The following is a 56851-nucleotide window of genomic DNA, read 5'->3' on the forward strand; positions in this document are numbered from 1 at the left end:
ACACGCGGCGGAGTCCTGAGAACGGGACGGTTGGTCGAACGGAGAGAGCCCCGGGTGGCGATTGCTGCCCGGGGCTCTGTGCATGGTGGTCGGCTGGGGTCCGCATGGGCGGAAGACGCCGGCGGCCGGTCAGCGCTCGCTGCGAGGGCCGCGACCGAAGCGACCACGCGGGCCGTGCTCGTGCGCCGTGTGCTCGTCCCGGCCGAAGGCTCGGGCGATGCTCTCGAGGCTGGCGAGCGTCGTCGCGAGGTCCTCGGGTGAGACGGCGTCGGCGACGGTCTGGCGGACCGCGTCGACCTTGGTGCGGAGCGCGTCGTGCGCCGCGCGACCGGTGTCGGTCAGGGTGATGCCGTCGGTGTCGACGATGACCCAGCCGCGAGCGGCGAAGTCCATGACGATGTCCGCGGTCGATCGACGAGGACCGCGGTGGTGGCCGTGGCCGGGACCGAACGGTGCGCCGCCGGGTCGGTGATCACGACCGAAGCCGGGACCGTACTCGTGGCCGCGCCCGAAGGCCCGATCGTGAGCGGGGCGGCCGTGCTCGTGGTCGCCCGGACGCTCGGCGGACACGGTGTCCGCGGTCGTTTCGGCGGTGCGCTCGGGCTGACCGAAGCCGCGACCGGGGCCGAACCCGCCGCGGCGGCCGAACCGTTCGGGGCCGCGCGGTCCGCGGCGGTGTGGCGGGAGCGCGGCGTCGATCTCCTCGACGCTCGAGGCGCCGGAGGCGATGAGCGCGAGGGTGCGCCAGCTGCGGCGGCCGAGGCCGTCCTCGGCGAGCACCTCGTGCATCGAGTGCTTGACCGCGTGGTCGACGGTGCGGAGCCAGAAGCCGAGCGGGCGCTCGGCGGTCGGGCTGGTGGACTGCTCTGGGGAAGTCGTGTGGGTGTTCATGGGTGGTCTCCTTATTTGCATGCTCTATTACATGTAAATGTATAATGACATGTATGTTCGATGATCGTCAAGCGCAGCCCAGCGAACCCACAGCAACCGACCCGGTGGAGATGATCGAGCAGGCCCTCGTCCAGATCCGACGGGACCAGTCAGGCCGTCGGTTCGGCGGACGTGGTGGGCGCGGAGGGCCCGGTCATCACCACCACGATGAGCACGGGGGTGGTCATCAGCACGACGCCCAGGGCGGCGCTGAGGGCGGACACGGACGTGGGCGCGGTCCGGGCTTCGGCCCCGGCTTCGGTGGACCCTGGGGTCCCGGCGGTGGCGCCCCTCACCCGCGCGAGCAGGCGATCGCCCAGGCGGCCCGGTTCCGGATGCTGGACGCGCTCGCTCGTGACGAGGCGGCCGGTGGCATGGGGATCACTGCGCTCGCGGAGTCGATCGGCGTCGACCAGCCGCGGGCGAGTCGGCTCGTGGCCGAAGCGACGAAGCGCGGCGAGGTCGCTCGCGCGGTCGACCCGAACGACGGTCGACGCAGCGTGGTGCAGCTGAGCGCTGCCGGCCGCGCGGTCCTGCAGGAGGCGCACCGGGGTCGACGCGACGCGGTCACGACCGCGCTCTCGGGGTTCACGCCGGAGGAGGCGGCGCAGTTCGCCGCCTTCCTCGAGCGCTTCGTCGCCGCGTGGCCGCGCCCCGACACCGACCGGTAGCTCGCCCGCCTGATCCTCGACTCCGGGTTCGCAATTCAGGAGCGTCCCGGTGAGTCGAGCTGGATCATCCCCTCGGTGGCCGGACGCGCCGGCGTGCGCCTGAGTTCCGCACAATCGGACCCGTCCGGTCCATGCGGTTCGTAATTCAGGAGGAGTCAGGCGTGTCGGCCTTGGGGTGGCGGTCTCGGGGCAGAACCGCCGGGGCGCTCCTGAGTTGTGAACCGTGAGGCGGCATCGGGACCCCGCCCTCGCTACTCGGGGCGGAGGCGGAGCTCCTGCATCCCGCCGTCGACGGCGATCGAGGTGCCGGTCGTCGAGCCTGATCGCGGGCTCGCCAGGTAGGCGACGGCACCGGCGACCTCGGTCGCGGCGACGAGTCGGCCATGCGGCTGGCGTGCCTCGAGCGCGGCGCGCTCCGCGGCCGGGTCTGGCGCGCTGTCGAGCAGTCGGCCCACCCACGGGGTGTCGGCCGTGCCCGGGTTCACACAGTTGACCCGGACGCCTTCGCGCAGGTGGTCGGCGGCCATCGCGCGCGTCAAGGACAGCACGGCCCCCTTCGTCGCCGTGTAGAGCGCGCGCTGGGGAAGTCCCGCCGTCGCGGCGATCGACGCGGTGTTCACGATCGCGGCCGACGGCGACTCGCGCAGGTGTGGGAGGGCCGCGCGCGTCACGCGAGCCATGCCGACGACGTTGATGTCGAAGACGCGGTGCCACTCGTCGTCGTCGTTCGACTCGACGGTGCCCTGCGCACCGATACCGGCGTTGTTCACGACGATGTCGAGGCGGCCGAACCGTGCCACGACGGCGTCGATCGCGGCACGGACGGAGGCGTCGTCGGCGACGTTCGCCCGCACCGACAGGCGGGTGGCGGAGTCCTCGTCTGGTGAGGGGTTCAGATCGAGGATCGCGACGCTCGCACCATCGGCGGCGAGGCGTTCGACGATGGCGGCGCCGATCCCCGAAGCGCCGCCGGTGACGATCGCGACGAGTCCGTCGAGCTCGCCGGTGTCTGCGGCGCTCATGCGCGGGCTCCGAGTGCCTCGGCCGGCTTGGCCGACGGCGCGATTCCAGGGACCGGGTCGACGAACCGCTGTCGCTGGCGGCCGAGGCCCTCGATCTCGACCTCGCAGACGTCGCCCGGTGCGAGGTAGGGGAACCGGCCGGAGAGCGCGACGCCCTCGGGTGTGCCGGTCAGGACGAGGTCGCCGGGTTCGAGCTGCAGGTACTGGCTCAGGTGCCAGATGACCGTGGCGACGTCGAAGATGAGGTCGGCCGTGCTCGAGTCCTGACGCGGTTCGCCGTTGACCCAGCTGCGGAGTCGCAGGGTACCGGCGTCGACCTCGTCCGGCGTCACGAGCCACGGGCCGGTCGGGTTGAAGCCCGGAGCGCACTTGCCCTTCGACCACTGACCACCACTCGCCGCCATCTGGAAGTCGCGCTCCGACACGTCGTTCGCGGTGACGAAGCCGGCGATGCGGCCGAGAGCGTCCTCGGGGCTGTCGAGGTAGGAGGTGCGCTCGCCGATGACGACGCCCAGCTCGACCTCCCAGTCGGTCTTCGTGCTGCCTCGCGGGATGCGGACGTCGTCATTCGGTCCGACGACCGTGTTGGGCGTCTTCAGGAACATGATCGGGATCTCGGGCGGAGCGGATCCGGACTCCGCCGCATGCGCCGCGTAGTTCATCCCGATGCAGACGACGGCGCTCGGCCGGGCGATCGGCGCGCCGATCCGGAGCTCGTCGGCGCCGTCGAGGACGGGGAGCGCGCCCGACTCGAGGGCGGCGCGGACACGGGCGACGCCGCCGCCGGCGAGGAACGCTCCGTCGATGTCGGGGGTGATCGATCGGAGGTCGTAGGCGGTGTCGCCCATGAACACGACGGGGGTCTCCCCGTCCACGGGGCCGAGTCTGGCGAAGCGCATGCTGGTCCTTCCGGTTCCGCCGGTGCCCGCGTGCGGACCCGGCTCCGTAGCCGATAACATCTGAACTCTACCGCCCGATCAGGCCGTCGCAAGAGGTGATTTCGTCCACGCTGAGCGCATTGACAGCCCAGACATCGGATGTCTAAGCTCGGTGGCACCAGCCCGAAGGAGCATGCCGACGTGAGTACCATCATCGGATTCGAGACGCACGACGTCCGGTTCCCGACCTCCACCACCCTCGACGGCTCGGACGCCATGAACCCCGACCCCGACTACTCCGCCGCCTACCTGCGGCTGGTGACGGACGCGGACGACGGCCACGAGGGCCACGGCTTCGTCTTCACGATCGGACGCGGCAACGACGTCGAGGTCGCTGCCATCCACGCCCTCCGCGAGCACCTCATCGGTCGCGAGGTCGAGCCCGTGCTCGACGCCCTCGGAGCCTTCTGGCGCGAACTCGTCTACGACTCCCAGCTCCGTTGGCTCGGTCCTGAGAAGGGCGTCATGCACATGGCGATCGGCGCCGTCGTCAACGCGCTCTGGGACCTCAAGGCCAAACGTGCCGGCCTGCCGCTCTGGCGGCTGCTCGCCACGATGACGCCGGAGGAGCTCGTCGAGCTCGTCGACTTCCGCTACCTGAGCGACGTCCTCACCCCGGACGACGCCCTCGCGATCCTCCGTCGCGCCGAACCGGGACGGGAGGACCGGATCGAGGCCCTGCTCGCAGCCGGGTACCCCGCCTACACGACCACGCCCGGGTGGCTCGGCTACTCCGACGAGAAGCTCGACCGTCTGTGTCGCGAAGCGGTCGCGGACGGGTTCGCGCAGGTCAAACTCAAGGTCGGCGGAAATGTGGAGGACGACGTCCGTCGCCTCGCCATCGCCCGGAACGCGGTGGGACCCGACATCCGGATCGCGGTCGACGCCAATCAGCGTTGGGACGTCGCGGAGGCGATCGACTGGATGTCCCGACTCGCCCCCTACGACATCGCCTGGATCGAGGAGCCGACGAGCCCCGACGACATCCTCGGCCACGCGGCGATCGCGCGCGGCGTCGCCCCGATCCCGGTCGCGACCGGCGAGCACATGGCCAACCGCATCATGTTCAAGCAGTTCCTGCAGGCCGACGCCCTCCAGGTGCTCCAGATCGACTCCACGCGGGTCGCCGGCGTGAACGAGAACATCACGATCCTGCTCCTGGCCGCGAAGTTCGGTGTCCCGGTCTGCCCGCACGCCGGTGGTGTCGGGCTGTGCGAAGCGGTGCAGCACCTCTCGATGTTCGACTTCATCGCCGTGTCCGGGAGCGAAGATGGACGCATGATCGAATTCGTCGACCACCTGCACGAGCACTTCGTCGAGCCCGTCGAGATCGTCGCCGGGCGGTACCGCGCGCCGCTCGCCCCCGGCGGCGGTTCGGAGATGCTCGCGACGTCGATCGCCGAATTCACCTTCCGGGGCGCCGGTGCCTGACCTGCTCGTCCCGCGGCTCGCGTACGGCGCCGCCAATCTCGGCAACCTCTACCGCGAGCTCAGCGATGAGGAGGCCTGGGCGATCCTCGATGCGGCCTGGGAACACGGCGTCCGCTTCTACGACACGGCTCCGCACTACGGCCTCGGTCTCTCCGAGCGTCGGCTCGGCGCCTTCCTGCGGACGAAACCGCGCGACGAGTACGTCCTGTCCACCAAGGTCGGCCGTCTCCTCGTGCCGAACCCCGCGGGGGAGGGTGCGCTCGATACCGACAACGACTTCGTCGTCCCGGCGACCGTGCGGCGCGAGTGGGACGCGAGCGAGGCCGGCGTGCGGCGCTCGCTCCACGAGTCCCTCGAACGACTCGGACTCGACCACGTCGACGTGCTCTACCTCCACGACCCCGAACGCAACGATCCGGAGTCCGGGATCTCCGAAGGGATACCGGCGCTCGCCGCCCTCCGCGACGAAGGACTCGTCGGGGCGGTCGGGATCGGGTCGATGGACGTCGCGTCCCTGCTCGCCGCGGTGCGCACGGGCCTGACCGACCTCATCATGATCGCCGGACGGTACACGCTCGCCGAGCAACCGGCGGCCGACGAGCTGCTGCCCGCCTGTCTGGAACACGGCGTCGGGGTGGTCGCCGCCTCGGTGTTCAACTCGGGCCTGCTGGCCCGCGCCGTGCCGGACCCGGATGGCCGCTACGAGTACGGTGCCGTCCCGCCGGAGGTCTTCGACCGCGCCGTCGACATCGCCGAGATCTGCCGTCGGTTCGACGTCGAACTGCCCGCAGCCGCCCTCCAGTTCCCGCTCCGCCACCCTGCCGTGCGGACGGTCGCGGTCGGCGCCTCGCGGCCGGAGCAGATCATCCAGAACGTGGAGCGCTTCGAGGCACCGATCCCCGAGACCTTCTGGACGGAGCTGCGCACCAGAGGGCTGCTCGGCTGATGCGGACGATCGACGCGCACCTCCATCTGTGGAATCGCGCCGACGGGTATCACTGGCTCGCTTCGGCCGACGAGTCGCTTCGCGATGACTTCACGCCGGAGCGTGCGGCCGCAGAGCTGCAGGCGGCCGGCGTCGATACGGCGATCCTCGTCCAGGCCGACGACACCGAGCTCGACACGATGTCCATGCTCAGTGCATCGGACGCTTTCGATTGGGTGGCCGGCGTCGTCGGCTGGGTGCCGATCGACGACGCGAAGCGGGCCGAGGTGCTGCTCGACCGTTGGGGCGCGCATCCACGGTTCCGCGGCATTCGTCAGCTGCTGCACGACGATCCCCGGGACGGCCTGCTCCTGGCCGCCCCCGCCCGCCGGTTGGCGGCGGTCCTCGCGGACCGTGGGCTTCCGCTCGACCTCCCGAACGCCTTCCCGCGCCTGCTCAGCGACGCCACCGGACTCGCGCGGCTGGAGGAGGGGCTGACGCTCGTCGTCGACCACCTCGCGAAGCCGCCGCGCGACGACGAGGCCTTCGAACGCTGGGCGACCGAGCTGGCCGCGGCGGCGGAGCCACCGAACGTGGTCGCGAAGGTGTCCGGCCTCAACCGTGCCGGTCGGCCGTTCGTGGCGGCCGGCGTGCGTCGGGCCTGGGACACCGCGCTCGCCTGCTTCGGGCCCGAGCGGTTGATGCTCGGCAGTGACTGGCCGATGACCGTCACGAGCGGCGGGTACGGTGCGGTCTGGCACGAGCTGTCCGGTCTCGTCGACGAATTGTCGCCGTCGGAACGCGATGCACTCCGTGGCGGGACGGCGACGCGCGTCTACCGGCTCGACCCCCGCGGGCCGTCGGCGACGACGGACTGACATGATCGGGCAGACGGATGGACACGGAACCATGACGAGGAGGTCACCATGCTGACAGGGATCGACCCGGTGCTGAGCGGCGAACTGCTGCTGCACCTGGACGCGATGGGGCATTCGGACACGGTGGTGATCGCCGACGCGCACTTCCCGGCCGCTCGACTCGGCGAACGCGTCGTCGTGCTCCCGACGCTGTCGACGCCGGAGGTCCTCCGGGCGGTGCGCACGGTGATCCCGCTCGACGACGAACCCGTGCTCGACCTCATGACGAGTGCCGACGGCACGGTGCTCGACGTCCAGCGGGAACTCATCGCCGCCGCCGGCACGACCGAGGACGCCGTGCGCTTCGTCGACCGGTTCGCCTACTACGACGAGGCCGCCACAGCCTTCCTCATCATCCGCACGGGCGAGACCAGGACCTACGGGAACGTCACGCTGCGGAAGGGCCTCGTGACGCGCACGGCGTGAAGCGGTTCGGTGCGGTCACCAGCAGAGCGCGACGATCGCGACGCCGACCACACCGTAGACACCGGCCTGGACCTGCCGCCGGCGGTCCTTCGGCGCGACCGCGGTCTCGACCGTCGCCCCGTGCTCGTCGAGTGAGCGCTTCGGTTTTGGTGCGTGCCACGGGAGTGACCGCCAGCGCAGGGCGGCTCCGGCGAGTCCGAAGCCGACGATCGCGACGGCGATGACCCACGCCCAGGACCAGACGCCGACCGGCGCGGCGAGGGCGCGCACGAGGGCGAGGATCACGATGCTGTCGACCGCGTCGGCGACCAGCCGGTAGCGCTCGGTCGCCGCCCAGCGTCCCGTACTCCACGCATGCGCGACCTGGAGGGCGAGGAACCAGGCGATGACCAGGGCGACGACGGCGGGGATGAGGATCTCGATCATCGTGCTGCTCCGATCTGCTCGAGGAGGGCGACACCGGCCGCATCGACCGACTCCTGGGTCGCCGAGACGAGGACCACCGTGGTGCCGGTCGCCGGGACGACGCCGACGAAGGACGCGAAGCCGCCCGTGGCACCGTTGTGCCAGACGAGGTCCTCGCCGTCGATCGCCTTCCGATCGGTGATCCAGGCCCAGCCGATCTCGCGATCGCCGAACGCCGCCTGTGGAGCGAGTGCCGCGATGCCCGGTGCGCTGCCGTCGGCCAGTCGTTCCGCGAACCGCGCGAGATCCGCCGTGTCCGAGCGGATGCCACCGGCAGGCCCGATCGCCGTGCCGGTCCATGCTGCGGCGGTCCGTCCGCCGGCGGTCTCACCGAGGAGGTCGCGGTCGCCGAGCTCTGCTGCATCGCTCACGGGGCCGGTCGAGTCGAGCCCCATCGGACCGGTGATCCGCTCCTCGAGGAGGTCGGCGTAGCTGGTGCCGGCGGCCGAGCCGAGGGCGGCGCCGAGGAGTTCGAAGCCGAGGTTGGAGTAGGTGCCCTTCGGGGTGTCGAGGGACGCGGACCGCGCCTGTTCGAGCAGCTTCTCGAGGTCCTCTCCGTACGGGTTCGCCGTCGTGAGTGCGAACCACGCTGAGGAGAGGATCGTCGAGAGGTCCATCGGCAGTCGCGGCAGGCCGGAGGTGTGGGTGGCGAGCTGCTCGAGGGTGACGTCCGCCGCGGGTGCGTCGCCCAGTTCGAGGAGGTCACCGAGCCTGGTGTCCGGGGCGACCTCGCCACGCTCGATCGCGTCGGCGAGCAACAGTCCCGTGAAGGCCTTGCTCACCGACCCGATCTCGAACCGGGTGTCCGGCTGGGCGCCGATCGTCGCGGTGCGGGTGCCGTCCGGGGTGACGACGACGGCCAGCACGGCCTTGCGGTCGGGGCCGGCGAGTTCGCGGACGGTCGCCGCGAGTTCCGCGTCGCCGGCGGCCTCTGCGGGAAGCGTCGAGGGCCCTGGCCGGAGGGCGAGTCCGGCCGCGAGGGCGACAGCGGTGCTGATGGCGGCGATGACCCAGACCCGTCTGGGTCGGGACGTGCTGCGTGGTGTGGCGGTCATGCGGGGTCCTTCCTGGGGTCGGTGGTCATTCCATGGCGGCGACGGCGACGAGCAGCGGGACGAGTCGCATGGGTGGGACCGCGACCCGTCCGCGGCCGGCGGGTTGCAGCCAGCCGGCGGCGGTCAGGACGCGGACGTGGTGGTAGACCTGGCCGGTCGTCCCGATGCCGTCGAGTTCGCCGAGGTCCGCGAGTGCGGAGGTGCCGTTGGCGACGGCCAGGAGCAGCTGCAGCCGGACGGGGGAGCCGATGGCTGCGAGCCGCGATGCCGCGGTCGCGAGTGGACCGGAACCTGCTGATTCCACGGCGTCGGGGTCGTCGCCGAGCGCGAGGAGGTCGTCGGTCGCTCTGGCGTACTGCCACTGCACGGGTCCGCCGTCGGCGACTACCGAGCCGGTGAAGAGGACCGCCCCGTGCTCGAGCTCGGCCGTGCGCTGTTCGAGCCCGTGGAGCGCCCAGAAGGTGTCGTCGGCATCGCCCGTCGCGGCTGCGGACGGAACGTCATCCGGTCGCTCGGTGGTCGTGCCCTCATCGACCGGTCGGGCGAACACGGCGGCTTCGAGACGCGCGAGACGTGCCTCGAGATCGCCGGGGTCGATGGTCGTCATGACCCAAGTGTATAAATATCGTAATTACGAAATCAAGCTGATGGCCGTGTGGTCGGCTCACCGGAGCCGCGCATCAGGCCCGCGAGCTGAGCCGCCCCTGCTTTGCATGCACCGGGATCAGGAGCCCGAGGCCGACGAGCAGCACGAGCACGATCCCGAGGATCCCCCAGAACTGCGCCCCGCCGAGCGTGACGAACAGTGCGAAGGCGGTCGGCGCGAGGAAGGACACGGCGCGGCCGGTCGTGGCGTAGAGGCCGAAGACCTCACCCTCGCGGCCCTCGGGGATGATGCGCGCCAGGAACGAGCGGCTCGCCGACTGGGCAGGGCCGACGAACAGGCACAGCATGAGGCCGAAGATCCAGAAGATCGTCGCGCCGCCCTCGTGGAGGAAGAACACGGCGCTTCCCGCGATGACGAGGCCGATGAGCGACGCGACGATGACGGGTTTCGGGCCCACCTTGTCGTCGAGCAGGCCGATCGTGATCGTCGCGATCCCGGCGACGACGTTGGCGGCGATCGCGAAGATGATCACCTCGCCGGGTGAGAAGCCGAAGGTCCCGGCGGCCAGGACGCCACCGAAGGTGAAGACACCGGCGAGCCCGTCGCGGAACACGGCGCTCGCGAGCAGGAAGTAGAGCGTCTGTCGGCTGTCGCGCCAGAGTTCCGCGATGCTCTTGGCGAGCACCCCGTAGGAGGCGAAGAACCCGACGTGCGGCCGGGCGACGGCCTGGGGTGCGTGGTACTCGGGCACGGCGAGCAGTACGGGTAGGGCGAAGACCCCGAACCACGCCGCGGACACGAGCATCGCGACGCGGACGTCCATGCCGTCCTCGCCGGTGACGCCGAAGAGTCCGACCTCGGGGGAGATGAAGCCGAAGTACACGATGAGCAGCAGCACGATGCCGCCGATGTACCCCATGCCCCAGCCGAGACCGGAGACCTTGCCGATGGAGGTGGGCGTCGACACCTGGGCGAGCATCGCGTTGTAGTTGACCCCGGCGAACTCGAACACGATGTTGCCGACGGCGAGGAGGACGAGGCCCAGCCAGAGGAAGTTCGGATCGGGCGCGACGAAGAAGAGGAGCGCGGTGACCGCGACGACGACGTAGGTGTTGAAGCCGAGCCAGAACTTCCGTCGCCCGGCGGAGTCCGACCGTTGGCCGACGACCGGCGCGAGGATCGCGATCAGCAGTCCGGCGGCCGCGAGCGCCCACCCGAGGGACGCCGACACCGCGGCCTCCTCGCCGAAGGAGTCGCTCGTCAGGTAGACGGTGAACACGAAGGTGGTGACGACCGCGTTGAACGACGCCGAACCCCAGTCCCACAGGCTCCACGCGAAGATGCGACCCTTGCGACCCGCCTGCGCCTTCACGGCGGCGACCTGCGAGGTGTCGAGGTCGACGGTGGCCGCTGCGGCGTCGGGGGTGACGAGCGGTGGTGGCGGGAAGTTGCGGGGCCGGGATCCGAGACGCGGGGCCTCGTCGCCGTGCCCGCCTGTCCGGCCGGTGTCGTCGGTGCCACCTGGGGGAGTCGTGCTCATGCACTGAGGCTAGTGCCGCGTGGTGAACGGGCGGTAGCGTGCGTCCCGCAGCGCGATGGCTGGGGGTTCGCTGGGACGCGGAACGGGCCTGGGAATAGCCGGAGGCACCCCGCGTTGGACTTGAGCGTACGACACTCAAGTTTGAATCCAGGAGGTTCACGTGCCCGAAGACTTCACCCAGGGCGGCGCAGCAGCAGACGGCGGATCGTCGTCGTTCGACGACTTCCTCGCCCGATACCTCGAGGGCGAGCGGGCGCGTTCGGCGCGGACCATCGACCTCAGCCGCTTCCTCACCGCGCGGACGCAGGAGATCCTGCAGCGCGCCGGCCGGTTCGCGCTCGAGCGCGGCCAGAACGAGCTCGACGCGCTGCACATCCTGCGCGTCATCGTGAGCGAGGAGCCCGCGAAGGACGCCGTCGCGCGCCTCGGCGTCGACCCGAAGGTCATCGCCAAGGCCGCCGAGCAGCGCCTGCCGCAGGCGTCCTCGCCGAGCGTCAAGGACCCGGCCATCACGCCGTCGGCCCAGCGCGCGCTGTTCCACGCCTACCAGGTGGCCCGCGCCGCCGGGTCGACCTACGTCGACCCCGAGCACCTCTTCTTCGCGCTCGTCATCAACCAGGACTCGCCCGCCGGTGAGGTCCTCGCCCGCGCCGGCGTCACGGCGGAGGCGCTGACCCAGGGCATGCGCCAGACCGTCGGCGACCCCGGCGTCGCCACCGACGACCAGGACGACCGCGATGCGGACGACCTCGACTCGGACACCCCGATGCTCGACCGCTTCGGCACCGACCTCACGGCGCTCGCCGCCGGCGGGTCGCTCGACCCCGTCATCGGACGTTCCGAGGAGATCGAGCAGACCATCGAGATCCTCTCCCGCCGCACGAAGAACAACCCCGTCCTCGTCGGCGAGGCCGGCGTCGGCAAGACGGCGGTCGTCGAGGGGCTCGCCCAGGCGATCGTCGACGGCGGCGTCCCGGAGCAGTTGCGCGGCAAGCGCGTCGTCTCGCTCGACCTGCCGGCCATGGTCGCCGGAACCCGCTACCGCGGTGACTTCGAGGAGCGCCTCACCGGCCTGCTCGACGAGATCGCAGCCAACCGCTCCGAGCTGATCGTCTTCATCGACGAGGTCCACACCGTCGTCGGCGCCGGAGGTTCCGGCGAGGGCGGCATGGACGCCGGGAACATGCTCAAGCCGCGTCTCGCTCGCGGTGAGCTGCACCTCATCGGTGCGACCACGCTCCGTGAGTACCGCGGGATCGAGAAGGACCCGGCGCTCGAACGCCGCTTCCAGCCCGTGCGCGTCGGCGAGCCGTCGATCGAGGACGCCGTCCTCATCCTCGACGGTCTCCGTCCGGCGTACGAGGAGCACCACGACGTCCGCTTCACCGACGACGCCCTCCGCGCAGCCGTCGAGCTCTCGGCCCGCTACCTGCCCGACCGCGTCCTGCCAGACAAGGCCATCGACCTCGTCGACCAGGCCGGAGCCCGGCTGCGGTTGCGGCTCGGGAAGGCGGTCGACGTGAGCGCCCTCGTCGAGGAGCTCGCGACACTCGAGGCGTCGAAGAACGCCGCCGTGTCGGCCGAGCACTACGAGGAGGCCTCGCGCATCCGCGACGAGATCACCGCCGTCCAGGCGAAGCTCGACGCCGCTTCCAGCGGCCCCGGCGCGCGCACCGACCGCGACGCGGTCGTCGACGAGGCGCAGATCGCCGGCGTCGTGTCCCGTGCCACCGGCATCCCGGTCAGTCGGCTCACGGAGGGTGAGCGGGAACGTCTCGCCGGCCTCGAGGACGAACTGCACGCTCGCGTCATCGGCCAGCACGACGCCGTGACCGCGGTCTCGAAGGCCGTCCGTCGCAACCGCACGGGCATGGGGGACGCGAACCGCCCTGTCGGCAGCTTCCTGTTCCTCGGCCCCACCGGCGTCGGCAAGACGGAACTCGCGAAGGCGCTCGCCGGATCCCTCTTCGCGGATGAGCACTCGGTGATCCGCTTCGACATGAGCGAGTTCGGCGAACGCCACACGGTGTCACGACTCGTCGGTGCCCCTCCCGGGTACGTCGGGTTCGACGAGGCGGGCCAGCTCACCGAGCGCGTGCGTCGGAACCCCTACTCGATCGTGCTGTTCGACGAGATCGAGAAGGCGCACCCGGACGTCTTCAACCTGCTCCTGCAGGTGCTCGACGACGGTCGCCTGACCGACGGTCAGGGGCGGACGATCGACTTCCGCAACACGGTCGTCGTCATGACGTCGAACCTCGGCTCCGAGTTCCTGGCCTCGCGGTCCGGAGCGATGGGCTTCGTGGCCGGTGGCGCCGACGACCCGACGGGCTTCGGCTCCGAGGAGGCGCTGCGTGCCCGGGTCATGGGCAAACTGCGCGAAGCGATGCGTCCGGAGTTCCTCAACCGCATCGATGAGGTCGTCCTCTTCCGCAAGCTCGACCAGCAGCAGCTGCAGGAGATCGTCGGACTGATGCTCGGCCGTACGACCGAGCGGTTGGCCGCACGCGGTGCGTCTCTCGAGACGACTCCGGAAGCGCTCACCCTCCTCGCGGAGCTCGGCTACGAGCCGGAGTACGGGGCGCGTCCCCTGCGTCGCCTCATCCAGCGTGAGGTCGATGACCGCATCGCCGAGCTCGTCGTGGGCGGCGGGGTCGGCGACGGCTCGACCGTGCACGTCGACGCGGTCGGCGGGAAGATCGTCGTCACGGAGCGTTCCGTGGTGGTGGCGGAAGCCGCCTAGGCGGGGAGATGGATCGACAGGCCCAGGGATCGGTGCGCCGGATCCTGGGCCTGTCGTCGTCTGTGCGTGGGAACCTCGACAGGCTCGGTGACCGGAGCGGCCCGGAGGGTTCCTACTCCTGAAGTCCTCGCACCGAATCCAGCAGGCTCGGCGCGCTCACGTAGAAGAGTTGCCCGTCCTGCCACACGAAGCCACCGGAGAGGTTGCCGCCCGGGTCGGTCGGCTCGAGGAGGAACGGGAGTCCGGACTCATCGCTCTCGACGAATCCGGCGGCCTCGAGTTCGGTCTGCTTGGCCGCCCAGGCCGTCTCGTCGAACGGTGCCTGCGCGACCGTCGCCGAGATGTCGGTCTGCGGCTTCGTCCAGGTGCACGCGACGCCACCGGCGTCGACGAGGAACGTCAGATCGGTCCGTGTGACCTGATACGCCCGCGGTTCCATCTGGGTCTGCTCGAGGTCCGCGTATCCCTGCTCGGTGAGGACCGTGTCGCACGTCGTAGCTGCGGCCGTCTCGGTCGCCTCGGCGGAGGACGTCGAGGCGGGGGTGGCGCTCGGAGTGCTCATGGTCGTGGAGCTCGACGTCGGGGCCCCGGATCCGCACGCGGCGAGGGCGAGGGCTCCGATCGTTGCGACGAGGGCGGCCAAAAGGCGAGGGGAGTGGCGATGGGGCATCCCCCAAGCCTAGGAGCCGCACCACATCCGGCGGATCGGGGGCAGCACGGGGGTTGGGGCAGGCAAACTGGCCATCCGCTGGGAGTTGAGCCAGGCGGACTCAACTTTCTTGACGTTGAAACCAGGCCTCGGTAGCATTGAGTCATCGAGGCTCAAGTCTCGACGTCACACCAGCATCACCCCATCAATCAGCTCGGTGCCGAGCTCGTCGAGTCGGCCGGACGCCATCCGCATGCCGCCCGAGTCGACGAGTTCCGAACCGGCAGTCAACACAAGGAGAACCAACACATGGCACGTGCAGTAGGCATCGACCTCGGTACCACCAACTCGGTGGTCGCCGTCCTCGAAGGTGGAGAACCCACCGTCATCGCCAACGCCGAGGGCTTCCGCACCACCCCCTCCGTCGTCGCATTCACCAAGGACGGCGAGGTGCTCGTCGGCGAGACCGCGAAGCGCCAGGCCGTCACCAACGTCGACCGCACCATCGCGAGCGTCAAGCGCCACATGGGCACCGACTGGAAGTTCGACGTCGACGGCAAGAAGTACACGCCGCAGGAGCTCTCCGCCCGCATCCTCGCGAAGCTGAAGCGCGACGCCGAGCAGTACCTGGGCGACACCGTGACCGACGCGGTCATCACCGTCCCCGCCTACTTCAACGACGCCGAGCGTCAGGCCACGAAGGAGGCCGGTGAGGTCGCAGGCCTCAACGTGCTCCGCATCATCAACGAGCCGACCGCCGCAGCCCTCGCCTACGGTCTCGACCGCGGCAAGGAGGACGAGCTCATCCTCGTCTTCGACCTCGGTGGCGGTACCTTCGACGTCTCGCTGCTCGAAGTGGGCAAGGACGACGACTTCTCCACCATCCAGGTCCGGTCCACCTCCGGCGACAACCGCCTCGGTGGAGACGACTGGGACCAGCGCGTCGTCGACTACCTGATCAAGCGCTTCAAGGACTCGACCGGTGTCGACGTCTCGGGCGACAAGATCGCGAAGCAGCGCCTCAAGGAAGCCGCCGAGCAGGCGAAGAAGGAGCTCAGCTCCTCGATGTCGACCTCGATCCAGCTCCCGTACCTCTCCCTCACGGAGAACGGCCCGGCGAACCTCGACGAGACGCTCTCCCGCGCCAAGTTCGAGGAGCTCACGCAGGACCTGCTCGAGCGCACCCGCAAGCCGTTCAACGACGTCATCGCCGAGGCCGGCGTGAAGGTCTCCGACATCGCACACGTCGTGCTCGTCGGTGGATCGACCCGCATGCCCGCCGTCGCGGAGCTCGTCAAGAAGCTCACCGGTGGTCAGGAGCCCAACAAGGGCGTCAACCCTGACGAGGTCGTCGCCGTCGGCGCCGCCCTCCAGGCCGGCGTGCTGAAGGGTGAGCGCAAGGACGTGCTGCTCATCGACGTCACCCCCCTGTCGCTCGGTATCGAGACCAAGGGCGGCATCATGACGAAGCTCATCGAGCGCAACACCGCGATCCCCACGAAGCGGAGCGAGACCTTCACCACGGCCGACGACAACCAGCCGTCCGTCGCGATCCAGGTCTTCCAGGGCGAGCGCGAGTTCACCCGCGACAACAAGAACCTCGGCACCTTCGAGCTGACCGGCATCGCGCCGGCTCCGCGCGGTGTGCCGCAGGTCGAGGTCACCTTCGACATCGACGCCAACGGCATCGTGCACGTGTCCGCCAAGGACAAGGGCACCGGCAAGGAGCAGTCGATGACCATCACCGGTGGTTCGTCCCTCGGCAAGGAGGACATCGAGCGCATGGTCCGCGAGGCCGAGGAGCACGCTGCGGACGACAAGGCCCGCCGCGAGCAGGCCGAGGTCCGCAACAGCGCCGAGCAGCTCGCCTACTCGATCGACAAGCTCATCAAGGAGAACGACGACAAGCTGCCCGAGGACGTCAAGACCGACGTCCAGGCCGATGTCGACGCCCTGAAGAGCGCGCTCGCCGGTGAGGACGAGGACGCGGTGAAGACCGCGTTCGACAAGCTCAACGAGAGCCAGGTCAAGCTCGGCGAGGCGATCTACGCCCAGGCGCAGGCCTCCGAGTCCGCCGCAGGAACCGAGGCCCCGGCTGAGGAGGCGACCTCCGATGAGGACGTCGTCGACGCCGAGGTCGTCGAGGACGAAGACGACAAGGACAAGAAGTAACCATGACTGACGAGAACCAGAACCAGAACCAGGACGATCCCATCATTCGTGACAAGCGACGGATCGACCCGGAGACCGGCGAGGTTCGTCAGCCTGGCACCGAGGGGGTTGACGCCGACGCGTCGGCCCCCTCGGGCGCACCTGCCGAATCCGCCGACGCCGACGCACCGGCCGCCGACGACGAGCTGACCGTCGAGGACATCCTCAACGCGGCTCCCGAGGAGCCCGTTCAGGGCGGCGACCTCTCCCCGGCCGAGCAGCTCGCTGCAGAACGCCTCGGCGACCTGCAGCGCGTCACGGCCGAGTACGCGAACTACCGGAAGCGCACCGAGGCCGGCCGTGAGGTGGAGCGCGAGCGCACCACCGGCGAGGTCGCCAAGGTCCTGCTCCCGGTGCTCGACGACCTCGACCGCGCTGAGAAGCACGGCGACCTCGAGGGTGACGCCCCCTTCACGCAGATCGCGGCCAAGCTCCGCGGCGCTGCCGAGAAGCTCGGGCTGAAGCCGTTCGGAGCGGTCGGCGAGACCTTCGACCCCAACGTGCACGAGGCCATCTTCCAGCAGCCCACGCCGGGCGCCGAGGGCGAGACCGTCCTCGACGTCGTGGAGACCGGGTACCACCTGGGCTCCACCCTGCTGCGCGCCGCGAAGGTGGTCGTCGCGGTCCCGGCGAGCTAGCCATGGCGAGTCAGGACTGGTTCGACAAGGACTTCTACAAGGTCCTCGGCGTCAAGAAGGACGTGACGCCCGCGGAGCTGAAGAAGGTCTACCGGAAGCTGGCCCGGCAGTATCACCCGGACTCCAACCCGGGTGATGCGAAGGCCGAGGCGAAGTTCAAGGAGATCAGCGAGGCCCACTCGGTCCTCGGCGATCCCGAGCAGCGCAAGGAGTACGACGCCGTCCGCGCCATGGGCGGTGGAGCACGCTTCACCGCTCCGGGTGCCGGCGGCGGCCAGGGCGGCTTCGAGGACGTCTTCGGGTCGATGTTCGGTGGTGGTGGCGGTGGTCGCCAGAGCTACAGCTACCAGCAGGCCCCGCAGGGGTACGAGGACATCCTCGGCGGCATGTTCGGCCAGGGTGGCTTCGGCCAGACCACCGGTGGCTTCCGCGGCTACGGCGGACCCACGCCCGGCCGCGACATCACCGCGCACACGACGATCGACTTCATCACGGCCACGCAGGGCGACACCATCTCCCTGCAGACCTCCGAGGGACGCACCATCAAGGTGAAGATCCCGGCGGGCGTGTCGGATGGACAGAAGATCCGCCTGCGCGGCAAGGGGCAGCCGAGTCCGGACGGCGGCGAACCCGGCGATATCGTGGTCACCGTGAGTGTCCGCAAGCATCCCGTGTTCGAACGTGACGGCCTGAACCTCCGCGTCACCGTGCCGGTCACCTTCGTGGAGGCCGCGCTCGGCGCCACGATCGAGGTTCCGACGCTCGGCGGCGACCCCGTCAAGCTGCGGGTCGCCCCCGGTACGCCGAGCGGTCGCGTCCTCCGCGTCAAGGGCCGCGGTGTCGCGACGACGAAGGGCACCGGCGACCTCCTGGCCGTCGTGCAGATCGTCGTCCCGGCGCACCTCGGCGGCGAGGCCAAGGAAGCACTCGAACGGTTCCACGAGCTGGAGCCGAAGGACAACCCCCGCGACGAACTCATCGCTCGGGCTCGGGGCTAGTAACCAGCAGCACACGGAAGGGCAGAGAGCATGGACGAGCATTCGCCGGTCTTCGCGATCGCGATGGCTGCCGAGCTCGCCGGCATGCACCCGCAGACCCTCCGGCAGTACGACCGGCTCGGTCTCGTGTCGCCGACGCGGACCGCCGGGAAGTCGCGCAGGTACTCGATGCGCGACATCGCCCAGCTCCGTGAGGTGTCCAGGCTCAGTGCCGAAGGCGTCAGCCTCGAGGGCATCTCCCGCATCCTGACCCTGGAGAACGAGGTCAGCTCGCTCCAGGGTCGGGTGCGGGAGCTCGAGCACGCGCTCGCCAACGCCCTGCTGCGGACCCCGGGCAACCGGGTGTTCGCCGCAGGCATGGAGGGGAGCGTCGTCCCGATGCGGAGCGGTACCCGCACCCGCCGCCGGACCGAGGTCGTCGTCTGGCGGCCGTCGCTCTCCGAGTAGCCGACGAAAGCGCACTCGTGGTCCTCATCCCGCGCGGATGACGACCACGAGCGCGCTTTCGGGTGCGCGTAGGGTTGGGGCATGAGCGCGCAGCCCGTGGTGACGAAGCCGGACCCGGCGCAGACCGCGCCCGCGACGGCCCGGAGGCGGCGCGGCGCCCGGCTGACCGGACTGACCGCCTACCCGCTCATGTACTTCGGTGTCGTCGCCGGCGTTCTTCCGCTGCTGACGCTCGTCGTGATCGGCGCCCCGATCCTCGTCGGCGTCCTGCTCGGTGCAGGCGAAGCCGAATGGGTCGACGGCTTCTCGCGCGTGTTCGGGTTCATCCTGCTCTTCCTGACACCGCCGTTCGGTGCCTGGGTGTGGGGGTACGTCGCGCTCGGGGTCGTCGCCTTCCTCGGTGGCATCGCCCTCAGCCTGCGGATCCTGCGGCGTCACGGCGTGCGTCGCGCAGGAGCCGTCACGCACTGGGGCATGTGGGCCACCGTCCCACTGCAGCTCATCTTCGCGGTCATCAGCCTCGTGATCGTGTTCGGTGCGATCGCGTCCGTCCGCGCCGAGGACGCCAGTGGCCTCGAGACCGTGCGAGCCTTCGGACAAGGCGTCGCCATCGCCACGGTCGTCAACCTCCTCGTCTCCGCCGGGCTCGGTGTCCTCGTCTTCCCGGCCGTCCTCCGAGCCGTGAAGGCGGAGAAGCCGGCTCGACGCGTCCGCAGACGGTGACGCCGTTCCTCGTATCGCGTGGCCGGTTACGCTGAGGGGATGCCCGAGTTCTCCTTCGACGCGCTGCGCCGGTTCCCCGATCACGAGGCACCCAACCTCTTCGCCGTCGACGCGACCGATCGGCTCCTGCTCGACGAAGCGGCCGAGGCCCTGGCCGGGCGGGTGCCGACGCCCGGCGAGATCGTCGTCGTCGGCGACACCTACGGGGCGCTCACCCTCGGCGCCATCGCACTCCTGGGGGCGACGGACGTCCGGGTCCACCAGGACGCCGCCGTCGGAGAGCGTGCCCTCGCGGCCAACGCCGAACGGCTCGGCGTCGACGGCGGCTTCCGTAACCTGCCGCTCGGCGAGGAGCTGTTCACGGGCGCATCACTCGTCCTCGTGCAACTCCCGAAGCACCTCGAGGCACTGCACGAGATCGCCGCCGCCGTGGCCCGCTGGAGCGCTGCGGACGTCCGTCTCCTGGCCGGTGGCCGGTTGAAGCACCTGACGCCCGCGATGAACGAGGTCCTCGGTCGGAGCTTCTCGACCGTCACCGCGAGCCTCGCCCGGCAGAAGTCCCGGGTGCTCCGCGCCAGCGACCCGGTGACCGCCGCCGTCGAGGGAGAGCGTGACGAGGCCGACACCACGGCCTCGACCGCGCTGCGCACCGAGCACCATGCCGACATCGGCCTGACCATCGCCGCCGCCGGCGCGGCGTTCGCCGGCACGAAGCTCGACATCGGCACCCGCTTCCTGCTCGAGGCGCTGCCGGAGATCGCGCCCGACGCCCGGACGGCCATCGACCTCGGCTGCGGCACCGGCGTCCTCGCGGTGTCGCTCGCCATCGCCCGACCCGAGCTCGCGGTCATCGCGACCGACCAGTCCGCTGCAGCGGTCGCGTCGACCACCGCGACCATCGCCGCCAACGACGACGCCGACCGCCGACTGGCCGAGCGCATCACGGTGCTCCGCGACGACGGCCTGTCGATGCAGCCGGACGCGTCAGCCGACCTCATCGTCCTGAACCCGCCCTTCCACAGCGGCACCACCGTGCACACGGGCGTCGCGCACGACCTGTTCGCCGAGGCCGGGCGTGTCCTGCAGCCGGGTGGCACCCTCGCCGTCGTGTGGAACTCGCACCTCGGCTACCGGGCGGCGCTCGAGCGGCTCGTCGGCCCGACGACGCAGCTCGCACGCAACCAGAAGTTCACGGTGACGATCTCGCGCCCCCGGGCCGCCGGCGGGCCGCGTCCGTAACTCCTGCTGCTTGGACCGCTCGACGAGCACCGGCCGCTCAATCGCCGGTATCGTCGACAGTCCGGATGGGCGTTGCAGGAGTCATGTGCGTCAGGCGGCGTTCCAGAGGCGCTCGATGCGCGACGTCGCAGCCCGCGTCGGGGTGGTCCCGACGTCCCAGGTGCGGCGCCGAATGTGCCCGTATGCTGGCCCGATGTCCGAGCCGCCCACCCCCGCAGACGGAGCGGGTCGCGACGCACGCCGGGCGGACCAGCACGAACTGACCGCGGTCGAGCGCTGGATCGACGACCGGGCCAACCGGCTCTTGCGCGACGCCCCCGACGGTGGTGCGCGGGCGAAAGCCGTCGAGTTCCTCGTCTTCGGGGCGAAACAGGCGTGGGCGTGCATCTTCGGCGCAGCGATGCTCGCCGTGATCGTCGCCGCCCGCCTCTGGTACCCCGACGACGCCTGGCTCGCCCGGAACGACGCGCTCGTCATCGCTGCGATCGTCATCCAGGTGGTCATGATCGCCACGAGGCTGGAGACCGGTCGCGAACTCTGGGTGATCGTCCTGTTCCACATCGTCGGGACGGGTATGGAGCTGTTCAAGACCGGGATCGGGTCGTGGGAGTACGACGGCGGCGGGGTCCTGCACCTCGGCTCCGTGCCGTTGTACACCGGGTTCATGTACGCGGCCGTCGGGTCGTACCTGGTCCGCGTGTACCGGCTCTTCGACTTGCGGTTCGACCGCTATCCACGGGTGTGGCTCACGACGATCATCGCCGCCGGCATCTACGTCAACTTCTTCAGCCAGCACTACGTCGTCGATCTGCGATGGGTGCTGCTCGCTGCCGTCCTCCTCGTGTTCGCACGGACGATGATGCACTTCCGCGTGTTCCGTCGGACGCACCGCATGCCCGTGCTGCTGGCGTTCCTGCTCGTGGCCTGCTTCATCTGGATCGCGGAGAACATCGGGACGATCACGGGCGCCTGGCTGTACCCGAATCAGGAGGACGGCTGGCAGCTCGTCCCGCTCACCAAGCTGGTGTCGTGGTTCCTCCTCATGATGATCTCGGTGGTGATGGTCACCTGGGTGTACCCGCCCAAGCGGCCCGATCACGTGCCGACCTGAGCCGCCTGCTGTCAACGGTTTCGGAGCGCGGTCCGCACACCGGGTAGGGTTCGGGAGTGAGCGGCCCGAGCCCGGTGATCGCTCGTCCCCTTCCGGAGAGCAGCCATGGCCCAGCGTCAGCCCCAGGATCCACGATTCCGTGATCGTGGCGGCGCCCGGCCAGCCCCCATGCAGGCGGGTCACGTTCAAGCCGGCCCGGCCCGGCCCGCCCCGGCTCGACCTGCCGCCGCTCCACGACCCGCGTCGCCGGCCGTCGGCATCTCCGTCCCGGCGGCGGCCGCCGCACCCCTCCCGCGGACGAACCACCTCTTCGCCGGAGCGCAGTTCGCGTTCATCGCCTCGATCCTGATGCTCGGGCTGTACATCGGCCTGACCTCGACGTGGACCCTGCTGGAGCCCGACTTCCTCATCGGGCTCTCCCTGACGGCCGCAGCCACGTCCCTGCTCTTCGCCGTGCCACCGTCCGGCGCGCTCCGTGGCCTGCTCGTGCTGGTGCCGACCATCGACATCCTCGCCGTCGGCTTCTTCCGCGACACCCTGCCGAACCTGCCGACGTCGGGTCTCCTCATCGTGATCCCGGTGCTCTGGCTCGCGGGTGGGTTCGGGGTCTCGGCCCTGCCCGTCCCGGTCTTCGGAGCGATCTTCGTCTCCCTCATCCCGGTGGCGCGCGCCGGTGCATGGCCGACGACGCCTGGCGGGTGGGGTGCGATCTGCATCCTGCCGGCCCTCGTCCTCATCATGACCGTCACCGTGCATCTGGCCGCGCGTCAGCTCCGCGCCCATGAGGGACGGGCGCGCATCGCCCTCGCCGCGGCGACGGAGGCAGCGGCCATCGCGACGACGGTCTCGGAGTCGGTCGACGCCGCCGTCGCCTTCTTCCGGCCCGACGGCACGGCGGCGCTCCGCAACGAGGCCACGTACGAGCAAGCCGAATTGGCCGGGTTCGACCGGAAGACCCGCGCCGGTGTCCACGTGTACGGACCGGACCGGAAGACTCGGGTGTCGCCCGAGAAGCAGGTCATCAACCGGGCGCTGCGCGGGGAGAGCTTCCGCGGCGAACTGTATTGGATCGGCGAGCCGGGAGACCAGCGCGCCATCATCGGCAACGCGAGACAGGTGCACACCGACGACGGCACCTTCGTCGGCACCATCACGGTCGGGCACGACGTCACCGACCTCGCCAATGCGTTGGCGCTGCGCGAAGCGTTCCTCATCGACGTCTCGCACGAGCTCCGCACCCCGTTGACGTCGATCATCGGCTACCTCGACCTCCTCACCGAGGGACATGACCTCCGGCAGCTCGGACTGGAGCGCGAGGTCTCGACGATCCAGCGCAACGCGGAGCAGCTGTACGCGATCATCGGCGACCTGCTCGCGGCGGGGGACGCCGAGATGCGGGTGCGCATCGCCCTCACCGACGTCGCCGAAATCGCTCGGGCGAGCGCGGCCGCGATCCTGCCGCAGGCGTCGGAGGCCGGTGTCGCCGTTCGGGCCGAGATCCCTCCCCACGTGGAACTGGAGGGCGACGGCGGCCGGCTCCGCCAGGTCCTCGACAACCTGCTGTCGAACGCGGTGAAGTACACCCCGCGGGGTGGACGGGTCGCGGTGACCGTCGCGGTGGACGGCGAGACCTGCACCGTCAACGTCGCGGACACCGGCATCGGCATCTCGCCGGACGACCAGCGGCAGCTCTTCGATCGCTTCTTCCGGGCCAGGGAGGTCCGCGACGACGCGCGGCCAGGCGTCGGCCTCGGGCTGTCGATCGTGAAGTCCATCACCGAGGCGCATCATGGCTGGATCACCGTGTCCAGCCGTCCGGGCCGCGGCTCCACCTTCACCGTGACCCTGCCGCTCCGCCAGCCGCGCGCCGGCGCACCGTCCGCTTCCTGAGTCGGACCCAGGCAGGGAGGCGCTTCGGTACACATCGTGGGAGGCTTGGAGGATGGCGCAGATCCTCGACCAGCCGATCGTCGACGAGGCGACCCTCACCATGCAGCCGTGGGTCACCATCGTGTGGAACGACCCGGTGAACCTCATGTCCTACGTCTCGCTCGTCTTCCGCAGCTACTTCGGTTACACGCAGGAGGAGGCGGAGCGACTCATGCTCGCCGTGCACCACGAGGGCCGCGCGGTCGTCGCGACCGGCAACCGCGAGGAGATGGAGCGCCACGTCGAGGCCATGCACGGGTACGGGCTCTGGGCCTCGCTCGCGAAGGCCGACGCATGAGCGCCTTCGTCCGTCCGCCCGTCGGACCCGTCGTGCTCCGCCTCGACGAGCAGGAGACCTCGATCCTCGAGCAACTGGCGAGCCAGCTCGTCGACATGCTCGAAGACGCGACGCGCGCCGGGCTGGCGACCGCCGTGGAGCTCGACCCCGCCATGGCGCGACTGGTGCCGGAGGGGTACCGCGACGATCCCGAGGCCGCCGCGGAGTTCCGACGCTTCACCGCCGACGACCTCGTCGGCGGCAAGGTGACCGCGGCGCGGACCGTCCTGGCGGCGCTCACCACCGACGCGTCCGATGCGGCTCAGCCGACCGAGGTCCCGGCGGGGCACGAGGACGGTGCAGCCGTGACCCTCGAGGGTGAGACGGCCTGGACCTGGCTGCGGTTCCTCAACGACACCCGGCTCACCATCGCGGCTCGACTCGGCATCGAGGAGGACGACGCGGAGCCGTTCGACCCGGCTCCGACGACGTCGGACGACGAGCAGGATCCGCAGCTCATGATGGCGATCTACGCCTGGCTCGGGTACCTGCAGGAGTCGATCGTCGCCGTCCTCGACGAAGCCTGAGTCGCATCGCCGGACACCTCGGACCCTGGCGCCACGGGTAGCCTTGGTGACCATGCACATCCTCGTCTTCAGCGACCAGCACCCCGAGTCGTCCGGCGGGGCCCAGGTCTCGATCCGGCTGCAGCGGCGCTTCCTGGAGGCCGCGGGGCACACCGTCACGGTGTGCTCACCGCGGATGCACCAGGCGCACGACGACGACCCGCACTACCTCGACACCCCCTCGATCCCCATCACGCTCGACCGCGAGTACTCGATGACCGTGCCCGGCCGGCTCACCGACCGCTGGCTCGACGCACGCCTGGCCGAGCTGCCCCCGGTCGACGTCGTGCACGTGCAGGCCGACTTCTGGCAGGCGCTCACGGCCTACCGCTACGCCGAACGGCACGGGATCCCGGCGCTCCACACCATGCACAACCGCATGGACGTCGGCATCGAGCAGACCATGCCGGCGCCGGGCCTCGTCGTCGGAGCCTTGTCCTGGTGGCAGCGCAGAGTCCTCCGGCCGCGGCTCTCGACCCTGCCCACGGGCGTCTGGTCCTACCTGCAGGAGTTCGCCAAGCGTGCTGCCGTCGTCATCGCGCCGTCGCACCACTTCGCACGCGTCCTCCGCGAGCAGGGCGTGACCGCCCACGCCGAGGTCCTGTCGACGGGCGTCGACGACGCGGTGCTCGACGAGATCCTCGACGAACGCGCGACCACGCTCCACGTGCCGCACCGGCTGCCGTCGTTCGTGTGGATCGGCCGCTTCAGCCAGGAGAAGCGGCTCATGGAGTTCCTCGAGGCGGTCCGGCTCGCGGACGTCGACGCGGTGTTCCGCCTCTACGGGGCCGGACTCCTGCTCGCGAAGGCCCAGGCGTTCGTCGCCGAACACGACCTCGCCGACCACGTCGTCTTCGCCGGACGTGTCTCCTACCCCGACTCGCTGCGCGCCATCGCCGACGCCGATGCGCTGGTGCAGACGTCGATCGGGTTCGAGACGCAGGGCATGACCGTGTTCGAGGCGGCCGCACTCGGCACACCGTCGATCATCAGCGACCCGAACATCGCGGCGGAGCTCCCCGCCGACTCGATGTGGCAGCCGACGGACGGTGGGGTCGAGGCGCTCGCCGAAGCGATCCGCCGCGCCGTCGCCGACATCGAGGCGGGTACCGCGCCCGTCGTCGTACCCGGCCTCGCCCGCACCCTGCGCCAGTCGACGCAGACCACCCGCCTCATCGCCCTGTACGAGGCAGCCCTGGCGCCGGAGGCCGCGCGCTAGCATCGGCTCATGCGCAGGACATCGAAGCAGCAGCCCGGGCCGGACGGCGTGGAACGCGTCCTGATCCTCTCGGCCGGGGTCGGGTCCGGACACAACAGTGCCGCCGCCGCCCTGGAACAGGCGTGCGCCGGGCGTCCCGACGTCACCGAGGTCGAGGTCCTGGACGTCCTGCAGGCGAGTACCTCCCTGTACCGCGACGTCCTCGGCAAGGGGTATTTCGTGCTCGTCGAGGAGACGCCCTGGCTCGTGGAGTGGGGCTACGACCTCAGCGACGCACCGTTCCGTCGTCGCGGTCCGCTCGACCCCTGGACGCGGGCGAACGCGATGCCGGTGGTGAGCGCGATCAAACGCTTCCGGCCCACGGCGATCATCTGCACCCACTTCCTCCCGGCCCAGTTGCTGGCCTCCCTCATCCTGCGAGGCGCCGTCGACGCCAGGACCGCGGTCGTCACCACGGACTACGACTTCCAGGGCCTGTGGCTGACGAGCGCCTTCCACGCGCTCTTCCTCGCCCGGGAGGAGGGACGGGTCCAGCTGACGGCCCTCGGTCTTCCGCCCGACCGGGTCGTGGCTTCGGGGATCCCCATCGCCGCCCAGCCGAGCGGCCCGGCCGAGCGCGACCCGGCGGCACCGCCCATGTTGCTCATCTCGGCCGGAGCGTCCGGCGGTGACTACGCGCTCGCGGTCGTCCGACAGACACTGCACCTCCGGTCGCCGTTCACCGCCACGATCGTGTGCGGGCGGAACGAGGCGCTGCGGCGGAGCGTCGAGGACCTCATCGCGCCCGGCGACGACCGCTACACCGTGCTCGGCTTCACCGACGAGATGCCGCAGCTCCTGCGCCGAGCCGACCTGTTCATCGGCAAGCCCGGAGGACTGTCGGCGTCGGAGTGCATGGCCGCCGGTCTGCCGATGGTGCTCGTGAACCCGATCCCCGGGCAGGAGGTCCGCAACGGCGACTACCTCATGGAGCAGGGCGCCGCCGTCCGGTGCAACACCGCGACGACGATCGGGTGGAAGATCGACGGGATCCTCGGCGAGCCGGGGCGACTGGAGCGGATGCAGGCCGCAGCCCGACGGGTCGGTCGCCCCGACGCGGCTCGCGACGTCGTCGACCGGCTGCTCGACGGACCGGCGCGACCGTTCGTCGTGACCCGGGCGGCGCAGAAGACGATCTTCGACGCGAGCGCGCGGCGGGTCGTCGCGAGCGAGCTCGAGGGTGAGTCGGCCCTCGTGCGCCTCGTCGACCCGGCGGCGTCCAGCACGGTGGCGTTGCTCCGGGCCGGTGAGCTGGACGACCTGCAGCAGCGCTACACCGGGCCGGACGGCACCCTCGTGCTGCGACGCGACGACGCCGTGCTCTCCGTCCGGCGTGACACGCAGCGTCTGCTCCGCGCCGTCCTCGGACGTGACGACGAGCTCGCCGTGCGGGTCGACGGCCTCGCCGACCTCGAACCGGCCGGCCCGAGCTGATCGGATCGGGTCAGCCGACGGAGTCCGGCAGTCGGGCGGGGTCGTCGTCGAGGTCGCTGTCGCCGGCCCGCAGCGGGACCGCCGCCGCCCAGGTCGACGGGCTGTGCTGGGCGGCCTGCAGGGCCCAGTCGCCGGCGCGGGCCGACCAGCGGCGGGTGACCGGGTCGCGTTCGAGCGTCGGTGTCGGATCGAGGACGACCCGGACGACGCGTTCCTCGCCCGCCTGCAGGGTCACCTTCCGGAACCCGAGGAGCTGGGCGACCGGTCGATCGAGTGCGGTGTCGGCGGCGTAGAGCTGGACGACGGTCGACCCCTCGCGGTGACCGGTGTTCGTCACGAGGACCTCGGCGGTCCCGCCGGTGTCCTCGAACCGGTGCCCGAGCAGGCGGTGGTCGATCGTCGTGTATCCGAGGCCGAAGCCGAACGGGAAGGCCGGCGTGTGGCCCTCCTCGTCCAAGCGTCGCTGGCCCCAGCGGTCGTCGTACACGACGGCCTTCGCCTCGCGGTCGAACGGCGGCAGGTGTGCCGGATCGGTCGGGATCACGAAGGGCAGTCGCCCGCCGGGCTCGACCACACCGGTCAGGACGTCGGCGAGCGCTCGACCGCCCTCCATCCCGCCGTACCAGGCGAGGACGAGGGCCGGGACGCGGTCGCGCCAGGCCTCGGTGAGGATCGCGCTCCCGCCGATGAGCACGACGACCGTGCGCGGGTTGGCTGCGGCGACGGCCAGGATGAGGCGTTCGTCCGAGGGTCGGAGGCGGAGCGAGGTGCGGTCGCCGCCGCGCACGAACCGCGACGCCAGGTGCGCGACGCCCGTGATGGCGCTGCGGAGTCGACCCGAGTCCAGGGCCGCTCCGAGGACACCGACGTCGACGCCGCCGGTGACGACCGACTCGCCCTCGTCGTGCTGGTCGAAGCCGACGACGACGACGGCCGTGTCGGCGGCCGCCGCCGCAGTGACCGCGGCCCGCATGTTCCCGGCCGGGGTGCTCGTGATCTGCGTGTCGGGGAGTGCCTCACGGAGCCCCTGCAGCGGCGAGACGGTGGTCGGCGGACGGACGCGCGACGAGCCGTGGTCGCCGAGGTTCGCCCGGTCCGCGAGACGACCGACCACCGCGATCCGACGGGTCGTCGCAGACAGGGGGAGGAGCGGTGCGCCGTCGTCGACCGGGCGGTTGGCGAGGAGCACGATCGACTCCTCGGCGACGTGTCGGGCGAGCGCGCGGTGGGCCGAGCCGGCGACGACGTCCGCCGAGGGCTGCGGTTCGGTGCGGGTCGCGGCGTGCAGGAGGGTCGTCCGCAGGATGCGCCTGGCCGAGCGCAGGACGGTGGCGTGCTCGAGGGTGCCGGACCGCAGAGCGGCGGGCAGCTCGTGCGCCCGTCGCAGGCGGAGGGGCATCTCCACGTCCATCCCGGCCTCCAAGCTGCCGACGGCGTCGTGCGTCCCGAAGACCCAGTCGCTCGTCACGAAGCCCGTGAAGCCCCACTCCTCCCGCAGCACCTCGGTGAGCAGCGGACGGTTGACGTCCATGTACTCGCCCCGCACCCGGTTGTAGGCGCTCATGACCGAGTCCGCGCCGGCGTCGATCACGGCTTTGAAGTGCGGCAGGTACACCTCGTGCAACGCGTGGTCGTCCACCGAGACGTCGACCTCGAACCGCTCGTCCTCCATGGAGTTGAGCGCGAAGTGCTTCACGCACGCCATCGTGTGGACGCGGACGCCGCGGGTCATGGCCGACCCCATCCGGCCGGTCAGCACCGGATCCTCGCCGTAGCACTCCTGGGCGCGGCCCCACGCGGGATGGCGGAGGAGGTTGACGCAGACGGACGCCGAGTAGTTCGCCCCGCGGATCCGCGTCTCCGCACCGATCGCCTCACCCACCTGCTCCTCGAGCACCGGGTCCCAGGTGGCCGCCCGCGCCATCGTCACGGGGAACGCGGTGGACTCGCCGATGACGACACCGCGGGCGCCGTCACTGAACCGGATCCCCGGGATTCCGAGCCGCGGGACGGCTCCGGCCACGAACGGACGCCGGTGGAGCAGCACGGGGATCAGCGGGAGGAGTCGGCGCGGGGAGTCGCCGTCGAGCAGCCCCAGGAGTTCCGCGTCGGTCAGCCGCTCGATCAGTCGTTCGGCGCCTGCGTCGGCGTCGAGGCGTCCGGCGCGGATCTCCCGCACGACCTCGTCGTAGGCGTCGCCCTCGGGTGGTCCGCCTGCGCGGCGCTGCTTCGGCGGACGCGCGTTCCGGCGCCCGGTGACGATTCCCATGCTCTGCATTCTGCACCCTCGACCGGCATGCCGAGCCCCGACAGCCGACCGCACGATCAGTCGCGCGGCGGAGGACACCTCGGCGGGCGCCTGCGAGGATGGGACGATGTCGGGACACGAGGGGGAGTCGGTTGCCGCGCTGCAGCCGCTGATCGAGGCGGACGGCGTCGGAGCGGTGATCGACGGGGAGACCCTGCTGGCGCCCACGGACATCCGGGTCGAGCCGGGGATGGCGCTCGCCGTCCGGGGGCGGAACGGATCGGGCAAGACGACCCTGTTGCGGATCCTCAGCGGACGGCTGCGCCCGTCGAGCGGGACGGCGACGATCGGCGGCCGGACCATCGACGACCGCGACCGCACGGTGCGTCGCTCCGTCTCAGCCCTCATCGGCACCCCGGCCTACGCGCCGGACCTGACGCTGCGCGAACACCTGCGCTACATCTCGACGACGTGGGGTGTGACCGGGCAGGCGGCGGACGCCGCCGCCGACGAGCTGCTCGCGGCGTTGCACATCGACACGCTCGCGCGCCGCTTCGCCACCGAGCTGTCCTCGGGGCAGTCGCAGCTGTTCGCCCTGGCGACGGCGCTCGTCCGGCCCTTCGACGTCCTCGTGCTCGACGAACCTGAGCAGCGCCTCGACGCCGAGCGGCGTGGCCTCGTCGCCGACCGCATCCTGCTCGCGAAGGAGCGCGGGGCGGCGATCGTCTTCGCGAGCCACGACGCCGGGCTCGTCGAACGGGTCGCGGACGAGGCGATCACGGTCGAAGCCCCGTGAGCACCGGCTCCGGGCGCATCACGCGCGACGACCGTCGGATCCTCCGCGCCGGTCGGGCGGTGCTCGCCGCGCGCGACGGGCGTCCGCGGCTCACCGATGTCGCGTTCGTCGTCTACGCCGCGCTGCTCGTCGCGCTCATCGTGGGCGCTCCGCTCGTGCGGTTCGCAGTCCTCGGACTGATCGAGCCGGACGCCGCGGGCGTCGTGGCGGCCGTCCGGCCCGGGGCGGTCGCGCTGCTCTCGGCGATCGCGACGATCGTCGTCGTGCTCGGCGGTCGGACGAGGGGAGCGGTCGTGCCGAGGCCTGCGGCGGTGCAGTTCCTCGCCGATTCGCCATTGCCGCGTCGGCTCACGCTGCGTCGTCCTTTCGTCGCCTCAGCGCTCGCGCTCTCAGGGCTCTCGGTCCTCGTGGCCGGGGTGGTCGGCTTGTCGCGACTCCTGGTGCCCGGGGAGCGGGCGACCGTCTCGGCCGGAGTGGCCGCCGACACGGCCTCGGTGATCGGTATGACCGGACCGACCGTGCCCGCCGCCGTGGTGGCGTTCGTGATCGGTGCCGTGGGCTTCTCGCTGCTCCTCGCGGTGGCGTGGCTGCTCGGTCAGCACGGTTCGCGACGGACGGTCGCCGCCGTCGTCATCGTCGCCGGTGCGGGCGGAGTGCTCGGTCTCCTCGTCCCCGGCATGCTGCTCGTCTCCCCGTGGGGTTGGCTGGGCCTCCTCTGGTCGCCGGTCGCGGGCGGCGTCGAGAGCATGGTGCTCGGTGGCGCACTCGCGACGGGGGACTGGGCGGGGCTCTTCACCTGGGGTGGCGGCGGTGGCTGGTTCGCGTCGGTGGGGGTGCCGGTGTCCTGGTGGCCGGCGGTGGCGCTCGTCGTGCTCGGGGCTGTCTCCCTCCTGCTCGTCCCGAGGGCACTGGACGGGCTGCGCAGCGGCCCCCTCCTCGACCAGGCGCTGCGCTGGCAGCGGGTCGGGATGATGCTGCAGAGCGGCGACGCCTCGGGTGCCGTCGGCGGGCTGCGAGTCTCCCCGACGAGCGGTCGCCGTGTCCCGCTGCGGATGACCGGGCCGTTCTGGCTCGTCGTCCTCCGGCGGTCGATCGTCGGAGCTCGGCGGACACCCGGGCGGGTCGCCGTCGGTTCCCTCATCCTGGCGGTGTCCGGTGCGGCGGTCGGCCTCTCCTTCGGGCTCCCGGACGGTGTGCGGTGGATGCTCGCCGTCCCCGCGGCGTTCCTCGCCTACCTCGCGGTGGGTGTCTGGTGCGATGCCGTGCGACACGGGGTCGAGAGCGCCGGGACGCCGACGCTCTACGGCCGGAGCCCGCGGTCGCTCGTCTTCGCCGGAGCCGTCGCCCCGCTGCTGGCCGCGGTCGTGATCGGTGGGGTCGGTGCCCTGCTCGGGGTGCTCGCCTCCGCGGCACCGGGCGGGATGACCCTCCTCCAGCCGCTCGGGTGGTGGCTGCTGCTCGCGGTGTGGATCGTCGTGCTCCGCACGTTCGACGCCGCGAAGGGACCACTGCCGATCCTGCTGCTCATGCCCGTCCCGACGCCGTTCGGCGACGCATCCTCGCTGAACGTCCTGCTCTGGCAGTCGGACGCCATCCTGCTGGCGCTCCTCATCGGCGGTGGGTTGACGGCGCTGGCGCCAGTGGCACCGGGTGCGGCCGTCGTCCTGCTCGTCGCGGTGCTCGTGATCGTCGCGACGCTGGGGTTCGCGCGGCTGCGGAAGTTGTCCCGGCCGGCCTGAGCGACGGCGCGTGCAGCGCGAGAACAGGACAACAGCGCGAGAGCCGGACGGAAGACGCGATTCCGTCCGGCTCTCGCGCGGATCTCCTGCTGTGGTGCTGGTGGGCTGGGCTCTACTTCGCGACCTTGGCGGCGGCCTCGGCGAGCTTCGGGACGAGCTGCTCGAGGACGACGGGGATGCTGAGCACGGACGCCGCGCTGTAGGCCTGCGTGAGCTCGTCGGCGGGGTCGAGGACGATCGCGCGACCGTCCTGCACGACGGGGAGGCTCGCGAGGAGCGGGTCGGCGGTGGTGTCCGCTGCGCTGAACCCGATCGGGAGGAGGACGGCGACGTCGGCGTCGAACGCGGACACCTGTTCGGCGGAGACCGCCGCGTAGAAGCCAGAGGCCTCGAGATCGAGGACGGCCGGGTTCTGCTGGAAGCCGAGGTCGGCGAGGATGTCGAAGCGACCGTCACCCTCGAGGTAGGCGCCGTAGGCGTCGCCGAACTTCGTCGCGGCGACGGTGGTGAGCCCGGCGAACTCCTGGTGGAGGTCGGCGGCCTCGTTGATCGACTGCTTCGTGGCCGAGACGAGCGCGTCGCCCTCCTGGGTCTTCCCGAGCGCGGCGGCGACCTGCTCGAGCTGGACGTCCCACGGGGTCGCGAACGCGGCGGTCCCCTTGGGGGCGAAGACGGTCGGGGCGATCTCCGAGAGCCGCTCGTACTGCTTCTCGTCACCGGCGGAACGGGTGTTGAGGATGAGATCGGGTTCGAGCGCCTGGATCTGCTCGTAGTTGACGGTGTCACCGCTGTCCTCGATGATCTCGGGGGTCACGTCGCCGAAGAGGTCGGTGGCCCACGGGCCGACGGCCTTGTTGTCGGCGCCGAAGGACTGCCAGTCGTACACACCGACGGGCACCACGCCGAGGGAGAGCGCCATCTCCGCGTCGGACCAGCCGAGGGCGACGACGGTGAGGTCGCCGGCGGGTTCCGGGACGGTCACCTCGCCGAACATGGTGTCGACGGTGCCGAGCGTGCCGGTGGAGGCGTCGTCGGTGGAGGACCCGGCGGTGCAGCCGGCGAGGGCGAGGCCGGCGACCGCGAGGGCGGCGACGGCGGTGAGGGTGCGGGGCATGCGGCGCATGTTCTGCTTTCCGTTGAAGACGTGGGGTATGAGGTAAGCCTAAGCTTCCCAAGTCACGTCCCGGTAACGCTTGTGCTTGGGCCAGCGCGGTGCGCTGGCGTGAGCGCGGGTCACTGACGCGAGCGCGCCCCTCCGGAGACCCGCGGTCACGTCCCCTGGGGTGCGCTCACATCAGCGCACCGCGCTGGCACGCGGACCAGTTTGTGCGACATATGTCCGTGTAGGCATATCTGCTCTGTGGATAACCCTGGGCTGGAGTCTGGGCGCACTTAGCGTCGAGGGATGCCAATGACCCCACTACCTCGAACCGTTTCCACGCTGGCCTTCGTGTCAGGACTCCTGGGCCTTGCGGCCTGCACCGGACCAGCGCCAGCCCTGTCACCGACGAGCACGCCTCCGGTCTTCGAGAACGAGGAGGAGGCTCTCGCGGTGGTGACAGAGGTCTACCAGCAGTTCCTCGACATCTCGAACACCATCCTCCATGAGGGGGGCGTCAATCCGGAGCGCATCGATGTGATCGCGTCCGCCGACGTTGCGGCGATCGAATACGAGGCCTACTCCCGAATGCGCGATGGCGGCTACAGCAGTCGAGGAGATATAACTCTGTCCGGTGTCCAGGTCCGCGAGTTCTACAACTCGCCCGACTCAGTCGGAGTCGTCGCTCGAGCGTTCGCATGCGAGATCATCGGATCCGTCGAGATCTTGGATGCGAACGGTCAACCCCAACCGCAATCCGACCGCCTGCCCGCCATCGGATTCGAGATATCCCTCGGCGTTGACCCGGCAAGCTCCGGCCGCTTCCTCATCACGTCGAAGGATGCGGAAGAAGGTGCTTCATCATGCGCGTGAAGACGGCAATCGCAACGCTCGCCATGGCTCTCGTCGCGGGAGCGACGATCACACTGGCCGCTCCTGGACCTGCGAGGGCCGCGAGTTGCGGGTCCGCGGATGCGATCTGGGGATGCGCTGGTAACGGTTCGGTCGACATCGGTGGCAGCGTCGAACGCCCTGGCACCGGCGGTGGTTCCGGTGGCGGGACGGGCGGAGACAGCAGTGGTGGTGGCGGTTCGGCCGAGTTGCCACCTGGGGTGACCGACGGTCCCAACGGTGAGCGGACGGTCTGCAGCCTCATGCGGCCGGACGAGTGTTACACCTTCACTCCCGGCGACCTCGGCACCGACCTCGGAGCAGCACCCGCGGCCCCGGTCACGATCCGCGACGTCGCCAGCTTCGCCCCCGCCGCACCGACCGTCACCACCGAACCCGCCGCTTGGGGTGTCCGCGGGCTCCACACCAACGTCATCGCCGGCGCCTCCGGACACACCCGAACCGGCACCCTCCTCGGCCAGGTCGCGGAGGTGCACTTCATCCCCGTCGGATTCACCCTCGACTACGGCGACGGCGACACGACCACCACCCGGACCGGCGGATCCAGCTGGGCCGCCCTCGGGCTCGCGGAGTTCTCCAAGACCCCGACGAGTCACCGCTACACGACGGTCGGGACCAAGACCATCACCGTCGAGGTCGAGTACGCCGCCGAGTACCGCATCGGTGAGAGTGGCTGGCTCCCCGTCATCGGAACCCTGCCGATCCCGACCGAAGAACCCCACACGGTCCAGATCGTCCGCAACTCGACCGTCGGCGTCGACAAGCCGTGCCGACCCGGCACACCCGCCATCGGCTGCTGACACCGGCACCCGCCCACCACGGTGAGCGCGCCCCACCGGCGTGAGCGCACCCCTCCGGAGACCCGCGCTCACGTCACCGGGGCGCGCCCACGCCAACAAACCCGCGCTCGCGCCAGCGCACCGCGCTGACGCCTCCCAGCACCACGAGTCAGTGCGCGCCCATCAGCGGGATGACGAGCGGCGTGTGCGACTCGGGGTCGTTGATGATCCGGCAGCGGAGCCCGAAGACCTCCTCGACGAGCTCGGCCGTCACGATGTCCGCCGGCGCACCCTGCGCGACCACGTGTCCGTCCCGCATCGCGATCAGGTGCGTCGCGTACCGGGCGGCCTGGTTGAGATCGTGCAGGACCGCGACGAGGGTGCGACCACCCTCCTGGTTGAGCCGCGTGAAGAGGTCGAGCAGCTCCACCTGATGCGTGATGTCGAGGAAGGTCGTCGGCTCGTCGAGCAGCAGCAACGGCGTCTCCTGAGCAAGGGCCATCGCCACCCACACCCGCTGGCGCTGGCCGCCGGACAGTTCGTCGACGAGGCGACCGGACAGCTCGGTGACGTTCGTCGCCTCCATCGCCGCGAGCACCGCCGCTTCATCGGCCGCCGACCAGCGTCGGAGGATCGACTGGTGAGGGTACCGTCCGCGCGACACGAGATCGATCACCGAGATGCCGTCGGGCGCGATCGACGACTGCGGCAGCAGCCCGATGCGCTTCGCGACATCCTTCGACGGGTAGCGCGTGATCTCCTGACCGTCGAGCACGACCTGCCCCTGGGTCGGCTTCAGCAGCCGGGCGAGGGCACGCAGGAGCGTCGATTTGCCACAGGCGTTCGGCCCGACGATGACCGTGAACGAGTCGTCGGGGATCGCGATGTCCAGCTCGTGGATGATGGTCCGCTGGTCGTAGCCGACGCGGAGGCCTGTCCCGGCGAGTCTGGTGGTGGGGCTGTCGGTCTTCATGTCAGCGCTTTCCCGCCTGCGTGATGAGCAGGGCGATGAGGTAGATGCCGCCGAGGGTCACGGTCACCGCACCGACCGGCAGGGCGGCCGGGGCGATGATCCGCTGAGCCACGACGTCACTCACGAGGAGCAACGCCGCGCCCATGGCGGCCGAGGGGACGAGGGTGATGCCGGCGGACTTCGTCAGTCGCCGGGCGAGTTGGGGTGCGGCGAGGGCGACGAAGATGATCGGGCCGGCGACCGCGGTGACGGTCGCGGTGAGCGCGACGCCGATCACGAGCAGCAGCAGCCGCGTGCGCTCGACCGGGATGCCGAGGGCGCTCGCGATGTCGTCGCCGAACTCCAGCATGCCGAGTCGGCGGGACAGGAGCGCGAGGAGGGGGACGAGGACCGCGACCGCGATCGTCATGGGCACGACGTCCTGCCACCCGAGGTCGGCGAGCGAACCCATGCCCCAGCTCGCGGCCGCGATGGCGGCGTTGAGGTCCGCCCGCAGTTGCAGGTAGTCGTTGAACGCGTTGAGGACGGCACTGATCGCGATGCCGATCACGATGAGCCGGAAGCCCTGGACGCCCCGAGACCACGCGAGGAGATAGACGACGAGGGCCGTCGCGAGCCCGCCGATCAACGCACCGGACACCGTCGCCGCATAGTTCCCGCCGACGACGAGCGTGACGATGAGCGCGCCGGTGAACGCGCCGGAGTTGAAGCCGATGATGTCGGGACTGCCGAGCGGGTTCCGGGTGATCGACTGGAAGATCGCACCGGAGAGCCCGAGCGCGATCCCGCCGACGACGGCGATCACGACCCGCGGCAGGCGCCACTCCAAGACGATGCGGAGAACGCTCTCCGAGCCCGTGCCGGTGAACGCGGCGAGCAGCTTGTCGAGCGGGATGCGGTACTCGCCCTGGGTGAGCGCGAAGGCGCCGACCCCGACGACGACGGCGACCAGGGCGCCGACGACGACCAGCTCGCGCCGGTGGACCACCCAACTGACCCGACCGACCCGCACGGTGCGCCGGCCCGGTTCGGCGACCGCGGTCACAGCCCCTGCGCCTTCGAACGGCGGATGAGCACGATGAGGAGCGGGGCACCCACGAACGCCGTGACGATCCCCACCGGCATCTCGCCGGGGACGGCGACCCGCCCGACGAGGTCGGACAGCAGGAAGATGATCGGCGCGAACACCATCGTGAACGGGAGCACCCAGCGCTGGTCCGGTCCGACGATGGCGCGGGCGAGGTAGGGCGACATGAGTCCGAGGAAGGCGATCGGTCCGGCCGCCGCGGTGGCCGAACCGCACAACAGGGTGATCGCGACCACCGAGAGCACCCGCGTCCGGAGCACCTTCGTGCCGAGGGAGGTCGCGAGGTCGTCTCCGAGGGCGACGGCGTTGAGCGACCGGGAGACGACGAGGGCGAGGACGACCCCGACGATGAGGAACGGCAACACCCCGAGGAACACGTCCATCTGGCGGTTCTGCAGCGATCCAGCCTGCCAGAAGCGGATCTTGTCGAAGATGTCGGGGTTGCGGATCGTGATGGCGAAGGTCACCCCCTGCAGCGCCGCGGAGAGCGCGACGCCGGCGAGCACGAGGCGGACCGGGGTCGCGCCGGCGCGGCCCCGGGAGCCGATCACGTACACGATGACGGAGGCGAGGCCGGCGCCGGCGAAGGACCACCACACGTACGAGCTCAGGTCGGCGGTGCCGGCGATGGCGACGGCGAGCACGACCGCGAAGTACGCGCCGGCGTTGACGCCGAGGATGCCGGGGTCGGCGAGCGGGTTCCGCGTGACGGCCTGCATCATCGCTCCGGCGAGGCCGAGCGCCGCACCGACGCCGATGGCCAGGAGCATGCGCGGCACCCGGAACCCGGTGACGAGGATCGCGTTGGTGTCGTCGCCGCCCTGCGTGAGGGCGCGCCAGACCTCTGCGGCACTGATCGTCCCCGAGCCGATGAAGAGGCTGCCCGCGGCGATGGCGGCGAGCACGACGAGCGCTGCGACGAGGAGGAGCCAGCGTGAGGCGGTCGATCGGGCGATGCCGGTCGACGCCTCTCGTGCGCGGGCGGCCGCGGTCGGGAGCCGCAGGCTGTCGAGGTCGGCGCTCACCGGCTCATCGGTTGTCTTCGGCCTTGCCGTGTCGCCAGTAGCCCATGAACGCGACCGACTTGCGGTCGACGCCGCACCCGGAGACGAGGTGTCGGCGGAGCGTCGTGATGGCCGACGCCTCTCCGGCGAGCCACGCGTAGAGCGGTGCGCTCTCGAGGACGGGGCCTCCTGTCGCGTTGACCGGTGCTTCCCAGAGCAGCTCGGTGTCGACGTCGACGTCCTCGAGTGCCGGCTGCGTGGCGATCGTGGCGGTGTCGACGCTCGGCGCGAGGCGACTCGCGATGCGCTCGACCTCGGGGATGAGCAGGGTGCCCACGGGCTGGTCGCCGCGGGGGAGGACGACGACCTCGATCCCGTCGGGCTTCGTGGACAGGGCGGCGATGTCCTCCTCGTGCGGCAGCTCGACGACGGCGATCCCGCGCGCGGTGCTCGGCAGGCGCTCGAGGATCCCCGCGATCCCGGGCAGGGCCGTCTCGTCGCCGGCGAGGAGCACCTGGTCGACGGTGGCCGGCGCATGCCAGTCGATGCCGCCGGCCGGGACGGCCGACCGGGCGTTCGGGACGTTGACGACGAGCTCGTCGCCGACCTTCGCGTCCATCGCCCAGGTGGACGCGGGGCCGACGCGGCCGTGCAGGGCGATGTCGACGTCGAACTCGGCGAGCTCGGGCCGGACCTCGCGGATCGTGTACGTGCGCATCGGGTGACGCTTGTCGTTGGGCAGCAGTCGCCAGGCCTGGTACCAGTCGTCGTGCATCGGCAGCTCGTCGAAACCGGTGTCGGGCAGTGGGAAGAGCAGCTTGATGCGCTGATCGTGACGGTTGTCCGCGATGTGCTGGACCTCGGGGCCCGTGAACGTGAACCGCCGATAGCTCGGGCTCACCTGCTCGATACGCCGGACGACGGCTGCGAGGAGGATGAAGATCGAGTCGGGGGTCTGTTCACTGAGGCGAGGCATCGATAGGTAAGCCTACCCTTCGATGCGCCGGAGGTCACCCGCCGATCGCACCTTGTCGGCAGGGAGTGGCGGTGGTAAACTTGAGTCAGATTCACTCAAGTTTTGAACAGGAGATCGTACCCATGCCAGCAGGCCAGACGCCTCAGCAAGAGGATCAGCGCAGCGCGCTCGAGCAGTACGGCGTCAACCTGACCGAGATCGCCGCCTCCGGCAAGCTCGATCCGGTCATCGGCCGCGACGCCGAGATCCGCCGCGTGAGCCAGGTGCTCACGCGGCGCACCAAGAACAACCCCGTCCTCATCGGCGAGCCCGGCGTCGGCAAGACCGCCGTCGTCGAAGGCCTCGCCCAGCGCATCGTCGCGGGCGACGTCGCCGAGAGCCTCAGGGGCAAGCAGCTCATCTCCCTCGACCTCTCCGCGCTCGTGGCCGGCGCCATGTACCGCGGGCAGTTCGAGGAACGCCTCAAGGCCGTGCTCAAGGAGATCGACGAGTCCGACGGACAGATCATCACCTTCATCGACGAGCTCCACGTCCTCATGGGGGCCGGCGGCGGCGAGGGATCCGTCGCGGCGGCCAACATGCTGAAGCCCATGCTCGCCCGCGGCGAGCTGCGGCTCATCGGCGCGACCACGCTCGACGAGTACCGCGAGTTCATCGAGAAGGACGCCGCCATGGAGCGTCGCTTCCAGCAGGTGTTCGTGGGGGAGCCGAGCGTCGAGGACACGGTCGCCATCCTCCGCGGCCTCAAGGAGCGGTACGAGGCGCACCACAAGGTCGCCATCGCCGACAACGCGCTCGTCGCGGCCGCAGCCCTGTCCAACCGCTACATCACGTCGCGGCAGCTGCCCGACAAGGCGATCGACCTCATCGACGAGGCGGCCAGCCGACTGCGCATGGAGATCGACTCGGCCCCCGTCGAGATCGACGAGCTCCGACGCAGTGTCGACCGCCTGAAGCTCGAGGAGCTCGCCCTCAAGAAGGAGAAGGACGACGCCTCCAAGGAGCGCCTCGCCCGCCTCCGGGAGGACCTCGCGACCCGCCAGGCCGCGCTCGGTGAACTGCAGGCGCGCTGGGAGCGCGAGCGTGCGAGCCTCAACCGGGTCGGCGACCTCAAGAAGCAGCTCGACGCCGCCCGGAGCAAGGCCGAACGCGCCCAGCGCGAAGGCAAGCTCGAACAGGCGTCCAAGCTGCTCTACGCCGACATCCCGCAGCTCGAACGCGAACTCGCGCTCGCGGAGTCGGCCGAGCAGGACACCGACGGCGAACCCCGGATGGTCAACGACCAGGTGACCGCCGAGGACATCGCCGCCGTCATCGCCGCGTGGACCGGCATCCCCGTGGGTCGCCTATTGCAGGGCGAGACGGAGAAACTGCTGCACCTCGAGCAGGAGCTGTCCCGCCGACTCATCGGGCAGCACCGTGCGGTCGCCGCCGTGTCCGACGCCGTCCGGCGCACCCGGGCCGGCATCTCCGATCCCGACCGCCCGACCGGCTCCTTCATGTTCCTCGGCCCCACCGGCGTCGGCAAGACCGAGCTGGCGAAGGCGCTCGCCGAGTTCCTCTTCGACGACGAGAAGGCCATGGTCCGCATCGACATGTCCGAATACGGCGAGAAGCACTCGGTCTCCCGGCTCGTCGGTGCACCTCCGGGGTACGTCGGCTACGAGCAGGGCGGGCAGCTCACCGAGGCCGTCCGTCGACGCCCGTACTCCGTCGTGCTGCTCGACGAGGTCGAGAAGGCGCACCCCGAGGTGTTCGACATCCTCCTGCAGGTGCTCGACGACGGCCGGCTGACCGACGGCCAGGGGCGCACCGTCGACTTCCGGAACGTCATCCTCGTGCTGACGTCCAACCTCGGCTCGCAGTACCTGATGGACGCCTCGCTCTCCCTCGAGCAGAAGGAGGAGGCCGTCCAGCAGCTCGTGCGCCAGGCCTTCAAACCGGAGTTCATCAACCGTCTCGACGACATCGTCGTGTTCCAACCGCTCAGCGAAGCGGAGCTCGGCCAGATCGTCGAGCTCTACATCGATCGCCTGCAGCGTCGACTGGGCGAGCGTCGGCTGCACCTCGCGGTCACGCCCGATGCGCGTGCGTGGCTCGCGGAGCGCGGCTACGACCCCATGTACGGCGCGCGTCCGCTGCGTCGACTCATGCAGCGGGAGATCGACGACCGCCTCGCGCGGGCGATCCTCGACGGCTCGATCCGCGACGGCGACACCGTCCACGTCGGGCTCGCGAGCGACGGCGACGGCCTCACGGTCGAGCGAGCGGTGGTCCCGGCCTAGCCCGGCTGCTTGCGGCCAGCGCGGTGCGCTGACCCGAGCGCAGCCTATCGACGTGAGCGCGCCCCTCCGGAGGGGTGCGCTCACGCGTCTGCCCCGCGCTCACGCGACAGCACCGCGCTGGCAGTGACCCCCGAGTGGGGGAGGAAACCCCTGGTGCCCGACGGATGCCGCGCACTAGCGTGATCCTCGCGGTGGGCCCGGTCGGCGCGCCCTGAGAGGACACGATGTCGCACGCAGCCCCGATCACGACGCCCGAGACCAGCGGCACCGCCGCGCCCCTCTGGCGTCACGCACACGCCCCCGCCTGGTTCTTCTTCGGCGGCCTCGCGCTCTGGCTGTTCCTGCTGTTGGTGCCGCACGTGCTCCTCGGCAACCCGGCAGTGGTCCCCGCGTGGATCCTGCTCGGCTCAGGGCTGGCCGCGTCCACCCTGCTGCTCATCATGGCCCGACGCCTCCAGTCGGGCGACGGCGTCACGACGGCGACGCTCCTCTGGGCGGTGCTGGTCGGAGGCTTCATCGCCATCACGCTCGGCAGCACCTTCGACTCCCTCATCGGCGTCGCCGCGACCGATGCCGGCGAGAACCCGCACGACATCGGGCTCTTCTTCGCCGGGGTCGCCGAGGAACTGGCGAAGATCATCGCCGTCGTGATCGTGGCATGGCGGTTGCCGGTGAAGACCGCCCGGGGTGGTCTCTTCGTCGGCGGTGCCGTCGGCATCGGCTTCGCCGTCCTCGAGAACCTCTGGTACATCGGACAGGGATGGGCGGCCGGCGTCGAAGCATCGCAGAAGCTCGCCGCCGGCTCACCACCCCTCGAGACCATCCTCACGCACCCGGCGTTCCAGGCGGCCGGAGCCGCGTTCGCCCGGACGATCTTCGACCCGGTCGGCCACCCACTGTGGACGGCGCTGCTCGCCGCCGCGGTGTTCGCCGCTGCACGCAACGGACGGTTCCGGATCACCGTGGGCGTGCTCCTGACCTACCTGCTCGTCGCGGTCATGCACGGCCTGTGGGACGGTAACACCGTGCTCTGGGGGCTGCTGTTCCCGGCCATGCCGGTGCTCAAGGTGCTCGTCGTCCCGGCCATGATCGTGCTCGTCGTCGCCTTCGCGCTCATCTGGCGGGCACAGGCCCGTCGCATCAACCGCGACGCGGGCGTCGTGTCGCTCCACGTCCCGCGTCGCGAGCGGAAGCAGGCCTGACCACCGGACGCGCGAGGTCTGCTGTGATCCGGGCATGCCGGGGAGTAGCGTGAAGCGCACCCGATCCGCGACGCCGAGGAGACACCCATGCTGGGACGCAAGACCTTCGAACAGCGAGAGGTCGACCAGGCGAAGACGATGATCGCCGCGCTGGTCGCCGGACGCGAGACGCTGGCCGAGGCCGGGGCGGACCCGGCAGCGCTGGCCGTGGTCGACCCCGAGTTCTTCACCGGCCTCACCCTCGTGCTCGACCGGCCGTTCGTCCACCGGGTGCGCTCGGTGCTCGGGAAAGGTCCCGGGGCCCTCAACGAGCTCGAACTCATCGTCGCGTCGATCCTCGACCACGACCGGGTGTTCACGGTGGGGACCGTGTTGCAGTACGCCGATGGGGCGTCGTTCACCGGCCTCGTCCCGGGCGAGACGATCCGGCTGAGCGCCGAGCAGTTCGAGCGCCTCGCCGTCGGCGTCTTCGCCGAGTTGGAGGAGTTGTTCGTCGAAGCGGTGTGAGGTGCGGCGTCGGCCGCGAGTCTGCGTCACGCACTCCGCGGACGGTGCCACGATCAGCTCGTGAGCTCATCGACGTCCGGACCGATCGCCCTGCGGCACGGCGCGAAACTCCGCCTGATCCTGTCCGCCGTCATCGGCTTGGGCGTCGGGGTGGCCACTGGCCTGACCTGGTTCTGGGCGGGGGCGATCCTGGCCGGCTGGGGAGCCACGTGCGTCGTCTTCATCGTCTCGCTCTGGGCGCGTATCTGGCGGATGGACCCGGCACGCACGCGCGAGCATGCGACCTCGGAGGAACCCGGACGGACGACGAGCGAGGTCCTCATCGTGCTGGCGAGCGTCGGGAGCCTCGTCGCCCTCAGCGTCGTGATCCTGCAGGCGCGGGCGTCGACCGGCGTCGAACAGGGCCTGCTGGCGGGGTTCTCGGTGCTGAGTGTCGCCATGTCGTGGGCGCTCATCCACACGATCTACACCCTCCGGTACGCACGCATGTACTTCGCTGCTCCGGAGGGCGGCATCGACTTCAACCAGGAGGAGGCGCCCCAGTACAGCGACTTCGCCTACCTCTCGTTCGACCTCGGCATGACCTACCAGGTCTCCGATACGACGCTGCGGTCCAGTGAGCTGCGCCGCACGGTGCTCAAGCACACCCTGCTGTCGTACCTCTTCGGCTCCGTGATCCTCGCGACCGTCATCAACCTCGTCGCGGGGCTGTAGCGGCTCGACGGATACACCCTTCGACCCGCGGTTCCTGAGCCTGTCGAAGGGCAGCGACCAGTTGAGGTGCTCAGGGACCGGTCACGATGACGTGTGACCCAGCGAACGACGACTGCGCAGCCCGGCGGACCGGACTGCGCAGCGTGGTGGAACGGGATGATCAACCACCGACCTGCCAGGCCGTCGTTCCCCCGGAAGCATTCGTCGAGTAGTGCAGGCCGATGCCGAGTGTGACAGGGGAACCCTGGAAGAGGATGCTGGCATCGAACCGGTAGAACGCATCCGCGGATGGGCCGGCCGCGGGCTGATCGCACAAGACCCTCTTCACCGCCCATCCGACCGCCCACGATCCTTCGGTGTGACACTCGTGGCTACCACCGATACCCCCATAGGGCCTGATCCATGCGACATCGCCATCCCAGAACGTACGGCCGCGGTGGATCTCCGCAAGTCCTCCTCCGAGATAGGTGTGTGTCCAGTTCCGGTACCAGGCCTCGGGTCCAGCCATGATCCCCGCCGCTCGTGCTTCTTGGATGTCCGCCTGCGTTGCGCGGACGGGGGCGGACTCCTCGACCGTCACTTCTCCTTGACAAATCGAGTAGTCGGCCGCGGATCGAGAGCCACCGGTCGGGCGAATCTCATCGATCTGGTCTACGCAGTGCTCGGATGTCACCTCGACAGTCTCGACGGTTGAGGATTCAGCTGAGGCGGGGCTACCCATCAGAAACGGGATGACGAGAACGGCGGTGGCCGTCACCGTGGTCAATATGCGTCGTGTCATAGGAAATCCTCTCGATACGCGATCCGGTTGGTCGACCGCCTGATCAAGATATACTTAAATATTTCATATGTGCAAGAGGATTGAGCATGTGAGGATACGCTCGCGGTTGATACGAGTGTGCCTCGTCGTTGGTCTCCTGGCTGCGCCAGTTCAGTTTGGAACGGCGGACGGCGGCTCCGTGGTCGCGGTGTTTCAAGGGGTCGGCGTATGGGCGATAGCACGCCAGTCACGCGGTGCAACGGAGCCGGATACGTCGCGCGATTGGTGGCGTCTGACGGAACGACCTTCGATGAGCGTTCTCGCTGCCCTGCTCGCCGGTCTCGCGACAGTCAGCATGATCGTCTACGGGGCCCACTGGGGCGCGACTGGAGAACTCATCTTGCGATCATGCGTGGGAGCAGCCTTGACTGCGTTGTTCATCGTGTCGGCTGTTGGACTGCGTCGTCACCGGCCTACCTCGAGCGATGACGGATGAGCCCCACGAACCACGACTGCGCAGCCCGGCGGACCGGACTGCGCAGCGTGGTGGTGCAGGAACCGAGCCGACTACTCCTGGACGATCACGAGGTCGGCGAGCGGACGACGCTCGCGCGGAGCGGTCTCGCGGTCGCGGAGCATGCCCTCGGGCAGGAGTTCCGGGTCGCCGAGCTCGCCGAGCGCGGTGACGGTGAACGGCAGGAGGCCGTCCGGCAGCGAGAACGCCTCGCGAATGCCGTCGGCGGAGAAACCGGCCATCTGGTGTGCGAAGAGGCCGTCGCTGTGGGCCTGGACGCTCAAGTGCGCCATCGCCTGGCCGAGGTCGTAGATGGCCCAGGGACGCTCGTTCCCCTCGTCGTCGACCGTCTCGGCGACGGCGACGATGAGCGCGCCCGCCTGAGCGGCCCACCCTCGGTTGAACGCCACCAGCTGCTCAGCGATCGCGTCGAACGTGGCGGTCCCCTTGGTGCCGACGATGAACCGCCAGGGCTGCACGTTGTTGGCGCTCGGCGACCAACGCGCGGCTTCCAGGGCCGAGGCCATCTTCGCGGCGGCGACGGGCTCGCTCACGAAGGAGCGGGGGCTCCACCGGTCGGCGAGGACGTCGAGGATGGGGGCGTCGGTCTGGGCGGTACGGGTGACGATGGACATGCGGTCTCCAAGCGGAACAAGGGAAGTGGACAGAGGCTGCGTCGCCATTGACGATGGATGCAACTGCATCGATCGAGGCACTATTCCCGGGTTCGAGGGGTCCGTGCAGCAGTGACGATCTCGGCGATCCGGTGCGGGGCCGCTTCGTCCTGCAGCGACGTCGTGTCGCCGAGGGGCCGCTGGTCGACGATGTCGCCGAGCAGACGCCGCATGATCTTCCCCGAGCGGGTCTTCGGCAGGTCTGGGACCACGAAGACGTCGCGCGGCTTCGCGATCGGGCCGATCTCGTTCGCCACGTGGGAGCGCAGTGCCTCGCGGAGTGCCGCAGAGCGATCCAACCAGTACGCCTCGCCGTCGGCCTCGGGCCCGTGGGACCGCGAGGAGGGGATGACGAACGCGGCGATCGCGCTCCCCGTGATCGGGTCGTGCACGCCGACGACGCCGGCCTCGCCCACGTGGGGATGCGACACGAGGGCCGATTCGATCTCGATGGTCGACAGGCGGTGGCCCGAGACGTTGATGACGTCGTCGACGCGCCCGAGGACCCAGATGTCGCCGTCCTCGTCCCACTTCGCGCCGTCGCCGGAGAAGAAGTAGCCCTGCCTCCAGTACTTCGCCCAGTACGAGTCGCGGTAGCGCTCCGGGTTGCCCCAGACCGTGCGTGCGAGCGAGGGCCCGAAGCGGCTGACGACCAGGTACCCGCCGGATCCGTACGGCACCGTCTCGCCGTCCTCGTCGACGACCAACGCCTCCAGGCCGGGGAGTGCGCGACTGCCGGAACCCGGCTTGATCGTGGTCGCACCGGGGAGCGGTGCGATGACGGCCGACCCCGTCTCCGACTGCCACCAGGTGTCGACGACCGGGGTCTCGCCGCGCCCGATGCGCTCGCGGAACCACATCCAGGCCTCGGGGTTGATCGCCTCACCGACGGTGCCGAGGAGCCGGAGGGTCGAGAGGTCGTACTCGGCGGGCGGCCCCTCGGGGAACCACGTCATGAGGGTCCGGATGAGCGTGGGTGCCGTGTAGTACGTCGTCACGCCGTAGCGCTCGATGATCTCGAAGTGCCGTGCCTGGTGCGGAGTGTTCGGCGTGCCCTCGTAGATCACCTGGGTGAGCCCGTTCGAGAGTGGACCGTAGATCTCATAGGTGTGTGCGGTGACCCAGGCGAGATCGGCGGTGCACCAGTGGACGTCGTCGTCCTTGGCGTCGAAGATCGCCCAGTGGGTCCAGGACGCCTGCGTGAGATAGCCGCCAGAGGTGTGGACGAGTCCCTTGGGCTTCCCGGTGGTGCCGCTCGTGTAGATGATGAAGAGCGGGTTCTCCGCATCGAACGCCTCGGCCTCGTGGGTGTCGGCGGCGACACCCACGGTGTCGTGCCACCAGACGTCGCGACCGGGGGTCCAAGGCACGTTCGGCGTCTCGTCGCCCGTGCGTGCGACGACGAGCACGTGCTCGATGGACGGCACACCGTCGACGGCGGCGTCGGCGTTCTGCTTGACGGGCACAGCGGTACCCCGGCGGTACTGGCCGTCGGTGGTGATGAGCAGCTTCGCCTCGGTGTCCTCCACCCGGAAGCGCAGCGCCTCGGCGGAGAACCCACCGAACACGAGGGAGTGGATGGCGCCGATGCGCGCGACGGCGAGGGTGGCGATGACCGTCTCGGGGATGACCGGCAGGTAGATGACGACGCGGTCGCCCTGCCCGATGCCGAGTGCCGTCAGGGCGTTGGCGGCCTTCGCGACCTCGCGCTGCAACTCGGCGTAGGTGATGGAGCGGCGGTCGCCCGGCTCGCCCTCGAAGTGGAGGGCGACCTTGTCGCCTCGTCCGGCATCGACGTGGCGGTCGACGCAGTTGACCGCCACGTTGAGCGTTCCCCCGGCGAACCAGGTGGCGGCGGGGACGGTGAGCTCGGGCTCGGGGTCCGTCGGGTCGGACCCGTCGACCGGTCGGGCCGGGTCCCACGTGTGCGCCGTGTGCCACGGGGTGACCCAGTCGAGGCGTCGGGCCTGCTCCTCCCAGAACGCCACGGGGTCGGCGGCCGCGCGGACCCACTCCTCCGGGCCGACGTTCGCCGTCCGGGCGAGGTCGGCCGGCGGGGCGTAGCTGCGGGTCTCGGCGAGGAGGTTCGCGATGGTGGCGGCGGGCGCCGCGGACGTCGATCCATCAGTGGGAGGCATGCTGCAACGCTACGCGGGAGTCCGGTGCCGGTGCCATCCGCGGGTCATGCGGCGTCACGGTCCGGAGGTTCCGAGGGGCTGTGGAGGAGCGTCGGGAGTAGCCTCGGAGGGCCGCCACGAAGCGTGGCGGACGCCGATCAGGGGTGCGCAGGCGCATCTCGGGAAGGGAACGACATGGCGACCGTCATCCAGTACCAGGAGCTCGGCTCGGCCGACGTCCTCGACCTCGTCGAGGTGCCGACGCCTGAGGCGGGCCCCGGCGAACTCGTCGTCGAGGTGCGAGCCGCGGGCGTGAACCCGATCGACTGGAAGCTCCGCAGCGGCCTCCGCGGCGGCGAGCTGCAGGGCACCCGACGCGTCGGGAGCGACGGCGCCGGCGTCGTCGTCGAGGTCGGCGACGGGGTCGACGGCTGGTCGATCGGCGACGAGGTCGTCGTCGTCAACGCCTCCGGGACGTATGCGACCCACGTCGTCGTCACACCCGACCAGATCATCCGCAAACCGGCTGCCATCTCCTTCGAGGAGGCGGCGGCGATCGGCATCCCCGTGAGCACGGCCTATCAAGCACTTCGCTCGCTCGGCGTGACCGAGGGGACGACCCTCCTGATCCACGGTGGGTCGGGCTCGGTGGGGCACGCCGCCGTGCAGTTCGCCGTGGCTTGGGGAGCGACCGTCGTCGCCACCGCGAGCGAAGGGAACCACGCACGTCTGCGGGAGCTGGGGGCGATCCCCGTCACCTACGGTCCCGGGCTCGTGGAGCGCGTGCGCGAGGCCGCTCCGCAGGGTGTCGACCGTGTGCTCGACGCCGTCGGCACCGACGAGGCGCTCGAGGCCTCGTTCGAGCTGGTCGAGGACCGTCAGCACATCGGCACGATCGTCGTCGGCGCGAAGGCGGCCGACCTCGGGATCCAGGCGTGGTCCGGCGGAAACCCGCTCCCGCTCACGGAGCAGGAGCAGGCCTGGCGGGCGGAGGCGATCCCGGCGGTCGCGTCCCTCGTCGAGCAGGGACGGTTCAGCTTCGAACTCGGCACCGTCCGGCCCCTCGCCGAGGCCGCCGAGGCGCACCGCGAGAGCGAGTCGGGTCACCCGAGCGGGAAACTCATCCTGGTCCCCTGAGCACCCTTCGACAGGCTCAGGGACCGGAGTGACTTGAGCGGGAGTGCCCTTCGACAGGCTCAGGGACCGGGGAGCTACTCCGGGCCCTCGCCGAAGCTGTCGCCGACGGGCGCGCGGTCGGCGAGGTCGTCCTGGTCGTCGAGGTCTTCGACGGCATCCTCGGTGTCCGCGTCGTCGAGTCCGGCGTCGCCGACGATGTCGTCACCACCGACGCCGTCACCGGCGTTGCTCAGACCGCCGTCGCCGGGGGCCGCGTCGTCGGCCGAGCGGTCGACCGCACCGCCGTCGGGAACGACACCGCCGACCGAGCTGTCGGTCTGGTCCTCGCCGGGCACGTGTGCCTGGGCACCTGGGCCGCCGTGGGCGAGGGCTTCACGTTGGGCGTCTGCTGCTGCTGGATCCATGGGATTGCTCATGACGGCAGCGTAGAGCGGACGCCGCATCGCCGCGGGGGCTTGGCTCCGGGTCGCCGGACGCTTATCCTCCGCGCTCCCCGCCGGACCGGACGCGGTGTCGACGGCGCGGTCGGGTGCCCTTCGACAGGCTCAGGGACCGGCGCGGGCTCACGGACCGAGTCGGCTCAGGGATCGGGGCCGGGACAGGCTCAGGGACCGGGGTGGGTCAGCGTCCGGTGTGCTGCGCGATGATCGCCTTGATGCGGTCGACGTCGGCCGGCACGATCTCGAATCGCTGTTCGAGACCCTCGATGCCCTCGAACGCCTCGGGACGCTCCGGCTCCTCGCCGAGCGCCTCGCGGACGATCTCGGCGAACTTCGCCGGCAGCGCGGTCTCGAGCACGAGCATCGGGACGCCCTCGCGCAGGTGGCGACGGGCGACCGTGACGCCGTCGGCGGTGTGCGGGTCGATCGTGACGCCGTAACGCTCGTGCACGTCGCGGATGGTGGCGACGCGGTCGGCGTGGGTGCTGCGGCCAGAGACGAAGCCGAACTCGCTGATCCGCTCGAACTCGGGCGTCCCGGAGAGGTCGAACCCGCCCTCCTCGTCGAGGGACCGGAACAGCTCACCGAGGCGGGTTGCGTCCTGACCGACGAGGTCGTAGAGGAAACGCTCGAAGTTGGACGCCTTCGAGATGTCCATGCTCGGACTCGACGTGTGGTGCGTCTCGGCCGCCGAGCGCGGGCGGTACACGCCCGTTCGGAAGAACTCGTCGAGGACGTCGTTCTCGTTCGTCGCGACGACGAGCTGGTCGATCGGCAGCCCCATCGAGCGGGCGATGTGCCCGGCGCAGACGTTGCCGAAGTTCCCGGACGGCACCGAGAACGACACCTTCTGGCCCGGACCGTCGGTCGCGAGGAGCCAGCCGTGCACGTAGTACACGACCTGCGCGACGACGCGGGCCCAGTTGATCGAGTTGACCGTACCGACGGCGTGGAGCGCCTTGAACGGAGCGTCCTTCGAGACGGCCTTCACGATGTCCTGGCAGTCGTCGAAGTTGCCCTCGACGGCGAGGTTCACGATGTTGTCGTCCTGGAGGCTGAACATCTGCGCGCGCTGGAAGCTGCTCATGCGGCCATGCGGGCTCAGCATGACGACGCGGATCCCCGTCTTGCCGCGCATGGCGTGCTCGGCCGCGCTCCCGGTGTCGCCGGAGGTCGCGCCGAGGATGTTGAGCTCGTCGCCGCTCTTCGCGAGTGTGTACTCGAAGAGGTTGCCGAGCAGCTGCATCGCCATGTCCTTGAAGGCGAGCGTCGGGCCGTTCGAGAGGCCGAGGAGTTGCAGCTCGGTGCCGCCCTCCTCACCGAGGGAGCGCAGCGGGGTGATGAGCGAGGCGTCGTCGCCGGCGCGGCCGTTCGAGTACACCTCGGCGGTGTAGGTGCGACGGGTGATGTCCTGGAGGTCGGCTGCGGGGATGTCGTCGGCGAACTTCGACAGCACGGCGAACGCGAGGTCGGCATAGGACAGCTCGCGCCACGACTCGAGCTCCTCAGCGGTCAGCTGCGGGTACTCGGCCGGGAGGTACAGGCCGCCGTCCGGGGCGAGCCCGCCGAGGAGGATGTCCGAGAAGTGCTGGGGCAGATCGTGGCCCCGCGTCGACTGATAGTGCATGACCGTCTCTCTCATCCGGTTGGAAGCCCGATCTCCAACCTTGCCATATCGGGGGTCGACGCGCAGAGGCCCGCCGGCATCGTGACCGGCCGCTACGCGCGGGCGAGTTCCTTGCGGATCGCGGCGACGAACGCGTCGATGTCGTCCTCGGTGGTGTCGAACGAGCACATCCAGCGGACCTCGCCCTTCGCCGCGTCCCAGTCGTAGAAGCGGAAGCGTTCCCGCAAGCGGTCGGGGACGCCCGCGGGAAGGGTCGCGAACACGGCGTTGGCCTGGGTCGGCTGGCTGAAGCCGAGTCCCGGTGCCTCGCCGGCCGCGATGAGCGCTTCGAGGGAGCTGCGGAGGCGCGCGGCCATCGCGTTGGCGTGGGTCGCGGAGCGGAGCCAGAGCCCGTCGCCACCGTCGGCCGCCGGCTCGAGCAGGGCGATGAGCTGCGCCGCACCGAAGCGCATCTTCGACGCCAGCTGCATGTTGAGCTTCCGGAGGTAGACGAGGCCCTCCGATGCCGACGGTTCGAGGACGACGATGGCCTCGCCGAACATGAGTCCGTTCTTCGTCCCGCCGAAGGACAGCACGTCGACGCCGGCATCGGCGGTGAACGCGCGCAGCGGGACGCCGAGGGCTGCTGCGGCGTTGGCGATGCGGGCTCCGTCGAGGTGCAGCTTCATGCCGTGACCGTGCGCGTGGTCGGCGATCGCGCGGATCTCCTCGGGCGTGTACAGGGTGCCGAGCTCGGTGGTCTGCGTGATCGAGACGACGAGCGGCTGTGCACGGTGCTCGTCGCCCCAGCCCCACGCCTCGCGGTCGATGAGGTCGGGCGTGAGCTTGCCGTCGGGGGCGTCGACCGTCAGGAGCTTGATGCCACCGACCCGCTCCGGCGCGCCGCCCTCGTCGGAGTTGATGTGCGCGGTCGACGCCGAGATGACGGCACCCCAGCGCGGGAGCATGGACTGCAGGCCGACGACGTTCGCGCCGGTGCCGTTGAAGACGGGGAACACGGCGACGTCGCGGCCGAAGTGATCAGCGAAGACCTCGTGCAGCCGACGGGTGTAGTCGTCCTCGCCGTAGGCGATCTGGTGGCCGCCGTTGGCCGCCGCGAGGGCGTCGAGGATCTCGGGGTGGACGCCGGAGTAGTTGTCGGAGGCGAAGCCGCGGATGCTGGTGTCATGCAGAGAATCGGTCACTGATCCATCCTCGCGCATGCCACACGCAGCTTCCGTGCATCGCGGGCCGACTTCCTGCGCGTCCGACCCGGTGTCGTCGGTCTCCCCACCTCAGGAGTGTCTCGGCGTGGCGGCCGGTGCGCGCGGCCGACACGCCGGGACACTCCTGAGTTAGGGGACTGGGAAACGAGGTCAGTCGGCGGCGTGACGCGGGCCGTCGGAGGAGGGGACGCTCTCCTCGGGCACGGCGTCGATCGCGGCGTCGATGTCGGCGTGCGCACCGGGCTCCGGCTCCGCGTCCGGGGTCTCCTGCGCCAGCGCGTGCTCGTAGGCGAGCGCGTGCACGGCGATCGAGGAGGCGACGGCGGCCTGCTGCTCGTCCTCGGCGGAGGGCTGAGCCGGCTGCTCGGCCGCGAGCGCGGCGGCCTGTTCGGGCGTCAGCCGGGCGTCCTGGTCCTCCTCGTCCTCATCGACGAGGTCGAGCACGATGGGGTCGTCGCCGTAGATGTCGCCCGCCGGGTCGCCCGCGAGCGGGGCCGGCGCGGGGAGGCGCTGCTCGGCGTCGAGGAACTGCTTGGCCTCGAAGGCACCCGGGTTGAAGACCTCGTCGATCCCGCCGAGCCCGCTCATGCCTTGAGCGCTTCCGACAGTTTGACCCGGCCGCCCATCTTGAGCAGCGAGTTCTCGTAGATCCGCGAGCCGACGAGGATGACGAGCGCCGCCGTGATCGCGAGGATCAGCAGGGACAGGATCGGCTCCCACCACTGCGCCGAGCCGACGAAGAGACGGACGGGCATGCCCACGGCTGCCGAGAACGGCACGTAGGACATGATCGTCATCACCACCGGGTTGTCGTTGAAGAAGATGACGGCGAAGTACGGGATCATGATCAGCATCGTAATCGGGGTCGTCGTCGAACCGATGTCCTCTTGACGTGAGACCAGGGAGCCGGCGGCGGCGAAGAGTGCGGCCAGCAGGATGAAGCCGAGCACGAAGAACACCACGAACCAGACGACCGGGGTCCCGAGGCCTCCGAGCAGCTCCGTCTGGCCCGTCACCGTCAGCCCGATCACCGACAGCGCAGCGATCGCCAGGATCTGCCCGAACGCCAGGATGCTGTTGCCGAGCACCTTGCCGGCGAGGAGCGCCTTCACGGGGATGGCGGACATGAGGATCTCGACGACGCGGGTCTGCTTCTCCTCGACGACGCTCTGCGCGATCGACGCCCCGAAGGTGGTGGCGGAGACGAAGAACACGAGACCGAACCCGAGCGACACGATGTACAGCAGGAAGCCGGCGGAGCCGTCGGCGTCGGGATCGAGGATGGTGACCTGCGGCTGCGCGCTCAGCTGCATGATGAGCGTGTTGGAGGCCTCGGAGTCGAAGATGACCTGGACGCCGGTGGGGTTGTCGTCGGTGGCCGGTGCGATCGCCGCCTCGACGTCGCCCGACTTCACGAGGGCTTCAGCGGCGGCGACGTCGGCCGCCTCGGTCACGTCGAAGGTCTTGCCGTCGACCAGTCCCGCACCCGCGTTCCCCACGACCGCGACCTTCGTGGTCTCCGAGGCGGTGTTCTTCGCGAGGAACCCGCCGACGACGATGCCGGCGAGGATCACGAGGAGGAGGATGCCCGTCGAGATGAGGAACGTCTTGCTGCGCAGGCGCATCCTGACCTCGCGCTCGGCGACGAGACCGATGCTCTGCACGAGGCTGGGGGAGGCCGGGCCGGAGCGACGACGACCGGCGGGCTGGATCGGGGACTCGGTTGCCGTGGTCACTGGATGACCTCCTTGAAGATCTGGGCGAGGGTGGGTCGGAGGGGGGCGAAGCTCGTGACGTCGCCCTGGGTCAGCGCCTCACGGAGCACGGCCTGCGCCGCCTGGGCGTCGTCGGCGTCGAAGAGGGCGTAGCCGCCGTCGAAGTCGACGACGGAGATCCCCGGGCGCTCACGCAGCCACCCGGTGTCTGCCGCGGTGAGCAGCTCGTAGCGGTTGCCGGCATGGGCTTCGCGGAGTGACTCGCGCGAGCCGGAGGCGCGGATCCTGCCACCGGCGATGATCACGAGGTCGTCGCAGAGGCGCTCAACGATGTCGAGCTGGTGACTGGAGAACAGGACGGGGGAGCCGTCTGCGGCGAACTCGCTGAGCACACCGACGACCACGTCGACCGCCATCGGGTCGAGGCCGGAGAACGGCTCGTCGAGGACGAGGACGTCGGGGTGGTGGACGAGCGCCGCGGCGATCTGCGCCCGCTGCTGGTTGCCGAGCGACAGGCTCTCGAGGGCGTCGTTGCGGCGCTCGCCGAGGCCGAGGCGCTCGAGCAGTTCGCCGGCGTTGCGCTTGGCGGCGTGGGTCGTGAACCCGTGGAGACGGGCCAGGTAGACGAGCTGTTCCTCGACCCGCATCTTCGGGTACAGGCCGCGCTCCTCCGGCATGTAGCCGAACCGGCGGCGGTCCTCCGGGGTGAGCGGGGTGCCGTCGAGCGTGACGGTTCCTGCGTTCGCGGCGAGGACACCGAGCAGGATGCGCATCGTCGTCGTCTTGCCGGCGCCGTTCCCGCCGACGAACCCCGTCATGCGGCCGGGGGCGACCTGGAAGCTGACGTCGTCGAGCACCTTCCGCTCGCCGTACGACTTGTCGATGTGGCTGAGTTCGAGCATCGGCCGCCTCCTGTGATCTGCGTGCTGGACCGAGTGTCCTGCGTCGGGTTCTCCCGGTATGGCGATCACGCTACGCGGCGCAGTGTGCCACCGGCATCCGCCGCAGGACGGGTTGACGCGACGACGCCCGGTCCCCTTCTCCGTCGAGTGGGGGATACCGGGCGTCGTGGACCAGCCGAGCGCTGGATCAGGCGGGGCGGGACTCCGGGGAGACCGTCTTCGAGGGGTCGGTCTCGGCGACGGAGCCGATGGCCTCGTCGATGCGGGCGATGACCGCGTCGTCGAGCTTCACACCGGCCGCGGCGGCGTTCGCGGTGACCTGCTCGGGACGCGAGGCCCCGACGATCGCACCGGCGATGTTGTCGTTGTGCAGCACCCAGGCGAGCGCCAGCTGCGCCATGGTGAGGTCGAGCTCGTCGGCGATGGGCTTCAGCTGCTGGACGGCCGTGAGCACCTCGTCGTCGAGGAAGCGCTTGATGGTGTCGGCGCCGCCCTTCTCGTCGGTGGCCCGGCTGCCCTGCGGGAGCTCTGCACCCGGCAGGTACTTGCCGCTGAGGACGCCCTGCGCCACCGGCGACCAGACGATCTGGGAGATGCCGAGTTCGCGCGAGGTGGGGACGACCTTCTCCTCGATGACCCGCCACAGCATCGAGTACTGCGGCTGGTTCGAGATGAGCTGGAAGCCCAGCTCCTTGGACAGGGCGTGGCCGGCGCGCAGCTGCTCGGCGTTCCACTCGCTCACACCGATGTAGAGCGCCTTGCCCGCCCGGACGACGTCGGCGAAGGCCTGCATCGTCTCCTCGAGCGGCGTCTCGCTGTCGTAGCGGTGGGCCTGGTAGAGGTCGACGTAGTCGGTGCCGAGACGCGTGAGCGAACCGTCGATCGACTCCATGATGTGCTTGCGCGACAGCCCGACGTCGTTGTGCCCCTTCGGGCCGGTGGGCCAGTAGACCTTCGTGAAGATCTCCAGGCTCGCGCGTCGTTCGTCCTTGAGGGCGTCGCCGAGCACCTGCTCCGCCGCCGTGTTGGCGTAGGCGTCGGCCGTGTCGAAGGTGGTGATGCCGGCGTCGAGGGCGGCGCGAACGCTCGCCGTGGCGACGTCGTTCTCCACCTGCGAGGCGTGGGTCAGCCAGTTGCCGAAGATGATCTCTGAGATCTTGAGTCCGCTGTTGCCGAGGTATCGAAATTCCATGCTCGTCACGCTACTCCTCGCATCCGACCGACCGACGGGGTTGCGCGGAGACGGAGCGAACCCTCAGCTGCGCGGTGACGCCAGCCCGTGCTCGTAGGTGTAGATGACCGCCTGGATACGATCGCGGAGGGCGAGCTTCTGCAGCACCTTCGAGACGTGCGACTTCACGGTCGCCTCGCCGACGAAGAGCGTGGTCGCGATCTCCTGGTTGGACAGGCCCTGGGCGACCAACTGCAGGACCTCGCGCTCGCGCTCCGTCAGCTGGTCGTAGTCGGCGCCGGTCGTCGGCCCGGCCGGGGCGGTGTGATCCTCCACGGCGTCCTCGACGGCGGGGGGCTGCCGGGTGAACCCCTCGATGACCCGGCGGGTGACCGCCGGCGAGAGGAGCGCTTCCCCGCCCGCGATCACCGAAACCGCTGCGACGAGTTCCTCCGGCGAGGAGTTCTTCAGAAGGAACCCGCTCGCACCGGCCCGGAGCGCCTCGGCCAGGTAGTCGTCGCGGTCGAAGGTGGTGAGGATGAGGACCGCGGCGTGCACCTCGGGATCCGCGACGATCCGACGGGTGGCCTCGAGGCCATCCATGCCCGGCATCTGGACGTCCATGCAGATCACGTCCGGCGCGAGCGTCGTCGCGAGCGCGACGGCCTCGGCGCCGTCCGACGCCTCGCCGACGATCTCGATCCCGGGCTGTGAGCCCAGGATGATGCGGAAGCCCGCACGCAGCAGCTCCTGGTCGTCGACGAGGAGGATACGGGTGGGCTGCTCGGTCATGCCTGGTCCTTCGTGGTGGCGGTCTGGGGTCGTCCTGCGGCGGCGGAGGCGAAGCGGGCGTCGGCGATGGACGCGGCGACGGGCTCCATCGCCTGGTCGCCCGACCGGCCGAGCGGGATGGCGGCCCGCACGAGGAAGCCGCCGCGGGCGCGTGCCCCGACCTCGAGGACGCCGCCCGACGACGCCACGCGCTCCCGCATCCCGATGAGCCCGAGCCCACCGCGGCGGGCCACCGTCGGGACGGTCCCCGTGTTCGTGACCTCGAG

At 70.3% G+C, this 56851-nt stretch carries 53 protein-coding genes (1 of these 53 cut by a window edge); 27 read left to right on the forward strand and 26 right to left on the reverse strand.

The features are described from left to right. Window positions 1-129: 129 nt before the first annotated feature. Complete coding sequence (locus BIU99_RS15965) at window positions 130-891, reverse strand: hypothetical protein (RefSeq protein ID WP_071262196.1); 762 nt, start codon at window positions 889-891, stop codon at window positions 130-132. A gap of 53 nt (window positions 892-944) precedes the next feature. Here BIU99_RS15965 and BIU99_RS15970 point away from each other — a divergent pair, with 53 nt between their 5' ends. Continuing rightward, window positions 945-1601, forward strand: coding sequence for a MarR family winged helix-turn-helix transcriptional regulator (locus tag BIU99_RS15970; protein WP_254773640.1), 657 nt, complete (start codon window positions 945-947; stop codon window positions 1599-1601). A 251-nt stretch (window positions 1602-1852) separates the two neighbouring features. On the opposite strand, the gene BIU99_RS15975 is transcribed toward BIU99_RS15970, so the two are convergent. After that, entirely contained in the window at window positions 1853-2623 is a 771-nt protein-coding gene (locus BIU99_RS15975; protein ID WP_064297145.1) for an SDR family NAD(P)-dependent oxidoreductase, read from the reverse strand. Next, window positions 2620-3522 (reverse strand): fumarylacetoacetate hydrolase family protein, encoded by a 903-nt coding sequence (locus BIU99_RS15980; protein ID WP_082916291.1) that lies wholly within the window; start codon window positions 3520-3522, stop codon window positions 2620-2622. Before BIU99_RS15980 ends, BIU99_RS15975 begins: the two co-directional genes overlap by 4 nt. 180 nt (window positions 3523-3702) lie before the next feature. Here BIU99_RS15980 and BIU99_RS15985 point away from each other — a divergent pair, with 180 nt between their 5' ends. The 4 genes from BIU99_RS15985 to BIU99_RS16000 are packed head-to-tail and all read left to right on the forward strand — an operon-like array spanning window position 3703 to window position 7260. Then, window positions 3703-4992, forward strand: coding sequence for an L-fuconate dehydratase (locus tag BIU99_RS15985; RefSeq protein WP_064297182.1), 1290 nt, complete (start codon window positions 3703-3705; stop codon window positions 4990-4992). After that, window positions 4985-5938 (forward strand): aldo/keto reductase, encoded by a 954-nt coding sequence (locus BIU99_RS15990; RefSeq protein ID WP_064297146.1) that lies wholly within the window; start codon window positions 4985-4987, stop codon window positions 5936-5938. The genes BIU99_RS15985 and BIU99_RS15990 overlap by 8 nt, the downstream gene beginning before the upstream one ends. Then, window positions 5938-6795 (forward strand): amidohydrolase, encoded by an 858-nt coding sequence (locus BIU99_RS15995; RefSeq protein WP_071262198.1) that lies wholly within the window; start codon window positions 5938-5940, stop codon window positions 6793-6795. The genes BIU99_RS15990 and BIU99_RS15995 overlap by 1 nt, the downstream gene beginning before the upstream one ends. Window positions 6796-6843: 48 nt before the next feature. Beyond that, the gene (locus tag BIU99_RS16000; protein ID WP_064297148.1) at window positions 6844-7260 is read left to right on the forward strand and encodes an RbsD/FucU family protein; all 417 of its coding nucleotides are present in this window, start codon (window positions 6844-6846) and stop codon (window positions 7258-7260) included. Between the two features lie 15 nt (window positions 7261-7275). Here the strand turns inward: BIU99_RS16000 and BIU99_RS16005 are convergent, their stop codons facing one another. From BIU99_RS16005 to BIU99_RS16020, 4 genes are all read right to left on the reverse strand, one after another. Next, entirely contained in the window at window positions 7276-7686 is a 411-nt protein-coding gene (locus BIU99_RS16005) for a hypothetical protein (protein WP_064297149.1), read from the reverse strand. Continuing rightward, entirely contained in the window at window positions 7683-8780 is a 1098-nt protein-coding gene (locus BIU99_RS16010) for a serine hydrolase (RefSeq protein WP_071262199.1), read from the reverse strand. Before BIU99_RS16010 ends, BIU99_RS16005 begins: the two co-directional genes overlap by 4 nt. A gap of 25 nt (window positions 8781-8805) precedes the next feature. After that, window positions 8806-9387, reverse strand: a complete 582-nt coding sequence (locus BIU99_RS16015) for a hypothetical protein (protein WP_071262200.1) — start codon at window positions 9385-9387, stop codon at window positions 8806-8808. A gap of 73 nt (window positions 9388-9460) precedes the next feature. Further along, a complete protein-coding gene (locus tag BIU99_RS16020; RefSeq protein ID WP_082916293.1) occupies window positions 9461-10927 on the reverse strand; it encodes an MFS transporter in 1467 nt (488 codons plus the stop codon). A gap of 160 nt (window positions 10928-11087) precedes the next feature. On the opposite strand from BIU99_RS16020, the gene BIU99_RS16025 reads away from it, so the two are divergent. After that, the gene (locus BIU99_RS16025) at window positions 11088-13670 is read left to right on the forward strand and encodes an ATP-dependent Clp protease ATP-binding subunit (protein ID WP_064297151.1); all 2583 of its coding nucleotides are present in this window, start codon (window positions 11088-11090) and stop codon (window positions 13668-13670) included. Window positions 13671-13782: 112 nt separating this feature from the next. On the opposite strand, the gene BIU99_RS16030 is transcribed toward BIU99_RS16025, so the two are convergent. Beyond that, on the reverse strand, window positions 13783-14232 hold the full coding sequence (locus BIU99_RS16030; RefSeq protein ID WP_217635021.1) for a hypothetical protein: 450 nt from the start codon (window positions 14230-14232) through the stop codon (window positions 13783-13785). 396 nt (window positions 14233-14628) lie between these two features. On the opposite strand from BIU99_RS16030, the gene dnaK reads away from it, so the two are divergent. The 12 genes from dnaK to BIU99_RS16090 all read left to right on the forward strand — a co-directional run bounded on the left by dnaK (window position 14629) and on the right by BIU99_RS16090 (window position 27210). After that, window positions 14629-16491 (forward strand): molecular chaperone DnaK, encoded by a 1863-nt coding sequence (dnaK, locus tag BIU99_RS16035; RefSeq protein WP_064297153.1) that lies wholly within the window; start codon window positions 14629-14631, stop codon window positions 16489-16491. Window positions 16492-16493: 2 nt separating this feature from the next. Next, window positions 16494-17168 (forward strand): nucleotide exchange factor GrpE, encoded by a 675-nt coding sequence (locus tag BIU99_RS16040; protein WP_064297154.1) that lies wholly within the window; start codon window positions 16494-16496, stop codon window positions 17166-17168. Between the two features lie 2 nt (window positions 17169-17170). Further along, a complete protein-coding gene (locus BIU99_RS16045; RefSeq protein WP_071262201.1) occupies window positions 17171-18166 on the forward strand; it encodes a DnaJ C-terminal domain-containing protein in 996 nt (331 codons plus the stop codon). A gap of 30 nt (window positions 18167-18196) precedes the next feature. Continuing rightward, complete coding sequence (locus tag BIU99_RS16050) at window positions 18197-18613, forward strand: heat shock protein transcriptional repressor HspR (protein WP_064297156.1); 417 nt, start codon at window positions 18197-18199, stop codon at window positions 18611-18613. 81 nt (window positions 18614-18694) lie between these two features. Further along, entirely contained in the window at window positions 18695-19336 is a 642-nt protein-coding gene (locus BIU99_RS16055) for a hypothetical protein (protein WP_064297157.1), read from the forward strand. A gap of 39 nt (window positions 19337-19375) precedes the next feature. Beyond that, window positions 19376-20575 carry a methyltransferase gene (locus BIU99_RS16060; RefSeq protein WP_071262202.1) on the forward strand — a complete coding sequence of 400 codons (1200 nt, stop codon included), beginning with the start codon at window positions 19376-19378 and terminating at the stop codon, window positions 20573-20575. Window positions 20576-20768: 193 nt separating this feature from the next. Then, entirely contained in the window at window positions 20769-21686 is a 918-nt protein-coding gene (locus BIU99_RS16065; protein WP_083397425.1) for a DUF817 domain-containing protein, read from the forward strand. A gap of 105 nt (window positions 21687-21791) precedes the next feature. Beyond that, window positions 21792-23576: a cell wall metabolism sensor histidine kinase WalK gene (locus BIU99_RS16070; RefSeq protein ID WP_083397426.1), complete on the forward strand. Its 1785-nt coding sequence runs from the start codon at window positions 21792-21794 to the stop codon at window positions 23574-23576. Window positions 23577-23628: 52 nt separating this feature from the next. After that, window positions 23629-23913, forward strand: coding sequence for an ATP-dependent Clp protease adapter ClpS (gene clpS / locus BIU99_RS16075; protein ID WP_071262204.1), 285 nt, complete (start codon window positions 23629-23631; stop codon window positions 23911-23913). Beyond that, window positions 23910-24479, forward strand: coding sequence for a DUF2017 family protein (locus BIU99_RS16080; RefSeq protein ID WP_071262205.1), 570 nt, complete (start codon window positions 23910-23912; stop codon window positions 24477-24479). Before clpS ends, BIU99_RS16080 begins: the two co-directional genes overlap by 4 nt. A gap of 52 nt (window positions 24480-24531) precedes the next feature. Next, window positions 24532-25737 (forward strand): glycosyltransferase, encoded by a 1206-nt coding sequence (locus tag BIU99_RS16085; protein WP_071262266.1) that lies wholly within the window; start codon window positions 24532-24534, stop codon window positions 25735-25737. 9 nt (window positions 25738-25746) lie between these two features. After that, complete coding sequence (locus BIU99_RS16090) at window positions 25747-27210, forward strand: glycosyltransferase (protein WP_071262206.1); 1464 nt, start codon at window positions 25747-25749, stop codon at window positions 27208-27210. Window positions 27211-27220: 10 nt separating this feature from the next. On the opposite strand, the gene BIU99_RS16095 is transcribed toward BIU99_RS16090, so the two are convergent. After that, a complete protein-coding gene (locus BIU99_RS16095; protein WP_071262267.1) occupies window positions 27221-29479 on the reverse strand; it encodes a beta-glucosidase in 2259 nt (752 codons plus the stop codon). 106 nt (window positions 29480-29585) lie between these two features. Between BIU99_RS16095 and BIU99_RS16100 the strand changes: the two genes are divergently transcribed. Together BIU99_RS16100 and BIU99_RS16105 are read left to right on the forward strand one after the other, a co-directional pair. Next, complete coding sequence (locus tag BIU99_RS16100; protein ID WP_071262207.1) at window positions 29586-30254, forward strand: ABC transporter ATP-binding protein; 669 nt, start codon at window positions 29586-29588, stop codon at window positions 30252-30254. Then, a complete protein-coding gene (locus tag BIU99_RS16105) occupies window positions 30251-31993 on the forward strand; it encodes a hypothetical protein (RefSeq protein WP_071262208.1) in 1743 nt (580 codons plus the stop codon). Before BIU99_RS16100 ends, BIU99_RS16105 begins: the two co-directional genes overlap by 4 nt. A 112-nt stretch (window positions 31994-32105) precedes the next feature. On the opposite strand, the gene BIU99_RS16110 is transcribed toward BIU99_RS16105, so the two are convergent. Continuing rightward, window positions 32106-33107, reverse strand: a complete 1002-nt coding sequence (locus tag BIU99_RS16110) for an ABC transporter substrate-binding protein (RefSeq protein WP_197977379.1) — start codon at window positions 33105-33107, stop codon at window positions 32106-32108. Between the two features lie 291 nt (window positions 33108-33398). Between BIU99_RS16110 and BIU99_RS16115 the strand changes: the two genes are divergently transcribed. Together BIU99_RS16115 and BIU99_RS16120 are read left to right on the forward strand one after the other, a co-directional pair. Further along, window positions 33399-33965 carry a hypothetical protein gene (locus BIU99_RS16115; protein ID WP_139205482.1) on the forward strand — a complete coding sequence of 189 codons (567 nt, stop codon included), beginning with the start codon at window positions 33399-33401 and terminating at the stop codon, window positions 33963-33965. A gap of 239 nt (window positions 33966-34204) precedes the next feature. Further along, window positions 34205-34804 carry a hypothetical protein gene (locus tag BIU99_RS16120; RefSeq protein ID WP_071262211.1) on the forward strand — a complete coding sequence of 200 codons (600 nt, stop codon included), beginning with the start codon at window positions 34205-34207 and terminating at the stop codon, window positions 34802-34804. Between the two features lie 148 nt (window positions 34805-34952). Here BIU99_RS16120 and BIU99_RS16125 read toward each other — a convergent pair whose 3' ends face one another. From BIU99_RS16125 to BIU99_RS16140, 4 genes are read right to left on the reverse strand one after another with little or no spacing between them, the layout of a single operon-like run. Beyond that, window positions 34953-35756 (reverse strand): ABC transporter ATP-binding protein, encoded by an 804-nt coding sequence (locus tag BIU99_RS16125; RefSeq protein ID WP_071262212.1) that lies wholly within the window; start codon window positions 35754-35756, stop codon window positions 34953-34955. Window position 35757: 1 nt separating this feature from the next. Next, window positions 35758-36801: an iron chelate uptake ABC transporter family permease subunit gene (locus BIU99_RS16130; RefSeq protein ID WP_071262213.1), complete on the reverse strand. Its 1044-nt coding sequence runs from the start codon at window positions 36799-36801 to the stop codon at window positions 35758-35760. Next, window positions 36798-37868: an iron chelate uptake ABC transporter family permease subunit gene (locus BIU99_RS16135; RefSeq protein ID WP_083397427.1), complete on the reverse strand. Its 1071-nt coding sequence runs from the start codon at window positions 37866-37868 to the stop codon at window positions 36798-36800. The genes BIU99_RS16130 and BIU99_RS16135 overlap by 4 nt, the downstream gene beginning before the upstream one ends. Before the next feature lie 4 nt (window positions 37869-37872). Beyond that, window positions 37873-38823 carry a siderophore-interacting protein gene (locus tag BIU99_RS16140; protein WP_083397428.1) on the reverse strand — a complete coding sequence of 317 codons (951 nt, stop codon included), beginning with the start codon at window positions 38821-38823 and terminating at the stop codon, window positions 37873-37875. A 122-nt stretch (window positions 38824-38945) separates the two neighbouring features. Between BIU99_RS16140 and BIU99_RS16145 the strand changes: the two genes are divergently transcribed. The 4 genes from BIU99_RS16145 to BIU99_RS16160 all read left to right on the forward strand — a co-directional run bounded on the left by BIU99_RS16145 (window position 38946) and on the right by BIU99_RS16160 (window position 43531). Further along, the gene (locus tag BIU99_RS16145; protein ID WP_083397429.1) at window positions 38946-41108 is read left to right on the forward strand and encodes an ATP-dependent Clp protease ATP-binding subunit; all 2163 of its coding nucleotides are present in this window, start codon (window positions 38946-38948) and stop codon (window positions 41106-41108) included. 224 nt (window positions 41109-41332) lie between these two features. Beyond that, window positions 41333-42310, forward strand: coding sequence for a PrsW family glutamic-type intramembrane protease (locus tag BIU99_RS16150; RefSeq protein ID WP_071262214.1), 978 nt, complete (start codon window positions 41333-41335; stop codon window positions 42308-42310). A gap of 87 nt (window positions 42311-42397) precedes the next feature. Then, the gene (locus BIU99_RS16155; protein ID WP_064295513.1) at window positions 42398-42817 is read left to right on the forward strand and encodes a hypothetical protein; all 420 of its coding nucleotides are present in this window, start codon (window positions 42398-42400) and stop codon (window positions 42815-42817) included. Window positions 42818-42877: 60 nt separating this feature from the next. Then, window positions 42878-43531, forward strand: a complete 654-nt coding sequence (locus BIU99_RS16160) for a DUF1345 domain-containing protein (protein WP_231884350.1) — start codon at window positions 42878-42880, stop codon at window positions 43529-43531. Between the two features lie 160 nt (window positions 43532-43691). On the opposite strand, the gene BIU99_RS16165 is transcribed toward BIU99_RS16160, so the two are convergent. The 3 genes from BIU99_RS16165 to acs form a co-directional block, all read right to left on the reverse strand. Then, window positions 43692-44288 (reverse strand): hypothetical protein, encoded by a 597-nt coding sequence (locus BIU99_RS16165; protein WP_139205483.1) that lies wholly within the window; start codon window positions 44286-44288, stop codon window positions 43692-43694. A 570-nt stretch (window positions 44289-44858) separates the two neighbouring features. After that, on the reverse strand, window positions 44859-45440 hold the full coding sequence (locus BIU99_RS16170) for a nitroreductase family protein (RefSeq protein ID WP_064295515.1): 582 nt from the start codon (window positions 45438-45440) through the stop codon (window positions 44859-44861). Between the two features lie 80 nt (window positions 45441-45520). Continuing rightward, the gene (acs, locus tag BIU99_RS16175; protein WP_071262216.1) at window positions 45521-47617 is read right to left on the reverse strand and encodes an acetate--CoA ligase; all 2097 of its coding nucleotides are present in this window, start codon (window positions 47615-47617) and stop codon (window positions 45521-45523) included. A gap of 174 nt (window positions 47618-47791) precedes the next feature. Between acs and BIU99_RS16180 the strand changes: the two genes are divergently transcribed. Continuing rightward, complete coding sequence (locus BIU99_RS16180; RefSeq protein ID WP_071262217.1) at window positions 47792-48733, forward strand: NADP-dependent oxidoreductase; 942 nt, start codon at window positions 47792-47794, stop codon at window positions 48731-48733. Between the two features lie 74 nt (window positions 48734-48807). On the opposite strand, the gene BIU99_RS16185 is transcribed toward BIU99_RS16180, so the two are convergent. From BIU99_RS16185 to BIU99_RS16225, 9 genes are all read right to left on the reverse strand, one after another. Then, a complete protein-coding gene (locus tag BIU99_RS16185; RefSeq protein ID WP_139205484.1) occupies window positions 48808-49149 on the reverse strand; it encodes a hypothetical protein in 342 nt (113 codons plus the stop codon). Window positions 49150-49354: 205 nt separating this feature from the next. Continuing rightward, window positions 49355-50800 (reverse strand): threonine synthase, encoded by a 1446-nt coding sequence (gene thrC, locus BIU99_RS16190; RefSeq protein ID WP_071262270.1) that lies wholly within the window; start codon window positions 50798-50800, stop codon window positions 49355-49357. 92 nt (window positions 50801-50892) lie between these two features. Further along, the gene (locus tag BIU99_RS16195; protein WP_175484424.1) at window positions 50893-52002 is read right to left on the reverse strand and encodes a low specificity L-threonine aldolase; all 1110 of its coding nucleotides are present in this window, start codon (window positions 52000-52002) and stop codon (window positions 50893-50895) included. A 153-nt stretch (window positions 52003-52155) separates the two neighbouring features. After that, complete coding sequence (locus tag BIU99_RS16200) at window positions 52156-52593, reverse strand: hypothetical protein (protein WP_064295521.1); 438 nt, start codon at window positions 52591-52593, stop codon at window positions 52156-52158. Continuing rightward, window positions 52590-53741 (reverse strand): ABC transporter permease, encoded by a 1152-nt coding sequence (locus tag BIU99_RS16205; protein ID WP_240555667.1) that lies wholly within the window; start codon window positions 53739-53741, stop codon window positions 52590-52592. The genes BIU99_RS16200 and BIU99_RS16205 overlap by 4 nt, the downstream gene beginning before the upstream one ends. After that, complete coding sequence (locus tag BIU99_RS16210; RefSeq protein ID WP_064295522.1) at window positions 53738-54622, reverse strand: ABC transporter ATP-binding protein; 885 nt, start codon at window positions 54620-54622, stop codon at window positions 53738-53740. Before BIU99_RS16210 ends, BIU99_RS16205 begins: the two co-directional genes overlap by 4 nt. A gap of 187 nt (window positions 54623-54809) precedes the next feature. Beyond that, window positions 54810-55814 carry an aldo/keto reductase family protein gene (locus tag BIU99_RS16215; RefSeq protein ID WP_071262218.1) on the reverse strand — a complete coding sequence of 335 codons (1005 nt, stop codon included), beginning with the start codon at window positions 55812-55814 and terminating at the stop codon, window positions 54810-54812. 63 nt (window positions 55815-55877) lie between these two features. Next, entirely contained in the window at window positions 55878-56585 is a 708-nt protein-coding gene (locus BIU99_RS16220; protein WP_071262219.1) for a response regulator transcription factor, read from the reverse strand. Continuing rightward, on the reverse strand, window positions 56582-56851 hold the 3' portion of the coding sequence (locus BIU99_RS16225; RefSeq protein ID WP_083397436.1) for a sensor histidine kinase. 1134 nt of this gene lie beyond the right edge of the window; only the last 270 of its 1404 coding nucleotides appear in the window; its start codon lies off the right edge, out of view; the stop codon is at window positions 56582-56584. Before BIU99_RS16225 ends, BIU99_RS16220 begins: the two co-directional genes overlap by 4 nt.

This window comes from Plantibacter sp. MMLR14_011 (assembly GCF_001865025.1).
In the GTDB taxonomy this organism is placed as follows: domain Bacteria; phylum Actinomycetota; class Actinomycetes; order Actinomycetales; family Microbacteriaceae; genus Plantibacter; species Plantibacter flavus_A.

Coding starts and splice junctions, on each gene's coding strand:
- BIU99_RS15980 (WP_082916291.1), bottom strand. CDS start 3,522: ATGCGCTTCGCCAGACTCGGCCCCGTGGACGGGGAGACCCCCGTCGTG.
- BIU99_RS16155 (WP_064295513.1), top strand. CDS start 42,398: ATGCTGGGACGCAAGACCTTCGAACAGCGAGAGGTCGACCAGGCGAAG.
- BIU99_RS16080 (WP_071262205.1), top strand. CDS start 23,910: ATGAGCGCCTTCGTCCGTCCGCCCGTCGGACCCGTCGTGCTCCGCCTC.
- BIU99_RS15965 (WP_071262196.1), bottom strand. CDS start 891: ATGAACACCCACACGACTTCCCCAGAGCAGTCCACCAGCCCGACCGCC.
- BIU99_RS16195 (WP_175484424.1), bottom strand. CDS start 52,002: ATGCGCGAGGATGGATCAGTGACCGATTCTCTGCATGACACCAGCATC.
- BIU99_RS16210 (WP_064295522.1), bottom strand. CDS start 54,622: ATGCTCGAACTCAGCCACATCGACAAGTCGTACGGCGAGCGGAAGGTG.
- BIU99_RS16200 (WP_064295521.1), bottom strand. CDS start 52,593: ATGAGCGGGCTCGGCGGGATCGACGAGGTCTTCAACCCGGGTGCCTTC.
- BIU99_RS16015 (WP_071262200.1), bottom strand. CDS start 9,387: ATGACGACCATCGACCCCGGCGATCTCGAGGCACGTCTCGCGCGTCTC.
- BIU99_RS16010 (WP_071262199.1), bottom strand. CDS start 8,780: ATGACCGCCACACCACGCAGCACGTCCCGACCCAGACGGGTCTGGGTC.
- thrC (WP_071262270.1), bottom strand. CDS start 50,800: ATGCACTATCAGTCGACGCGGGGCCACGATCTGCCCCAGCACTTCTCG.
- BIU99_RS16020 (WP_082916293.1), bottom strand. CDS start 10,927: ATGAGCACGACTCCCCCAGGTGGCACCGACGACACCGGCCGGACAGGC.
- dnaK (WP_064297153.1), top strand. CDS start 14,629: ATGGCACGTGCAGTAGGCATCGACCTCGGTACCACCAACTCGGTGGTC.
- BIU99_RS16125 (WP_071262212.1), bottom strand. CDS start 35,756: ATGAAGACCGACAGCCCCACCACCAGACTCGCCGGGACAGGCCTCCGC.
- BIU99_RS16055 (WP_064297157.1), top strand. CDS start 18,695: ATGAGCGCGCAGCCCGTGGTGACGAAGCCGGACCCGGCGCAGACCGCG.
- BIU99_RS16005 (WP_064297149.1), bottom strand. CDS start 7,686: ATGATCGAGATCCTCATCCCCGCCGTCGTCGCCCTGGTCATCGCCTGG.
- BIU99_RS16100 (WP_071262207.1), top strand. CDS start 29,586: ATGTCGGGACACGAGGGGGAGTCGGTTGCCGCGCTGCAGCCGCTGATC.
- BIU99_RS16115 (WP_139205482.1), top strand. CDS start 33,399: ATGCCAATGACCCCACTACCTCGAACCGTTTCCACGCTGGCCTTCGTG.
- BIU99_RS16090 (WP_071262206.1), top strand. CDS start 25,747: ATGCGCAGGACATCGAAGCAGCAGCCCGGGCCGGACGGCGTGGAACGC.
- BIU99_RS16170 (WP_064295515.1), bottom strand. CDS start 45,440: ATGTCCATCGTCACCCGTACCGCCCAGACCGACGCCCCCATCCTCGAC.
- BIU99_RS16110 (WP_197977379.1), bottom strand. CDS start 33,107: ATGCCCCGCACCCTCACCGCCGTCGCCGCCCTCGCGGTCGCCGGCCTC.
- BIU99_RS16050 (WP_064297156.1), top strand. CDS start 18,197: ATGGACGAGCATTCGCCGGTCTTCGCGATCGCGATGGCTGCCGAGCTC.
- BIU99_RS16215 (WP_071262218.1), bottom strand. CDS start 55,814: ATGGAATTTCGATACCTCGGCAACAGCGGACTCAAGATCTCAGAGATC.
- BIU99_RS15975 (WP_064297145.1), bottom strand. CDS start 2,623: ATGAGCGCCGCAGACACCGGCGAGCTCGACGGACTCGTCGCGATCGTC.
- BIU99_RS16030 (WP_217635021.1), bottom strand. CDS start 14,232: ATGAGCACTCCGAGCGCCACCCCCGCCTCGACGTCCTCCGCCGAGGCG.
- clpS (WP_071262204.1), top strand. CDS start 23,629: ATGGCGCAGATCCTCGACCAGCCGATCGTCGACGAGGCGACCCTCACC.
- BIU99_RS15995 (WP_071262198.1), top strand. CDS start 5,938: ATGCGGACGATCGACGCGCACCTCCATCTGTGGAATCGCGCCGACGGG.
- BIU99_RS16220 (WP_071262219.1), bottom strand. CDS start 56,585: ATGACCGAGCAGCCCACCCGTATCCTCCTCGTCGACGACCAGGAGCTG.
- acs (WP_071262216.1), bottom strand. CDS start 47,617: ATGCCTCCCACTGATGGATCGACGTCCGCGGCGCCCGCCGCCACCATC.
- BIU99_RS16095 (WP_071262267.1), bottom strand. CDS start 29,479: ATGGGAATCGTCACCGGGCGCCGGAACGCGCGTCCGCCGAAGCAGCGC.
- BIU99_RS16060 (WP_071262202.1), top strand. CDS start 19,376: ATGCCCGAGTTCTCCTTCGACGCGCTGCGCCGGTTCCCCGATCACGAG.
- BIU99_RS16070 (WP_083397426.1), top strand. CDS start 21,792: ATGGCCCAGCGTCAGCCCCAGGATCCACGATTCCGTGATCGTGGCGGC.
- BIU99_RS16145 (WP_083397429.1), top strand. CDS start 38,946: ATGCCAGCAGGCCAGACGCCTCAGCAAGAGGATCAGCGCAGCGCGCTC.
- BIU99_RS16185 (WP_139205484.1), bottom strand. CDS start 49,149: ATGAGCAATCCCATGGATCCAGCAGCAGCAGACGCCCAACGTGAAGCC.
- BIU99_RS16085 (WP_071262266.1), top strand. CDS start 24,532: ATGCACATCCTCGTCTTCAGCGACCAGCACCCCGAGTCGTCCGGCGGG.
- BIU99_RS16040 (WP_064297154.1), top strand. CDS start 16,494: ATGACTGACGAGAACCAGAACCAGAACCAGGACGATCCCATCATTCGT.
- BIU99_RS16065 (WP_083397425.1), top strand. CDS start 20,769: ATGTCCGAGCCGCCCACCCCCGCAGACGGAGCGGGTCGCGACGCACGC.
- BIU99_RS15970 (WP_254773640.1), top strand. CDS start 945: ATGTTCGATGATCGTCAAGCGCAGCCCAGCGAACCCACAGCAACCGAC.
- BIU99_RS16180 (WP_071262217.1), top strand. CDS start 47,792: ATGGCGACCGTCATCCAGTACCAGGAGCTCGGCTCGGCCGACGTCCTC.
- BIU99_RS16000 (WP_064297148.1), top strand. CDS start 6,844: ATGCTGACAGGGATCGACCCGGTGCTGAGCGGCGAACTGCTGCTGCAC.
- BIU99_RS16140 (WP_083397428.1), bottom strand. CDS start 38,823: ATGCCTCGCCTCAGTGAACAGACCCCCGACTCGATCTTCATCCTCCTC.
- BIU99_RS16150 (WP_071262214.1), top strand. CDS start 41,333: ATGTCGCACGCAGCCCCGATCACGACGCCCGAGACCAGCGGCACCGCC.
- BIU99_RS16045 (WP_071262201.1), top strand. CDS start 17,171: ATGGCGAGTCAGGACTGGTTCGACAAGGACTTCTACAAGGTCCTCGGC.